Annotated in this window: 63 protein-coding genes and 5 tRNA genes (2 of these 68 only partly in view); 41 read left to right on the top strand and 27 right to left on the bottom strand. The window is 55.3% G+C overall.

The features are described from left to right. From Dform_RS10735 to Dform_RS10710, 6 genes are all read left to right on the top strand, one after another. On the top strand, window positions 1-139 hold the 3' end of the coding sequence (locus Dform_RS10735; protein ID WP_076004964.1) for a hypothetical protein. It extends 278 nt beyond the left edge of the window; only the last 139 of its 417 coding nucleotides appear in the window; its start codon lies off the left edge, out of view; its stop codon occupies window positions 137-139. A gap of 84 nt (window positions 140-223) precedes the next feature. Further along, complete coding sequence (locus tag Dform_RS10730; RefSeq protein ID WP_076004963.1) at window positions 224-526, top strand: muconolactone Delta-isomerase family protein; 303 nt, start codon at window positions 224-226, stop codon at window positions 524-526. Window positions 527-689: 163 nt separating this feature from the next. Beyond that, window positions 690-911: a hypothetical protein gene (locus Dform_RS10725; RefSeq protein ID WP_076004962.1), complete on the top strand. Its 222-nt coding sequence runs from the start codon at window positions 690-692 to the stop codon at window positions 909-911. Window positions 912-923: 12 nt separating this feature from the next. Then, window positions 924-1613, top strand: a complete 690-nt coding sequence (locus Dform_RS10720; RefSeq protein WP_076004961.1) for a ComF family protein — start codon at window positions 924-926, stop codon at window positions 1611-1613. A gap of 22 nt (window positions 1614-1635) precedes the next feature. After that, the gene (locus Dform_RS10715) at window positions 1636-2193 is read left to right on the top strand and encodes an HPF/RaiA family ribosome-associated protein (protein ID WP_076004960.1); all 558 of its coding nucleotides are present in this window, start codon (window positions 1636-1638) and stop codon (window positions 2191-2193) included. A 35-nt stretch (window positions 2194-2228) separates the two neighbouring features. Beyond that, complete coding sequence (locus Dform_RS10710) at window positions 2229-2747, top strand: methylated-DNA--[protein]-cysteine S-methyltransferase (RefSeq protein ID WP_225973691.1); 519 nt, start codon at window positions 2229-2231, stop codon at window positions 2745-2747. Between the two features lie 5 nt (window positions 2748-2752). Here Dform_RS10710 and radC read toward each other — a convergent pair whose 3' ends face one another. Beyond that, window positions 2753-3481: a RadC family protein gene (gene radC, locus Dform_RS10705; protein ID WP_076004958.1), complete on the bottom strand. Its 729-nt coding sequence runs from the start codon at window positions 3479-3481 to the stop codon at window positions 2753-2755. Between the two features lie 663 nt (window positions 3482-4144). Between radC and Dform_RS10700 the strand changes: the two genes are divergently transcribed. From Dform_RS10700 to Dform_RS10690, 3 genes are read left to right on the top strand one after another with little or no spacing between them, the layout of a single operon-like run. After that, window positions 4145-7801, top strand: a complete 3657-nt coding sequence (locus Dform_RS10700; protein ID WP_076004957.1) for a DNA polymerase III subunit alpha — start codon at window positions 4145-4147, stop codon at window positions 7799-7801. Further along, complete coding sequence (locus Dform_RS10695) at window positions 7773-8057, top strand: putative signal transducing protein (RefSeq protein WP_076004956.1); 285 nt, start codon at window positions 7773-7775, stop codon at window positions 8055-8057. Before Dform_RS10700 ends, Dform_RS10695 begins: the two co-directional genes overlap by 29 nt. A gap of 39 nt (window positions 8058-8096) precedes the next feature. Beyond that, the gene (locus tag Dform_RS10690) at window positions 8097-8756 is read left to right on the top strand and encodes a TIGR01906 family membrane protein (protein ID WP_076004955.1); all 660 of its coding nucleotides are present in this window, start codon (window positions 8097-8099) and stop codon (window positions 8754-8756) included. Window positions 8757-8787: 31 nt separating this feature from the next. Here the strand turns inward: Dform_RS10690 and thpR are convergent, their stop codons facing one another. The 14 genes from thpR to Dform_RS10620 form a co-directional block, all read right to left on the bottom strand. Next, entirely contained in the window at window positions 8788-9396 is a 609-nt protein-coding gene (thpR, locus tag Dform_RS10685; RefSeq protein WP_076004954.1) for an RNA 2',3'-cyclic phosphodiesterase, read from the bottom strand. Next, complete coding sequence (locus tag Dform_RS10680; RefSeq protein ID WP_076004953.1) at window positions 9389-10237, bottom strand: amidohydrolase family protein; 849 nt, start codon at window positions 10235-10237, stop codon at window positions 9389-9391. Before Dform_RS10680 ends, thpR begins: the two co-directional genes overlap by 8 nt. Before the next feature lie 48 nt (window positions 10238-10285). Then, window positions 10286-10717, bottom strand: a complete 432-nt coding sequence (locus tag Dform_RS10675) for an SRPBCC family protein (RefSeq protein ID WP_076004952.1) — start codon at window positions 10715-10717, stop codon at window positions 10286-10288. A 577-nt stretch (window positions 10718-11294) separates the two neighbouring features. After that, on the bottom strand, window positions 11295-12086 hold the full coding sequence (locus Dform_RS10670) for an ABC transporter permease (protein ID WP_076004951.1): 792 nt from the start codon (window positions 12084-12086) through the stop codon (window positions 11295-11297). Beyond that, a complete protein-coding gene (locus Dform_RS10665; protein WP_076004950.1) occupies window positions 12086-13090 on the bottom strand; it encodes an ATP-binding cassette domain-containing protein in 1005 nt (334 codons plus the stop codon). Before Dform_RS10665 ends, Dform_RS10670 begins: the two co-directional genes overlap by 1 nt. Before the next feature lie 79 nt (window positions 13091-13169). After that, window positions 13170-13700 carry a PadR family transcriptional regulator gene (locus Dform_RS10660; RefSeq protein WP_083635456.1) on the bottom strand — a complete coding sequence of 177 codons (531 nt, stop codon included), beginning with the start codon at window positions 13698-13700 and terminating at the stop codon, window positions 13170-13172. Window positions 13701-13778: 78 nt separating this feature from the next. After that, on the bottom strand, window positions 13779-15188 hold the full coding sequence (locus tag Dform_RS10655; RefSeq protein WP_225973690.1) for a DHA2 family efflux MFS transporter permease subunit: 1410 nt from the start codon (window positions 15186-15188) through the stop codon (window positions 13779-13781). Window positions 15189-15355: 167 nt separating this feature from the next. Beyond that, window positions 15356-16168 (bottom strand): patatin-like phospholipase family protein, encoded by an 813-nt coding sequence (locus Dform_RS10650; RefSeq protein WP_076004948.1) that lies wholly within the window; start codon window positions 16166-16168, stop codon window positions 15356-15358. After that, window positions 16165-16803 (bottom strand): GNAT family N-acetyltransferase, encoded by a 639-nt coding sequence (locus Dform_RS10645; protein ID WP_076004947.1) that lies wholly within the window; start codon window positions 16801-16803, stop codon window positions 16165-16167. Before Dform_RS10645 ends, Dform_RS10650 begins: the two co-directional genes overlap by 4 nt. Before the next feature lie 214 nt (window positions 16804-17017). Continuing rightward, entirely contained in the window at window positions 17018-18595 is a 1578-nt protein-coding gene (locus Dform_RS10640; RefSeq protein ID WP_076004946.1) for a helicase HerA domain-containing protein, read from the bottom strand. Continuing rightward, window positions 18592-19185 (bottom strand): hypothetical protein, encoded by a 594-nt coding sequence (locus tag Dform_RS10635; RefSeq protein ID WP_083635455.1) that lies wholly within the window; start codon window positions 19183-19185, stop codon window positions 18592-18594. The genes Dform_RS10640 and Dform_RS10635 overlap by 4 nt, the downstream gene beginning before the upstream one ends. A 40-nt stretch (window positions 19186-19225) precedes the next feature. Next, window positions 19226-19534 carry a hypothetical protein gene (locus tag Dform_RS10630; RefSeq protein ID WP_076004944.1) on the bottom strand — a complete coding sequence of 103 codons (309 nt, stop codon included), beginning with the start codon at window positions 19532-19534 and terminating at the stop codon, window positions 19226-19228. Between the two features lie 79 nt (window positions 19535-19613). Then, complete coding sequence (locus Dform_RS10625; protein WP_076004943.1) at window positions 19614-20819, bottom strand: DNA double-strand break repair nuclease NurA; 1206 nt, start codon at window positions 20817-20819, stop codon at window positions 19614-19616. A gap of 95 nt (window positions 20820-20914) precedes the next feature. Next, on the bottom strand, window positions 20915-21613 hold the full coding sequence (locus tag Dform_RS10620; protein ID WP_083635454.1) for an MBL fold metallo-hydrolase: 699 nt from the start codon (window positions 21611-21613) through the stop codon (window positions 20915-20917). A 91-nt stretch (window positions 21614-21704) separates the two neighbouring features. Between Dform_RS10620 and Dform_RS10615 the strand changes: the two genes are divergently transcribed. The 3 genes from Dform_RS10615 to Dform_RS10605 all read left to right on the top strand — a co-directional run bounded on the left by Dform_RS10615 (window position 21705) and on the right by Dform_RS10605 (window position 23404). Then, entirely contained in the window at window positions 21705-22196 is a 492-nt protein-coding gene (locus Dform_RS10615) for a YajQ family cyclic di-GMP-binding protein (protein WP_076004942.1), read from the top strand. A 103-nt stretch (window positions 22197-22299) separates the two neighbouring features. Beyond that, a complete protein-coding gene (locus Dform_RS10610; protein ID WP_076004941.1) occupies window positions 22300-22911 on the top strand; it encodes a LysE family transporter in 612 nt (203 codons plus the stop codon). Between the two features lies 1 nt (window position 22912). Continuing rightward, window positions 22913-23404: a putative immunity protein gene (locus Dform_RS10605; protein ID WP_076004940.1), complete on the top strand. Its 492-nt coding sequence runs from the start codon at window positions 22913-22915 to the stop codon at window positions 23402-23404. A 74-nt stretch (window positions 23405-23478) separates the two neighbouring features. On the opposite strand, the gene Dform_RS10600 is transcribed toward Dform_RS10605, so the two are convergent. Further along, entirely contained in the window at window positions 23479-23883 is a 405-nt protein-coding gene (locus Dform_RS10600) for a gamma-glutamylcyclotransferase family protein (RefSeq protein WP_076004939.1), read from the bottom strand. Between the two features lie 217 nt (window positions 23884-24100). Between Dform_RS10600 and Dform_RS10595 the strand changes: the two genes are divergently transcribed. From Dform_RS10595 to Dform_RS10565, 8 genes are all read left to right on the top strand, one after another. Beyond that, window positions 24101-25045, top strand: coding sequence for a hypothetical protein (locus tag Dform_RS10595; protein ID WP_225973689.1), 945 nt, complete (start codon window positions 24101-24103; stop codon window positions 25043-25045). Between the two features lie 120 nt (window positions 25046-25165). Further along, a complete protein-coding gene (locus Dform_RS10590; RefSeq protein ID WP_076004938.1) occupies window positions 25166-25771 on the top strand; it encodes a MarC family protein in 606 nt (201 codons plus the stop codon). Window positions 25772-25891: 120 nt separating this feature from the next. Continuing rightward, window positions 25892-26032, top strand: coding sequence for a DUF5679 domain-containing protein (locus tag Dform_RS11495; RefSeq protein ID WP_192846589.1), 141 nt, complete (start codon window positions 25892-25894; stop codon window positions 26030-26032). 118 nt (window positions 26033-26150) lie between these two features. Next, on the top strand, window positions 26151-26786 hold the full coding sequence (locus Dform_RS10585) for a TetR/AcrR family transcriptional regulator (protein WP_145925589.1): 636 nt from the start codon (window positions 26151-26153) through the stop codon (window positions 26784-26786). A gap of 194 nt (window positions 26787-26980) precedes the next feature. After that, window positions 26981-27056 (top strand) — tRNA-Trp (locus Dform_RS10580). Between the two features lie 3 nt (window positions 27057-27059). Continuing rightward, window positions 27060-27146: transfer RNA gene (locus Dform_RS10575), tRNA-Leu, on the top strand. A 33-nt stretch (window positions 27147-27179) separates the two neighbouring features. After that, window positions 27180-27254 (top strand) — tRNA-Gly (locus Dform_RS10570). 43 nt (window positions 27255-27297) lie between these two features. Beyond that, window positions 27298-27372: transfer RNA gene (locus Dform_RS10565), tRNA-Cys, on the top strand. 23 nt (window positions 27373-27395) lie between these two features. Here the strand turns inward: Dform_RS10565 and Dform_RS10560 are convergent. Next, entirely contained in the window at window positions 27396-27782 is a 387-nt protein-coding gene (locus Dform_RS10560) for a hypothetical protein (protein ID WP_076004936.1), read from the bottom strand. 134 nt (window positions 27783-27916) lie between these two features. Between Dform_RS10560 and Dform_RS10555 the strand changes: the two genes are divergently transcribed. Further along, a complete protein-coding gene (locus tag Dform_RS10555; protein ID WP_076004935.1) occupies window positions 27917-28408 on the top strand; it encodes a helix-turn-helix domain-containing protein in 492 nt (163 codons plus the stop codon). Between the two features lie 19 nt (window positions 28409-28427). Here Dform_RS10555 and Dform_RS10550 read toward each other — a convergent pair whose 3' ends face one another. The 3 genes from Dform_RS10550 to trhA all read right to left on the bottom strand — a co-directional run bounded on the left by Dform_RS10550 (window position 28428) and on the right by trhA (window position 29605). After that, window positions 28428-28724, bottom strand: a complete 297-nt coding sequence (locus tag Dform_RS10550; protein ID WP_083635453.1) for a hypothetical protein — start codon at window positions 28722-28724, stop codon at window positions 28428-28430. A 54-nt stretch (window positions 28725-28778) separates the two neighbouring features. After that, window positions 28779-28863: transfer RNA gene (locus Dform_RS10545), tRNA-Leu, on the bottom strand. 76 nt (window positions 28864-28939) lie between these two features. Then, the gene (gene trhA / locus Dform_RS10540) at window positions 28940-29605 is read right to left on the bottom strand and encodes a PAQR family membrane homeostasis protein TrhA (RefSeq protein ID WP_076004933.1); all 666 of its coding nucleotides are present in this window, start codon (window positions 29603-29605) and stop codon (window positions 28940-28942) included. Window positions 29606-29717: 112 nt separating this feature from the next. Between trhA and Dform_RS10535 the strand changes: the two genes are divergently transcribed. From Dform_RS10535 to Dform_RS10525, 3 genes are all read left to right on the top strand, one after another. Continuing rightward, entirely contained in the window at window positions 29718-30383 is a 666-nt protein-coding gene (locus Dform_RS10535; RefSeq protein WP_076004932.1) for a 50S ribosomal protein L25, read from the top strand. A 143-nt stretch (window positions 30384-30526) separates the two neighbouring features. Next, window positions 30527-31417 (top strand): ABC transporter ATP-binding protein, encoded by an 891-nt coding sequence (locus tag Dform_RS10530; RefSeq protein WP_076004931.1) that lies wholly within the window; start codon window positions 30527-30529, stop codon window positions 31415-31417. Next, window positions 31414-32643 (top strand): ABC transporter permease, encoded by a 1230-nt coding sequence (locus Dform_RS10525; protein WP_076004930.1) that lies wholly within the window; start codon window positions 31414-31416, stop codon window positions 32641-32643. Before Dform_RS10530 ends, Dform_RS10525 begins: the two co-directional genes overlap by 4 nt. 28 nt (window positions 32644-32671) lie before the next feature. Here Dform_RS10525 and Dform_RS10520 read toward each other — a convergent pair whose 3' ends face one another. After that, the gene (locus tag Dform_RS10520) at window positions 32672-33940 is read right to left on the bottom strand and encodes a M16 family metallopeptidase (protein WP_076004929.1); all 1269 of its coding nucleotides are present in this window, start codon (window positions 33938-33940) and stop codon (window positions 32672-32674) included. Between the two features lie 85 nt (window positions 33941-34025). Next, entirely contained in the window at window positions 34026-35021 is a 996-nt protein-coding gene (gene tsaD / locus Dform_RS10515; protein ID WP_076004928.1) for a tRNA (adenosine(37)-N6)-threonylcarbamoyltransferase complex transferase subunit TsaD, read from the bottom strand. Window positions 35022-35299: 278 nt separating this feature from the next. Between tsaD and Dform_RS10510 the strand changes: the two genes are divergently transcribed. The 13 genes from Dform_RS10510 to tilS all read left to right on the top strand — a co-directional run bounded on the left by Dform_RS10510 (window position 35300) and on the right by tilS (window position 48411). Further along, complete coding sequence (locus Dform_RS10510; protein WP_076005154.1) at window positions 35300-35593, top strand: co-chaperone GroES; 294 nt, start codon at window positions 35300-35302, stop codon at window positions 35591-35593. A 31-nt stretch (window positions 35594-35624) separates the two neighbouring features. Then, window positions 35625-37235: a chaperonin GroEL gene (groL, locus tag Dform_RS10505; RefSeq protein ID WP_076004927.1), complete on the top strand. Its 1611-nt coding sequence runs from the start codon at window positions 35625-35627 to the stop codon at window positions 37233-37235. A gap of 137 nt (window positions 37236-37372) precedes the next feature. Next, window positions 37373-37732, top strand: coding sequence for a hydrogenase maturation nickel metallochaperone HypA (gene hypA, locus Dform_RS10500; protein ID WP_076004926.1), 360 nt, complete (start codon window positions 37373-37375; stop codon window positions 37730-37732). Then, window positions 37713-38360 (top strand): hydrogenase nickel incorporation protein HypB, encoded by a 648-nt coding sequence (hypB, locus tag Dform_RS10495; protein ID WP_076004925.1) that lies wholly within the window; start codon window positions 37713-37715, stop codon window positions 38358-38360. The genes hypA and hypB overlap by 20 nt, the downstream gene beginning before the upstream one ends. An 8-nt stretch (window positions 38361-38368) precedes the next feature. Then, window positions 38369-40669, top strand: a complete 2301-nt coding sequence (hypF, locus tag Dform_RS10490) for a carbamoyltransferase HypF (protein WP_076004924.1) — start codon at window positions 38369-38371, stop codon at window positions 40667-40669. A 58-nt stretch (window positions 40670-40727) separates the two neighbouring features. Further along, complete coding sequence (locus Dform_RS10485) at window positions 40728-40955, top strand: HypC/HybG/HupF family hydrogenase formation chaperone (RefSeq protein ID WP_076004923.1); 228 nt, start codon at window positions 40728-40730, stop codon at window positions 40953-40955. Continuing rightward, on the top strand, window positions 40952-42043 hold the full coding sequence (gene hypD / locus Dform_RS10480; protein WP_076004922.1) for a hydrogenase formation protein HypD: 1092 nt from the start codon (window positions 40952-40954) through the stop codon (window positions 42041-42043). Before Dform_RS10485 ends, hypD begins: the two co-directional genes overlap by 4 nt. 25 nt (window positions 42044-42068) lie before the next feature. Next, window positions 42069-43082 carry a hydrogenase expression/formation protein HypE gene (gene hypE / locus Dform_RS10475; protein WP_076004921.1) on the top strand — a complete coding sequence of 338 codons (1014 nt, stop codon included), beginning with the start codon at window positions 42069-42071 and terminating at the stop codon, window positions 43080-43082. 112 nt (window positions 43083-43194) lie between these two features. After that, entirely contained in the window at window positions 43195-44517 is a 1323-nt protein-coding gene (locus Dform_RS10470) for an HlyC/CorC family transporter (protein WP_076004920.1), read from the top strand. Between the two features lie 20 nt (window positions 44518-44537). Further along, window positions 44538-45182 (top strand): TIGR03936 family radical SAM-associated protein, encoded by a 645-nt coding sequence (locus Dform_RS10465; RefSeq protein WP_158513507.1) that lies wholly within the window; start codon window positions 44538-44540, stop codon window positions 45180-45182. Between the two features lie 8 nt (window positions 45183-45190). Further along, window positions 45191-46333, top strand: a complete 1143-nt coding sequence (locus tag Dform_RS10460; protein WP_076004919.1) for a M48 family metallopeptidase — start codon at window positions 45191-45193, stop codon at window positions 46331-46333. Then, complete coding sequence (locus Dform_RS10455; protein ID WP_076004918.1) at window positions 46333-46959, top strand: histidine phosphatase family protein; 627 nt, start codon at window positions 46333-46335, stop codon at window positions 46957-46959. Before Dform_RS10460 ends, Dform_RS10455 begins: the two co-directional genes overlap by 1 nt. A 9-nt stretch (window positions 46960-46968) precedes the next feature. Next, window positions 46969-48411, top strand: coding sequence for a tRNA lysidine(34) synthetase TilS (gene tilS, locus Dform_RS10450; RefSeq protein WP_076004917.1), 1443 nt, complete (start codon window positions 46969-46971; stop codon window positions 48409-48411). Here the strand turns inward: tilS and Dform_RS10445 are convergent. Further along, window positions 48408-49235, bottom strand: coding sequence for an arsenite methyltransferase (locus Dform_RS10445; protein ID WP_076004916.1), 828 nt, complete (start codon window positions 49233-49235; stop codon window positions 48408-48410). The genes tilS and Dform_RS10445 overlap by 4 nt on opposite strands. A gap of 13 nt (window positions 49236-49248) precedes the next feature. Next, on the bottom strand, window positions 49249-49515 hold the full coding sequence (gene hgcC, locus Dform_RS10440) for an HgcAB-associated protein HgcC (protein WP_076004915.1): 267 nt from the start codon (window positions 49513-49515) through the stop codon (window positions 49249-49251). A gap of 253 nt (window positions 49516-49768) precedes the next feature. Here hgcC and Dform_RS10435 point away from each other — a divergent pair, with 253 nt between their 5' ends. Continuing rightward, the gene (locus tag Dform_RS10435) at window positions 49769-50197 is read left to right on the top strand and encodes a C-GCAxxG-C-C family protein (RefSeq protein ID WP_076004914.1); all 429 of its coding nucleotides are present in this window, start codon (window positions 49769-49771) and stop codon (window positions 50195-50197) included. A 3-nt stretch (window positions 50198-50200) separates the two neighbouring features. On the opposite strand, the gene Dform_RS10430 is transcribed toward Dform_RS10435, so the two are convergent. The 3 genes from Dform_RS10430 to purM form a co-directional block, all read right to left on the bottom strand. Continuing rightward, entirely contained in the window at window positions 50201-51226 is a 1026-nt protein-coding gene (locus Dform_RS10430) for a nicotinate phosphoribosyltransferase (RefSeq protein ID WP_076004913.1), read from the bottom strand. A gap of 12 nt (window positions 51227-51238) precedes the next feature. Further along, window positions 51239-52774, bottom strand: coding sequence for a bifunctional phosphoribosylaminoimidazolecarboxamide formyltransferase/IMP cyclohydrolase (gene purH, locus Dform_RS10425; RefSeq protein WP_076004912.1), 1536 nt, complete (start codon window positions 52772-52774; stop codon window positions 51239-51241). A gap of 83 nt (window positions 52775-52857) precedes the next feature. After that, window positions 52858-53871, bottom strand: coding sequence for a phosphoribosylformylglycinamidine cyclo-ligase (gene purM, locus Dform_RS10420; protein ID WP_076004911.1), 1014 nt, complete (start codon window positions 53869-53871; stop codon window positions 52858-52860). Window positions 53872-54116: 245 nt separating this feature from the next. Here purM and Dform_RS10415 point away from each other — a divergent pair, with 245 nt between their 5' ends. The 3 genes in view from Dform_RS10415 to Dform_RS10405 are tightly spaced (at most 18 nt apart) and all read left to right on the top strand, a layout consistent with a single transcriptional unit that may run on beyond the window. Then, a complete protein-coding gene (locus Dform_RS10415) occupies window positions 54117-55052 on the top strand; it encodes a DnaJ C-terminal domain-containing protein (RefSeq protein ID WP_076004910.1) in 936 nt (311 codons plus the stop codon). A gap of 18 nt (window positions 55053-55070) precedes the next feature. Next, entirely contained in the window at window positions 55071-55385 is a 315-nt protein-coding gene (locus Dform_RS10410) for a MerR family transcriptional regulator (protein WP_076004909.1), read from the top strand. Next, a protein-coding gene (locus Dform_RS10405) for an ATP-dependent Clp protease ATP-binding subunit (protein ID WP_076004908.1) crosses the window boundary here: on the top strand, window positions 55386-56025 show its start. Its footprint extends 1856 nt past the window's final position; 640 of the gene's 2496 nt are visible here — the first part of the coding sequence; it begins with the start codon at window positions 55386-55388; the stop codon falls past the right edge of the window. It begins immediately after the preceding gene.

Genomic DNA, 56025 nt, shown 5'->3' with positions numbered 1-56025 from the left:
GCGAGGTTCGGATGAGGGTGCGAGCCAAATTTATAATCGTTATCTCATAAAATTTGACGTCACCCCGTATCCCAGGCTGAATCAAACCATCGGGCAGTCTGATTATCGTCTGCATGTGACGGTAACCATAATTTCCTGAAGCGGTTCTTGTGCCGCCTGGCTCCCAGGTGGTAAAGTAAAAACGTTCAAAAATTCGCCGCCACGCGTAATCCGGAATTGTGATATGAAGTATTTGGTCACCGGTCATCAGGTTATCCCAGGAGCCGGTCACAAGGATCAGGCCAACTATCTCCGAGCGGCAAAGGACTGGGTCAGCCGTCACAAACAGGCGGGGCAGCTTGAAGCCGTTTACAGCTTCACCGACGGCGGCGGCGTCTTCATAATGAACGTCCCAAACCACGAGGAATTGATGAAACTACTGCTGACGTTTCCATTATCCCCTTTAACCCAGTGGTCGGTACGGCCGATGATCGATTTTAACGAAAGCGCTGACATCATCATCAATAGCCTGAAAAATTTTGCGTAGGCCCAATCAATAGGAATGATTGAGGGAGCCCTCGGAAGAACCGGGGGCTCCCCTTTTTATGATGGCAAACTTAACAAATATTTGATAAAAAACCTTGATAAGCCATATGACATGATATATACTTCTTTCCCAATCAAAGCAATTTGGCTGGGAGGTAGTTTCTGTGGAAGTATCAAGTTTTCCTAAATGCCAGAAGTGCGGCACCGGTGATCTGGTACCCCTCTCCGATTTCGGCAACCAGGGCGCGCCGATCCATTACAAGGCATGGGTTTGCACCAATCCCGATTGCGGTTACAACCTGAAGATCCGCAACGGCGATGTATATATCAACGAGCCAATCGGCAACGGCATTAATGGCCGGCAGCGCAATCCGGTAAACTTTTAGCCCTAATTCCGCATGTTCGGACGGCTCCTCGGCAGCAGTGAAAAGCTGCTGGACGTGTTTTTTCCAAAGTACTGCCTGGGTTGCGGCCGGGAGGGCGATTATCTGTGCCAGAGATGCCGTGCCGGCCTTCCGTACCAGGAACCTCCCTATTGCCCCTGTTGCGGCAAAAGCCTGGACCATCACCCTGACTGCGACCTGCTCTCGCAGGAGTTGAAGCAGTTGAATTCGGTGTTCCGATTCGAAGGCGTCATCAAAAAAGCGGTACACCAGCTTAAATACAACAACCTCCGTGATATCGCCCCCACCCTCGGTGCCCTGATGGCTGATTTCCTTAAAAACAATGAAATTATTGGGGATGCGCTCGTTCCGGTGCCCCTCCACAAGTCCCGTCTCCGCGAACGCGGTTATAATCAGGCGCAACTGCTCGCGCTTTCGATCCACAAGCTTACCGGTCTTCCCGTGTTCCTCGAGGCACTAAGAAAGATAAAACCGACCCCTCCCCAGGCCGACAGTTCCTCTGTCGAAGCCCGCCGTCTTGCAGTAGTTGGCGCTTTCGGGTGTTATAATAATTTCACAGGCCGCCGGGTTATCCTGATCGATGACGTGGCTACCTCCGGCGCTACTCTCTCCTCCTGCGCGGAGACGCTGGCGGAAGCCGGCGCCAAAGAGATAAGGGCGTTGACCCTGGCCAGGGAAATATAGGAAGGATTCAAGGAGGCGCACCATGGAACTGTACATCACCACCAAAGATCTGACCCTCGACGATACAACCAGAAAACAGGTTGAACGCAGCTTGAACAAGATTGGACGCCACGTGCCCCAGGCAAGGGAACTGCGCGTTGACCTTTTCGAGGAACAAACTAAAGCTGCCAAGGACCGTTTTGTCGCCCGCGGCTTTCTCGATATTCTTGGCCCGGTACGTACTTCCGAATGCCGCGCCGCTTCCCTGGTAACCGCTGTCGATAACCTGGCGGGAATCATGGAGCGCCAGGCGCTGGACTTCAAAAACAAGGGCAATGACTTTGACCGTGAAAGCCAGCGCTTCGAATCGGCGACCTATTCCGAGACCAAACCGACTCCGCCGCTTCTGTCGAGGGAAAGCGATGTCGCGATTGACATCGAACGCGTCACCGCGGAACCTATGACCCTGGCCCAGGCAGTCGATAGGATCAACGATTCCAAGGATGACTTTCTGCTCTTCCGCAACGCCAAGGGCAAAGTGAGCCTGCTGTATCGCCAGGAGATCGGCGGCTTCAAGCTGATGGAGATCGATGTTGCCTGAGGCTAGTCGGCGCGAATTGGTATAGGGATGGAATGATGGCTTTAAAAAGATCACCGAATAGATCGGCATCGAAATACGAAATGGTTGAAACTGCCCAAGGGTGGGTGGGCATTGAAGCATCGGAACAGGGTGTGAGGCGCCTGACCCTACCCACGAAGAACCGGAACTCCGTACTGACAGAACTTGGGATTGAAGAACAGGACCTTTCCCCCGGCAGTGGCCTGGGTGACAGGTTGAGGCATTACTTCGTGGGACAGCCCGTTGTCTTCAAAGAAGGGCTCGATCTCACCGGCACCACCGACTTTCAAAAACAGGTTTATGAAGCGGCTTGCCGGATACCCTACGGCGAGACCAGGAGCTATGGTCAACTGGCTGAGGAAATTGGCAGGCCTGGAGCCGCCAGGGCGGTGGGGCAGGCGCTTGGGGCTAATCCGGTCCCTATCCTGATTCCCTGCCACCGTGTTTTGGCGTCCGACGGTGGGTTGGGCGGTTTCTCAGGCGGGATCAAGACCAAACAGAAGCTTCTAGCGATGGAAAAGAAGAACAGGAAGTAGTCCGGCTACTTTCGGCCTCTCAAACTCTGGAACTCCGCCACGTATTTGTCCATCAGCCCTTCCGATGCCAGGCTGAAGTGCTTGTCGCCGCCGACGATTATATGATCGAGAGCCCGGATTCCCACCGCTTCGGCGGCTAACACCAGGTCTCGGGTAATGGCCCGGTCCTGCTGGCTGGGTGTTATTGAACCGGAAGGATGATTGTGAACGAAGATCATCGCTGCCGCCTGGCGTTTTAATGCTTCTTCGATGACTTCCCTTACCCACACCGCTGAGGCATTGACCGTGCCATGGAACATCTCGGCAACTTCGAGGACTCGGTTCTGGGCGTCGAGGTAGATAACCCTGAATTCCTCTTTCTTAAGTCCGCCCATCGAGGCATTAAGGTAATCCTTGACCTGCTCCGGGGTGCCGACGATTGGCTGGTCGGCGACCTTCTCTTTCAGCAGTTCTCTTGCCACATCACAGATCAGCCGGATGGCGATGGAGTTGTTCGGTCCGATGCCAGGAACTTGCTGAAGTTCTTCCCGCGAGGCTTCCAAAACGCCGCGGAGGGTTTTGAAGCGTTTCAAAGCCTCCTTGGCGGCGGGTTTGCAGTCCCGGCGGGGTTCGCCAAGTGTCAACAGTAATTCGACGACCTCGTAGTCGGCCAGGGCGGTCAGGCCGCCCTTATTGAAGCGCTCCCTCAGCCGCCCGCGATGGCCCTCGACCTGGCTTTTCGTATCGTCGCTCATAGCTGGAACTTATACCACTTTTTTGCAACCGATGTCACACCACTGTCTTTGCGGGGGTGAAACGACGAAGCAATCTCCGGTTGGTTATACCGTAGATGTCAAAATATATTATTAGAAACAGGCGAAAAACGACACGAAACGCTTGACAATCCCAAGGAACACTCGTGCTATAATATCCGCCGTGAATGTTAGCACGCTTGTACAACCAGGAAGCATGGTTTTATTGGGAACCTGCCGGTCATCGATGCCTGATGCTGATCAAAAAAACCGGCGCGCCCCAAATGTTATTCCCAGGCTCCCCCGGGAATCTCGGCTGCCAGCGATTGGTTTAGGGTTCGTTATGGTGCGTTAATTGAAAACAAATCTTACGATTGCGCCAAAGCTGAATTTTGGGGATTCGTTTCGAATAAAAACTTTTCGAAAAATAACGAAAAACGAATCGGCTCCGTCATTTATCATTTCGGCGCTCGCCCGTACGAGTCGGGGAAGGCGGGAATCCAGTGGTTGGGGGATTGGTAGTATCGTCGCAAGAGTCGTTTCAGTCGTTTTTATGCCGCGGAAAGATATAACTTTAGGATTGCTCAGAACAGAAACCTGATAGCTGACGGCTTTTGGCGGGACGGATTACCTCCCCCGATGGTATAATGAACCCCGGATTTTTCGATGTTTACACACCTCCACGTTCATACAGAATTCAGCCTACTTGACGGCATGTGCCGCATCAAGGACATCGTGTCCCGGGCTAAAGACCTGGGCATGACCGCGCTTGCCATCACCGACCATGGCAACATGTACGGCTCCCTCAAGTTCTACAAAGAATGCAAGGCGCAGGGCATTAAACCCATCATCGGCTGCGAGGTCTATGTTGCGCCGGGCTCGCGCCTCGATAAGGCCGCTGCTGATAAGAACCATCGCCACCTGGTGCTCTTGGCCAAGAACAAGACCGGCTACCAGAACCTTTTACAGCTGGTATCCATCGCCAACACCGAGGGCTACTATTACAAGCCACGCGTCGATAAAGAGATATTGGCGAAGTACCACGACGGACTCATCGCATTATCCGCCTGCCCCTCCGGCGAAGTGCCGCGCCTTATCCTTGAAAACCGTCTCGACGACGCGAGGAAATCGGCGATATGGTACCGCGACAATTTCAACGGTGAGTTTTACTTTGAGATCCAGCGCCATCCGATGCCGGAATTCGACCGGATCAATGCCGCTCTTGTCCGGCTATCGAAGGAGTTGAATATCCCGCTGGTTGCTACTGGTGATGTGCACTATCCCCGCAAGGAAGATGCTACCATCCATGATCTGCTCCTCTGCATAGGCACACAGACGACAGTCCAGGACACTTCGCGGATGAAGATGCAAGCGGATTCTTTCTACCTGAAAACTGAAGCCGAGATGGCTGAGCTTTACCGAGACCTGCCTGAAGCCCTTGCTAACACCAACAAGATTGCCGATGCTTGCGACCTGACTTTGGAGTTCGGGCGTCTACACCTGCCTCAGATTGAACGGCCCGAAGGCATGACATCCTTCCAGTACTTGACCGACCTGTGTCAAAAAGCCTTGCCGAACTATTACAAAAATCCATCTGAAGCGGTTAAAGACCGGCTGGCTTACGAACTTGATGTCATCGATAAGACGCAATTCGCCGACTACTTCCTGGTCGTTTGGGACATCATCCGTTTCGTCAAGGAGCGCGGTATTTATTATGGTGTCCGCGGCTCTGCCGCTGCCTCAATCGTTTTGCGCTGCCTGGGTATTACCGAGGTAGATCCGCTGGAGTATTCATTGGTATTCGAGCGCTTCCTGAATATCGAACGCAAGGAAATGCCCGATATCGACATGGACTTCCAGGATGACCGCAGGGAAGAAGTCATCGAATACGTCTCTGGAAAATACGGCATCGACCATGTCGCCCAGATAATAACCTTCGGCACTCTCGGTGCTCGAGCCGCTATCCGCGATGTCGGACGAGCACTTGGAATGAACCTTCCGGATGTCGATCGAGTTGCGCGGCTCGTGCCTTTTGGTCCCCATATGACCCTCGAGACAGCCCTTGAAACTAATGCCGAACTTCGAGAAGCGGTGGCCAATGACGGGACCGTGCAGCGATTGGTCTCTACCGCCCAACAGGTTTCGGGATTATCACGCCACGCCAGTACCCATGCCGCCGGAGTTGTCATATCGAAAGAAACCCTGATGCTGCATTCACCCTTGCAGCGATTGAACCGAGACAGCGCCGCGGGCGGTAAGGTGGAGCTGGTGATGACCCAGTACACCATGGAAGATATCGCGCTCATCGGTTTGCTCAAGATGGATTTCCTGGGTTTGGCTAACCTGACCATTTTATCGAGGGCGCAGGACATCATCCGGGAGCGCACAGGTGTACCGCTGGACGTCCACAAGATCCCGCTCGACGACAAGAAGACCTTCGCCTTGCTTTCGGCCGGCGAAACAATGGGGGTGTTCCAGCTTGAAGGCGTAGGCATGCGGCGCTACATCAGAGATTTGAAGCCGACCCATTTTACCGATATCGCCGCCATGGTCGCCCTCTACCGCCCGGGCCCAATGGAGCAGATTCCCAGGTTCATCCGGAGCAAGCATGGAGAGGAACCGATCACTTACCCTCATCCTGCCCTTGAGCCGATCCTCCGCGAGACTTATGGCGTCATCGTCTACCAGGAGCAGGTGCTTTTCATTGCTCGCGCCTTCTCCGGTTTCTCCTTAGGCCAGGCCGACATCCTCCGGAAAGCGATGGGCAAGAAAAACGCCGAAGTGATGCAGAAACAAAAGAAAAACTTCATCGCTGGCGCTGTAAACAATGGCTACACAGAAGAGATTGCGGAAGAGATTTTCGGCCTCATCGAGCCCTTCGCGGGTTATGCTTTCAATAAAGCTCATGCCGTGTCTTACGCACTTATCGCTTATCAAACCGCCTACCTCAAGGCCAATTACCCAGTGGAGTACATGGCCGCATTTATGGCAACCCAGCGCAACGATGCCGAGAAAGTGGCGATTGCTGCTGCGGAAGTCCGCCGCCTCGGCATCGAATTGCTGCCTCCCGACATCAATGCCTCCGAGGTTAATTTCACCATTGAGGAGAATGACAAAGGTTCGGCCATTCGATTCGGGTTGGCGACGGTTAAAAACGTTGGTGAGCAGGCTGTGGCGCCGCTGGTCGAAGAGCGGCATATGAATGGACCGTACCGTTCGATCGAGGATTTCTGCCGACGCGCTGATGCCTCGGCTCTGAACCGCCGAGTGCTAGAAAGCCTGGTAAAAGCAGGAGCTTTCGATTCGTTGGGTGATCGGGGCACACTATTGCATAATGTTGGCCGGCTGCTTGATTATGCCGCCAGGGAACTCCGCATACGTCAATCTGGACAGGGAACATTGTTCGACCTCTTCGGCGGGGTCGCCGAAGTCCCCTCAGCCCCGCTCGAGCTAGAAACGATGTCCGTGCCACAGAAAGAACAACTGGGCTGGGAAAAAGAACTACTCGGGGTTTATGTCTCGGCGCACCCCTTCTGCCAGTTTGTTCCCAGCATTGGTAAGGATACCACGGCTCTTTGCGGAGAGATTTCAGAGGAACTCGACGGCCAACTGGTTACCGTAGCCGGCATGGTAGCATCATCGCGGACATCACAGACCCGCGATGGCAATACCTTCGCGACCGTTGAACTCGAAGATTTGAACGGTCGCACCGAGGTGGTTGCCTGGCCAAGACTTTACAATCAAACCAAGGAATTCTGGCAGGAGGGCAAAATCCTGCTGGTCGAAGGGAAAGTTTCTTTTCGGGGCGACCGTGGGTCAATCCACGCCGATGCTGTGCAAATTTACCAACCGAACATTGAAACCGAGATTGTGGAAGCCGGGCAGGTGGTCAGGGTTAAACCGCCAAATCCCAAATTTCAAAAACAAAGCCGAGCGGATTTTCCGGCAAGGCCGACAGCAGTTCCAAAGCCGCTGGCAAAAACTTCACCAGCTCCCGAATCCCTAGTAGAGACTTCTACGTCGCCTGCCATGCAAACCAAAGTTAAAGAAAGGGAAACGCCACACGAAATGTCCCGCCGCATGTTCATCAACCTGACTCAAACCGATAACGTGGAAACCGACCTTGTGCTTTTCAATCGCCTCATGGAAGTTATTGCAGCCTACCCGGGGCCGGACGGCTTAAGTCTTCAGATTGCCTGTCCTGACAAGATGTACCACTTGCGCCTGCCGCAGGTTAAAATATCCTGTAACGACGCTCTGATGGAAGAGGTTGAATCGATACTAGGAAAAGGGTGTGCCAGATTCGAAAACAACGGGCATTGAATGGGTGAGCGCGGGACTGGCGCCCAACGAGTTTACCGCTACCTTATGGCGGGATATCCTCTCCGACGCCGGTATCGACGCTTATCTCAAGCCGATCGATGCTGCCACTTTTCTGATCGCCGCGGCGATACTGCCGGTGAACGTCATGGTTCCGAAGGAACGTTTGGAAGAGGCGAAATCTATCCTGGCCGACGTCAAAATTGTCGACCAGGCATCAGAACCCTCAAGCAGTGACGAGGCCGGATCCGGAGAGTAAGCAATTTTAATCCATCAGCGAGTTCAAGGCGCTAATCCAATGAAAATTATTAGATGGGCTGTTACCGTTATCATCCCGCTTTTGATAGTAAGCGGTGTTGTTGCCTTTGCCTTTAATTTCTTGCCTCTATACGAATACGGTTTTCATCGATATGACGTGACGCAAACGACCGGCCTGTCAGACAGCGAGCTGACGAAAGCCGCTCGCGGGCTCGTCAGCTATTTCAATTCAGATGAAGAATTCATCAATATTACGGTTCAAAAGAACGGCAGTCCGTTCCGACTGTTCAACGAACGTGAGATTTTGCACCTCAAGGATGTTAAAAGCCTGGTCACACTCGATTACAACATTTTTATTGTTACTATGCTCTGTGGAGCGGCTGTCACCGGCTTCATTGTGTTTCGAAAGAGGCCGAGACTGTTAACCGCGCCGGCATTTTGGGGAGGAGCGATTACATTGGCAGGGCTGATCCTGGTGACCGCTGTCGCCGCTTCCAATTTCGACGCATTTTTTACCCGATTTCATCAGCTTAGTTTTGCCAACGATTTCTGGCTGCTCGACCCTTCCAAAGACTATCTGATCATGCTCTTTCCGGCCGGATTCTGGCAGGACGCTTCGATCTTCATCGCCGGGCTGATCGGTCTGATTGCCGCCGGATTGACCTTATTCACCTGGCGGAATCTCAAAATAAACGGTTAACGTTCGATTACCGAACCAATAAACTCATGTCTTATAACTGATCGCAATTGTTATTAAGAACAAAGCTCCCGAGGCTGTTATAGATTGCGCCTGTGGGCAACAGCGTGCTCTGCATCAGGTTAACCGAATCGACAGGGATTGGAATATCTGGTTCAAACTTGGTCCCAACGAGTTTGGCAGCAAGTTTCTGTTTGGATTCCAAGGCAACTTCATCGCGTAAACGGGCAAGAGTCAAATGTGGAGAGAACAGGCGGTTCTCCGTCGGATATCCTAATGGAGAGACGCGCCTTTCGACCGATTGTTGAAGGGCGTTAAGATGGGACAAATCACCAGCAAGTCCACACCAGACGACGTTCAGGCGCCGAAGATTGGGGAATGCGCCTAAACCCGAAAGACGGAGTTCAAAGGTCTTGAATCCAGTCACGGATTCAGAGAGGGCTCTTTTGATTTGCTCGATACGGTCGGCGGGTACCCAGCCCAGGAATTTGAGCGTCAGATGGATGCTTTCAGGGGCTACCCACTTGATGCCGTCTGAGGGTTGCACGTTCAGCTTTCGCTGTAGTTCGGCCAATGCGTCCTTCGCCTCCTGGGGGAGCTCTATCGCGATAAACGATCGAATCAGCCGAACTTGTTCAGTCATTTCCAAGTCCCAACACTGAAACCGCGTTGCCGCCGATGATCTTGTCTAACGAATTTTCAGGCAGACCGAGTGATCTAACTTCTGCTAAACCCCGCTGCGGGCTCAAGAGGGGCCAGTCGGAACCATAAAGAATCTTGTCTACCCCTGACAACTCAGCAACATGCCGGTAGACCGAAGGTTGATACAGGAGAGGTGAGGCGGCGCTATCGAACCACACATTTTTCAGAGCGCGGTGAACCTCGGGCATCAGGGAATAAAAAGGCATTCCGCCGCCCCAGTGGGCCAGAACGAGTTTCAGATCCGGATAATCCTTGATGAAAGAATAAAAAGAAGCGGGAGTAGCCTTTCCTTTGCCAGGGTAAGTGTGTCCCACAGGCTCATCGACATGAGAGAGTAAAATCAGATTGTTCGAGACGAGCGATTCCACGAACGGCGACATGATTGCCGTTTCATCCAGATCAACTCCCTGGACATCAGGCCGTAGTTCGCCGATGCCTCTGGCTCCGGATCGAGCGCCTCTTTCGATTTCGGAGATGGCGTTTTGGCCGGCTAAAGGTTGGATGGCGATGAAAGGAATCAGTCTGCCAGGGTATTTGGCGGCGGATTCGAGGATATAGTCATTGGACTCGACACACAGGTCGTGGGAAGACCAGCCGATGTTCAGGACGACTGATTTATCGACACCGCACGCATCCATCTCTGAAATCAACTCTTCCGCCGTGCCAAGTTTGGCTTTCGGATTGGAATATAGACAGGCGAAGACAGGGTCCGCGGCAACGTAGTGACCTCGGCCAGAGATGATCTTGGGCGAAAAGATGTGGGTGTGGAAGTCTATGATCACGTTTCGATTGTAACAATCAGGCTGAGTCACCGCAACATATATTGCCCGTCAACTGTGCTCAGAGACTCGTTTCAGTTCCTCGAGCATCACTTTCCAGCCTGATTCGAGATATTTCTGTTCGGCTTCGGTAGTTATATTCTCGTTCAGAAGTACCAAGTCGGTGTCCTTACCGCGATCGGACAGTGAATAGGTGAGTATGTGGTAGTTTTCCGGCTGGTCTGGAAGTCCGGTTGCCGGGGAGTAATGGGTGTACTTAATCCGGCAGTTAGGCTCGAAAATGATAACCTGCCCTTTGTCTCTATAGGGTTGGCCTTGCCACAGGCCCTCCCAAAAAATCGTCACGCCCGGTTTCCAGTCGGTGAGGACTACCGCGCCACCCATATACTCCTTGATGAGTTCCGGGTCGACCAGGGCCTGCCAGACTCTTGTGACGGGCGCATGGATGGTTATGGTTACTGTGATCGAGCGGTCATTAGACATCTGATTGTGTTTTCATCTTTCTACCCGCAAAAACGACTGAAACGACTCGGTGATTCGTACAGAGTTCCGAGTCGCATGTCTCGCGTATTTTGCTTTTCGGGCGGCCGCCGCGAAAACAAAGGAAACAATTCCCCGGGGCATTTGCTGATCCCTCAACCCCCTGGATTCCCGCCTTCCCCGACTCGTACGGGGCGAGCGCGGGAATGACAAAAAGTCGGAGCCGATTCGTTTTTCGTTTTTTTCGAAAAGTTTTTATTGCCAAACGAATCCCCGAAAATCAGCTTTGGGACAATCGTAAGATTCGTTTTTAAAAAGGAACCATAACGAATCCTAATCCAATCGCCGGCAGCCGAGATCGAAATCCTGCCCCTTAGATGTACAGGTGTGCTAACATTCACGGCGCATATTATAGCACGAGTGTTCCTTGAGATTGTCAAGCGTCTCGTGACGTTTTTGGTAAATTATTTTGTTATGTCATGCGATGGTTTAGAAAACAACGTTCTGAAGGTTTCGTGATATTGAAAAAAGAAGGGGCGGTTTCATACCGCCCCCTGAGGGATCGTGATCTAGTTTCGAGTTAGTCTCGTTTGCCGAAGGTGAGCGCGGCGGTGGTCATGAAAACGAGGCCGATGGCTGCGATGACAATAAGATCATCAGTGAAATTGAGGCTGCGCCCGAAAAGTTGAACACCCAGCGCGCCGGCCGCCTCGCTTCCAAGGAACAAATGCCGCACGGCGTCTACCCCATAGGTGAGCGGGTTGATCTTGGCCAGGGCACCGAGCCAGGCAGGGACGTTGTTCAAAGGGAAAAAGGCGCCCGAAGCGAACATCGAAGGGAAAACGACGAGTTGCGTGGCCATCTGGAAGCCCGACATGCTCCTCATCCGTGAGGCAATCAACAGGCCCAGGCCGGAAATCGAAAGGGAGATCAGGAGTAACACCGGCATGAGTTCCAGTACGGCACCGAAATGCAGGTTCACCCCGACCACGGGCGCCAGGACCAGCATCACCAGACCCTGGAAAAGGGAAATGATGGCGGTACCCAACGCTTTGCCGAAAACGATGCCGGGGCGCGGCAAGGGAGCCACCAGCACTTCCTTCAGAAACCCGAACTCCCGGTCCCAGACGATAGATAAGCCGCTTTGAAGCGAAGTCTGGAAGGCGATCAGGGCGACGATGCCCGGGAACATGAACTGCAGGAAATCGACTCCCGGCAACAAAGCACCGATGGTCCTGGAAAAGCCGGAACCGAAAACGAAAAGGAAGAGTATGGGCATGGCGAAAGACGAGAAGACCCGCGTACCATCCTGGTAAAAACGCACCAGTTCGCGGTAGGAGGTAACGACGATGGCCCGGAGCATGTGCTTCATCAGCGGCGCCTCCCCATCCAGGCGGTATGCCTGGCTTTCATGGCGTCCATCGGGCTCATCTCCTCCGACCGGATCTCACGGCCGGTGTACTTCAGGAAAACGTCATCAAGCGTCGGCCGGCGCAGCGATATGCCCTGGATCTGGCCTGAAAAATTCTTCACAAACTCCGGCAGGAAGGTTTCGCCGCCTTGAACCGAAAAGGTGACCTGATCGTTCTTGGCGAGGGCCTCGATATTGTAACGCCGGCGAATCTCTTCCAGGGCAGCCGCGTTGTCTGTCGTCCTGAGGGTGATGACATCGCCGCCTACGGCATCCTTGAGGCATGTAGGAGTATCAAGAGCGATAATCTTGCCGTGGTCGATGATGCCGATACGATCGCAGTTGAGGTCAGCCTCGTCCATGTAATGGGTAGTCATGAAGATGGTCAGCCCGATCTGCTTGCGAAGTTCGTGAATATAGCCCCAGATCTTATTGCGGGTCTGGGGATCCAAACCGATAGTCGGCTCGTCGAGGAAAAGGACTTTGGGTTGATGCAACAAGCCGCGAGCGATCTCCAGCCGCCGTCTCATGCCGCCGGAATAGGTGCGGGTGCGGTCTTTGCGGCGCGGCCAAAGCTCGACCATTTCCATCAACGATTTAAGCCGAGTGTCACGAACCTCAGGCGGGACGCCGTAGGCCAGGGCATGGAAACGCAGGTTTTGCTCCGCGGTCATGTAATCGTCGAGAGTAGTATCCTGGAAAACCAGACCGATCGAAGCCCGCACCAGGTCCATTTGAGAATCCACGTCGTAACCGGCGACGGTAGCCTTGCCGGAGGTAGGCCGGAGGAGGGTGCAGAGCATGTTAATGGTCGTGGTTTTTCCAGCGCCGTTTGGTCCCAGAAAACCAAATACTTCACCCTTTTTTACATCGAAAGAGATGTTATCGACAGCCGTCAGGGTCTTGAATTTGCGAGTGAGGTCCTTGACCTCGATGACATTTTCGCTGTTCGTGTTTTCAGACATAGCGGAAGATATTATGCCTCTTTATGTTCGTTTTCGCCAACATAAACCCTTTTCGCGCACGGGCATCCTTTGCTCAACATTAACCCTCGACAATTTTCCGTATATCAGCTGAAGCTTTGGAAACCACGTCGTGGATCCTGGCCAATTGGTCGTCGGTCAAGTTGCGAACCCGGCCGCGAAAGTAGTGCCCGAGGCTGTGAAGTTCGACCAGCGTTTCCTTCAAATGGGCTTTGCTTTCAAAAGGCCAATGGTGGCGGGCGAATTCCCGGAGATGATCAATCTGCTCCTTGTTCTGGCGCAGGTGTTCGCGACCGGCATCGGTGATGGTGTAGGTCTTTTTGCCTTCGGATTCGCTGGCGACCAGGAAACCCATATCGGTCAGGAGTTGCAGGATGGGATAGATGCTTCCGGCGGAGGGGGTGTAAAAGCCGTGAGAGCGATCCTCGAGGGCCTTGATCAGTTCATAACCGTGAGCGGGTTTGTCTTTCAACAAATCCAGGATAACGAGTTTGAGGGCGCCTCTTTCGAAAGTGCCTTCAGGCGCGCGGCCGGGTCCAAAACCCCAATCACCGCGCCTCATTCCCATAAAACCCAGATGATGATGCAACATGTTCTTCTCCTTATTCCAGATATAACGCGATATATCGTAATATATCGACGATAATGTGTCAAGGGACATTCACCGAGTTTAATGAGCGGGCGGGCCCGGGGTCGAAGCCTTCATCGATTCTGCGGCGTCTTCATCATGGATGGTCGAAGCAAAGATGATGGCGATGACGCCCATGGCGGCGGCGACGATAAACGAGACATGATAAGCCAAAAGTTGACCGGCGGTACTCGTTGTTCCCTTGAGCATCTCAAAAAGTACCGTGCCGAGAAGCGCGGTGCCAAACGATGAGGCAACCTGACGGTTGGTATTGAAAATCGACGAAGCCCTGCCTGTTTCCGCGCCCGAGATGTTGGCAAAAGCGGCGGCCTGGATGGGAATCACGGCAAAAGCCATCGACGCGCCTCTCAAGAATAAGGCACCCCTGACCGTCCACAAATCAACGCCGGTGTTCATGAAAATGAATCCAAAGGTCATGATGGTGGTGCCCAGAAGCCCGAACATCACCATCCGCCTGGGTCCGATCTTCTTGTAGAGCCTGCTGGCAACGGCGGCCATGGCGATCCATCCCAGCGCCTGGGGCCCCGAAGTCAGTCCGGACTCAAACGCGGTGTGGCCTAATTGCAATTGTAAAAAGAGCGGTAATACGAACAAGAACCCGATCCACAGGGCGAAGGCGAAAAACATCACCAGGTTAGTCGTCCGAAATAATCTCTCTTTGTAAAGTGAAAAATGCAGTATGGGGTCTTTTATCCTGGATTCAACCAGCAGCGCCGCGGTCAACAGTCCGGCGCCGAGAATTCCGGTGACGATGATCCTTACCGATCCGGGCCCGTAAACCGGCACCGAGGACAGGGCATAAAGTAAAAACGCCAGGCCGACACCGGCCAACAAAAAGCCCGTGATATCGAATTTCCCAGCGTTTTCTTCCTTGTGTTCCTTGAGGACTTTCCAGGCGAACAGGAAGGCAAAGATACCGATAGGCACATTGACCAGGAATATCCATCGCCAGGTGGTGAAATCAACCAGGAATCCGCCGAGAACCGGACCGATGGCCGGGGCGGCGGCAGCCGGTATCGACAGGATCGAAGAAGCCGCTGCCCTTTCTTCCGGTGGAAAAGCCCTAAAAAGCATCGCCACACCCACAGGGGTCATCATTCCGCCACCCACCCCTTGAATGACGCGCGAGGCCACCAGCATCTGAATATTTCCAGCCATACTGCTGAGAGCGGAGCCCAGAGTGAACACTGCCAGGGCGAACAGGAAGGTTTTTTTGGTACCGAATTTATCGCCGATCCAGCCTGAAGCGGGTATCCAGATGGCAAGACTCAGGAGATATCCGGTCACGACCCATTCGAGGGTTGTTTGGGACGCATTAAGCTCTTTGGCCAGTGTCGGCAACGCGACATTGACGATGGTGATGTCCATGAGGTCCATGAAAAAACCGGCGACAAAGGCGATGGCGACCAGCCACTTATACTGGATCTTCAACAATGGTTCCTGTCTGCCGACGATTTTGGCGTCTCATCCACTATCGAACCATTTTTACCCCGCCGGTGCGCGTGCGCAATTAGTAACCATACGTAATTTTGACGCGGGGCAATACCGATGGGTCACATTGAAAAATAAGGGGACCGTCGCCACGGTTGGCGAGGCATTCAGATCGAAGAAAGCAATGTTCGTATCGAGGGGACGGCGGCTTCGGCGGCTGCCTGGCCCCGCTGGATAGCCTCAGAAGCCATTCCGAAATCCGCCAGGTGAATTCCGGCCATATCCGGTTCGATGGCTACGTCAGCCTGCGCCAGGCCGGCTTCCGCCAGATGAGCCGAGGCGATATAGATCACCTGGTTGGCTACCTGAAAAAAATTCGGCGGATGTTTAGGCAGCGCGGACCGGCGGCCCCGGTCAGGCAAAGAGATGCCGAGATTTTTTAAGACGTTCACGGCAATCACACGATCGGCGCCGATCGCCTTCAAGGGATTCACCGGCAAAGGATCCGATACACCTCCGTCCACGAGGTAGCGCCGGCCAACCCGCAGCACCTTGAAGACCAGAGGCAGCGCCATGCTGGCGAGCACCGCATCCACAACGGAACCTTTGGTGAATACGACTTCATCGCCGGAAATGATGTCGGTGGCAACGCAGGCGAAAGGCCGACTCAGCTCCGAGAAATCCAGATCTCCGATTATTTCCGTGAGTTTTTCGCGCACACGTCGTGTCCCGGTGAACCCGCTGGTTCTCAGGGGATTGAATTCAAACAGCCGGACAAGTTTAGGCCAGCTTAAATCAAGGGCGTGGTCCCGGATCTGGGACGCGGTGAGCCCCCGGGCGTAGGCCGCGCCGATGATGGCTCCCATGCTGGTCCCGGCCACGCAATCGATCCGGACATTCTCACGTTCGAGCACGTCGATCACGCCGACGTGTGCCAATCCCCTGGCCGCCCCTCCGGAAAGGGCTAATCCAAGTTTCATGCGGCAGTCCCGGGGGGTTCGACGTGGGGCACCAGCCGGACCGAGCACGGCTCGACATGAGATTCAAGCCACTCCTCGGCGAGCAGGGTCATGAAGAAGGTGTCCTGCCACTGGCCGAATTTGAAAACGTCCCGTCGCAGCCGGCCGTCGGTGACAAAGCCGTTCTTTTCAAGAGCCCGCCGGCTGGCAAAATTATCGGCAAAAACCGTCGAGGATACCCTGACGGCATCGAGGCAGGTGAAGGCGAAACAGCAGGCCAGACCGATGGCTTCGGTCATGTAGCCGCGGTTCCAGTAGGGCAATCCCAGCCAATAGCCAAGTTCCACCGAGTCAGGATAATAAGGCAATTTGATGGTGATCACACCCGCGAAGCCGGGTTCTTCCAGCGGCTCGATGGCAAAATGATAACTCCGCCCCAGGCGCATTTCCTCCGGCCAGCGCTCCCGCCAAGTTTCGGCCAGTTCAGCCTGGTCTGACGGGCCATCCCACAAAAGCCATTTCAGGATCTCGCGGTTGTCGTGGATGAGTTCCCAGGCGGGGGCTGCGTCGGCTTCGGACAAAGGACGCAACTTGACGCTCTGGCCGCATATTTCGGCATCGTCAAAACCAAGATTGTGGACTTCTTGAGGCTGCATTTATCCCCCTTTATCCCCCTCTTTAAAGACGGAGAAGATTGGATGGAACGAACAATCTAGTTCAAGATGTTGCTGCCCTCACCCTACCCTCTCCCGCGAGGCCGCGGGAGAGGGGATTAACGAAAATCCCCCTTAGTCCCCCTTTTAGAAAGGGGAAGATCTCATTAGAACCAACCGCGGATTGCTTCGTCGTTTCACTCCTCGCAACGACGGATCATTTCCACAGGTCTTCAATTTCGTCGGTTGTTACTTTGGCGGCAGTTTCTCCCCAATCACCGTAGGTTGTCCCGTATTCCCGCGGCACGAAGGCTACCGGCATGGGCACGGCGTGACCGAAAATAAGCGCCTGCTGGCGGGCCGACAGCTTGGCCAGGACGTTTTTTAGCTCGCCTTTTCCGGAGACACCCGAAAGCACGGCGTCGATGTCCTTCTCGGAATCGAGCAGGCAGGTAATCTTGGTGCCGAGCTGGGACATGATGTCTTCATCGATACCCGAAGGACGCTGGTCGATTATGAGCAAGGTCACGGAATATTTCCGCATCTCGCGGGCGATGGTGCCGAAAATAGTCTGGCTGGCGACCATCGGGTTCAGGAACTTGTGCGCTTCTTCGATAGTGATCACCAGTGGTGTGGGATAACCGGAATCAGAGGCGATGGCCTTCTCCGTCCGGTCGCGATAGCGGGCATAAATTCGGCGGGTCAGCATGTTCGCCACCAGGATATACGCGGTAATATCCGTGTACCGGCCGAATTCAAGGACAACGTGCTTGCCGGCTTCGAGGTAAGCGAGGATGCGGTCGACGACGTCGCCGGGGGCGTTCGACGAAATGAACGGAAGCCGCTGGATGGTGTTCAGTCCTCGCTTCAGGTTCTGGAAAGTGCTCTCGTGGATGGACAGCTCGGCCAGGGTCTCTTCATCCTCCAGGTTGGCGGCGGCGACAAACCAGCTTTTGCCGAAATGCTTCCGCAGCTGGTACACGGCTTCCACGGCGGCGTCGGTAAGGTTCAAGGTCTGGCGCAAAAGAGAGATATCCTCCGGTTCGATCTCTTCATAGCCGATTTTGACGACATAGTCGGTAGAGACGCCGCGGCGCCGGGAGTTTTCCTCATCCAGGGTGAACACGGCTACCTTCGATGGGAAAAGCTGCTTCAGAGCCTTGACCTGGCGTTTTTTCTCGCTGGTGCCGGCCCAGCCGTACTCCGAGTGCATGTCGAAAACCAGATTGACCGCCGCTGATTTTTGAAGCATCCCTATGAGCAACATCCGGGTGAGGAAGGTTTTGCCGGTGCCGCTCTTGCCAAAGATGCCGTTGCTGCGCTTGACCAGGGTCGGCAGGTCAAGACACAGTTTCACCTCCATGTCCAGGGGGTTGCCGATCCAGAAATTATCTTTGCTTTCCTTGCCGAATACCGACTCGATATCGTCGGCGGAAGCTTCCTTTACCACCGAGAAGTGGCTCGGGATCGTTTTAACCGGCTGCGCGCCCTCGACGATAGCCTTTTCGTCGCCGCCGATGGTCAGGTACGGAGCGACGTGGAGGGAGCCGTAAGCCGAGGTACCGGACAGGACTTCCGACAGGAAATCATCCCCAGAGGGCGGCGAAACGGTCAGGTTCAAGTCTGTGACGCCCAGCGAAACGTCGGTGATCATGCCGAAAAATTTGCGTTTCCTGCCTTCGATGGTGACATAGCGGCCGACGGCCATGTCCTCGATAGAGGCGAGGCCATCGAGTTTGACCTCGATGCCTTTGTTGAGAGAACCGGCGGTGACAATGCCCAGTTTTTCGGTCATGCGGACAACCTTTCAAGGATGGTCTTGAGGCGATTGTAATCAGCTGACAAAAGCTGCGCCAGAGCCTTGCCGGAGGTCAACAGGAAATTCCGGCGCTCATCGCCCTCATAGCTCCCGGCTATCCTGCGGAGTACCGCTGAAGTCATCTCCTCCGGCGAAACATCCCCCTGTGCGGATAGCAGGAGAGTGATAAAGCCGGTTTTTTGCGAAAAGTTTCTGACCTCGGCGTCGTCGCAGTTCAAGACGAACCCGTGGAGGCGGGCAGGACGGGGCGGGAGGTAGTGGCGGATTTCGCCGTCCAACCGATGCCCCACGATGATGGCGTTCACCTCGCAACGCAGGAGTTTTTCAAGCTGAGGGTTGGCCTTGAAAACGGCCTCCTCGGTCGCCTCATCTTTTCCACGGGCAACAGGCCGGCGCCCTGGTTCCAGCGAGGTAGTGGAAACGTGGCCGACAGCTGCATAAATAGTCACGCCGTCGAAGTTGGTCTTGATGAGAGACCCCAGGGGCGGCGAGGCGTTCAGGTCGTAACATTGCGCGGTGAAAGAAGTCGATGAAGTCTCAATGACTTCAGCGATTTTTATGTCCATGTTAGGCAATTTTGACTCCTTAATACGATGAAAATCGAATTTATTCCAATTTGCCTTGCCTGGTGACCGGTTTCAGGAACGGATTATTGTCCATGATGGCCGCAGGGTAGAAAAGGACTTTGGAACCAGCGCGGGAATAAACGTACCGGTCTTCGGCGGGATTCGAGGTATCGACGAGCATCTTTTTCAAAGTCCACTGGGCACGGCCGCCGTGAATCGGCTGGAGTCTTTTCTTGATGATGAGTTCACGCAGGTAATCGTTGAAGTCGGAATAGGTGAGGAAGCCGCGTTTGGCTGAAACTTCGCGGGCGACGGCCAGCACCCTGGCTTTATCGAGTTCACGCATCATCTGGACTCCTTTCGGGAGCAACGGTGCCCCTTGCAACATTGTTGGGCGACGCACGCGTCGCCCCTACATGCCGCACCAACTATATCCACCTCGCTTGTTTGGAGAAACTCTTAGCCGAAAGGGCGGTCGGTAGACCATGATCCGCAAGGTAGGTGTCAACGACTTCGTAGAATAATTCACGGTCGGCTCCCGTTACAACCGCCTGTTCGTGGGCCTCGGACAAGGCTACTGGGTAGCCGTTGCCCTTTTTCACCTGTTCAAGGACAAGGGTGTGGATGAGACGAACCCGCTCTTTATCGGTCGCCAACCAGATAGGCAGCTCCACTCTAGCCATCTCGTCCTCGAGTTTAAGGTAGAAGAAACAGATGCGGTGCTCGCCGTAATACTGGCCGATGACCTTGGAGGTGCTTTCAAAAATGGCCGAACGTTCGCAGATTCCCAGATAACGATCGAAAAGGGCGGCATCCGATACCCCGGATACGGGATCGCAGGGCCGCTCGCCAGGCCTCAATTCTCCGCAATAACGATCGCAATTCGCCGGTTCATGAGGGCAAAGGGTCAGGCGCAGGGTATTGACCACCTCGTTGCCGCCAGGCTGTGAGATGTAGCTGGCAACCGCCAGCGGGCGCTCGGCGCATAACCGTTTGAAAGCCGAGAGGCATTTCAGGTAACCCTCATCGAGCAACTCGCGGAGGACATAGGCATCATAGTTCTGGGTAGTCAGGTTCCAGCGGATGAGGGTACCGTCGGCGAGCGCAAGAGCCGGACGGTCAGATGGCAACGAGGCCGAGAGGGCAAGGAGGGCGGAGCATTCCTCGACATCGCGCTTGATGCCCAATAACGCACCCTGGAGCGGCGTTTCACGATTTCCCGCCGGATCACGGATGAACATTTCGGCATCGTCGAACAAAAGGCGGGGTTGGCTATCGAGGGCCGCACCCGAGCCTTCCCCATAGTCCAAACGCACTTCCCCGATGTTGATCAGGCTGCAGGCAGCGGCATGATGGCGGTCTATGTCTATGTGGGAGCCATCGGCGGCGACAACGGAATAAGTGGCGGGGGGAGGTGTTGGCAATACCCTTTCGTCAAGGGGTGTCAAAGGGGCGGCCAACAGGAAACCGGTTTTGGAACGGCGGACCTTGTCAAGGAGTGAAGCGGTATCCACGGCACTTTCAAGACGCCCGGCAGCCGCCTCGAGGCGGACCCGGCGCTGTGAGCCGCTTTCGGCCAACTTTTCGGCCATGGCGCCTATCTGACCGGCGACCCTGGTGATGTCCAGCGACAAGCGTGACCTCTCTTCCGCAGTTCAAGCTTAGTATAGTTTATGAAGGCGACGGTCTCAAGGTTTTTGCTAACGGCTGTCAGCCCTCAGCTTTCAGCTTAAACCTGACAGCAGGGAAGATTAGCCACAATATCGCGCAGCTTGGCTGAAGCCTTGCTGATAACCGGCGGGCCATGACCGCCAAAAAGGGAAGTGAAATCCAAAGCGGCAATTTTCTTCATCGAATCCATCGCCCGAGGCATGTCCATGGCGGTCGGGCGGGAGGGAGTCAGCAATTTGTCTCGGGCATGGGTGCGCAGGGCGTCGCCTGTGAAGATGCTTTCTCCCTTTTTCAAGAGACAGATGCTACCCGGCGTGTGTCCAGGGGTATGGACGACCCGGAGACCACCGACACTGTCGGATTCATCCAGCAAGATGTCGGGCGTGAAGCGGGCAAAACGGCTCAAACGCGGGATCAGCCGGGAGACCCAGCAGAAGGGAAAGGGAAGCTCCGTTCGAGTGGTCATATAGTGCGCCTCGATGGTGTGGACAGCGATCTTAGCCCCGGTGAGGGATTTAAGTTCAGAGGCACTGCCCGCATGGTCGATATCGGCGTGGGTAAGAATAATATGGCTAATTGCGGAGACGCCGAGTTGTTTGGCGTAGTTGACGATGCGGCGGGCGTTACCGGGCAAACCGGTGTCAATGACAATAGAATTCCCCGGCTCGACGACCAGCCAACAGTTGCAACCAACTACGCTGCGAACCCAGTGAACGCCAGGTATAACTTCGATGTGGTACCTTCCTGTATACAACATGATAATCCCCGGTGCTACGGTAAACAATGGCAGGAACAAAGTTTTGGGTTCGTGATAAAATGGTGGGCAATTTCGGAAGGAGGCAGACGAAATGCCATCAATGGACGTGGTCAGCGCGGTGGACGTTCAGGCGCTCGACAATGCGATCAACAACGTGAAACGGGATATCACAACCAGGTACGATTTCCGTAACATCAAATCCGAGATCTCCATGAACCGGAAAGAAAAAACCATCCATCTGCAAAGCGGAGACGATGTGAAGGTCAAGGCGATGACCGAAATACTTATCGGTCACGTGGTGAGGTTCGGCCTAGATCCCAAGTGCCTCGATTTCGGCAAAATGGAAGCCACCGCCCAGGGCGGCGCCGAGATGGACGTGAAGATCAAAGAGGGCATTCAAAAAGAGACCGCTCAAAAAATGGTGAAGTTCATTAAATCCCTGAAACTGAAGGTTGAGCCGGCGATTCAGGAAGACCAGTTGAGAATCACCAGCAAGCAGATAGACGACCTGCAAGAAGTTATGCGGCAGCTCAAAGCCCAGGATTACGACATCCCGCTGCAGTTCGTGAACTTGAAGAGATAGCTGTCAGGTCTCAGCAATCAGCCGCAGCTACGATATGACCGGGCGGGCGAGCAGCCGCTCGCCCCTACAATCGTGGGCTCGCATGGTGTTATAATGCCGGTCTATGCTGGCTCTGCTCGCCTCGGTCTTTGTCATTTCGCTTTCCGGCGCCCTGATGCCCGGTCCGGTTTTTGCCACGGTGCTGGTCAAAAGTTGCAAGTCACAATGGGCGGGCGTGCAGGCCTCGCTCGGCCACGCCGTCATCGAAGTGCCCCTGATCATTCTCATCTACTTCGGCGCGGCGGCATTCTTTGCCCACACCGCGGTACAGTTCGTATTGGGTGTCGCGGGAGGCGCCATGGTGGTGTGGATGGGGGTGGGAATGTTCCGCGCCCGCAAAGCCATTGCCACCAGTCAGAAGGATACGGCCTACAGCGCCTTTACCGCCGGGATCATCCTTTCGGTGGGCAATCCGTTCTTTCTTTTGTGGTGGGCGACTGTTGGTGCTCTCCTGGTATCAAAAGCCTCTGAATTCGGCGCAGGCGGGCTGTGGGGGCTGATCCTGACCCACTGGCTGACCGACCTGATATGGATGTCTTTTGTGTCGGCGGTGGTGTTCCGGACACACCGGCTGTGGGCTCCGGCGTTGCAGGAGTCGGTGTTCATACTGTGTTCGCTGCTGCTGGTGGGGTTCGGGGGGTGGTTCATGGTGTCCGGCATCCAGGCGGTGATCTAACTTGTACAAAAAGTACTCTCGTGAGGAACAGAAAGAACTGGCCACCTGGGCGGCGGACTGCGCCGAACGGGTATTACCCTTGTTTGAACAGGCAGTGCCGACCGACGACAGACCTCGCAAAGCAATCGAGCAATGCCGGGAATGGGCGAGAACCGGCGTTTTCAGTATGGCGGTGATTCGGCACGCATCTCTTTCAGCTCACGCCGCTGCCAGAGAAGCGCCGAATGACATAGCACGCTATGCGGCTCGGGCGGCAGGTCAGGCGGTGGCGACCGCACACGTCCCGCAACACGCCTTCGGCGCGGCTTATTATGCACTCAAGGCCATCGCCGCAACCGATCCGGCTAACGCCGAGGTCGATGTTAAGAGGGAATTGGAGTGGGAGACTCTACACTTATCGGAAAACCTGCGGGAGGAGCTGGTCAGAAGAGTGATGGTGTCGAACACCAAGATGGGCGTGACCATAAAAATCGACAAGAGCGGGATTTTCTGAAAATACTGTTCCGCCCTTCAGCCTTTCTTCTGGCCGGCTTTCTTGCGGAGGATTTCTAAAACCTTCTCCATGGTCTAGATCAAACCCCAATCGCGGTATCCCTGCTGGAGGAGAGCCAGGTATTCCGGGGCGGGTTTGGATTCTTCGGCGGGGTGGGCCGGAACGTAGGTAAAGCAAGACAAAGATTCGCCGGTTTCGGTGTTGACCAAAACGTTGAGTTTGGCGTTCTGGGTGGGGAATCCCTCGGCGATGTCCAGTTTCTTCAGGGCTGAATCGGGAACGTCGTAAACGCCGCCTTTAACCCGGGCGCCGCGGAGGGGTTTGAGGGAGGCGGTCCCGCCGCGGAAGACCCGCGACCAGCCGGAGAAAATCAATTGATAGCCAGATAAGGTGGCGGAAACCCTGGGCTTGCACTCGGGGCAGCGTTCTAAAGTGTATTTCCGGGACAGGGCGGCACCATAGGCGAAGAATAGCGGCATGGGCGCATTATAGCACAGCGCCAACGGCAAATCCCGGTTGGACAGGGGTTAGGCATCATAACATTGCCTTCATTTTGGGTTTGACTTTTAGCTATGAGCGTCTTATATTGGCGTCGATTTCTGGGAGGGTGGTTAGCCGTATGCGGGCTGCCGATGAACCGATTGTAATCGAGAGCCTGGGCCGGCTGAACGAATACGGCGCGGACGATCTCCTTATTTGCTGCGCATCGTTCGAAGAGCGGTGCATATCGGCCATTCAGAGGATGAGCGCGAACTACCGGTTCGTTACTCCATCATTTTTGTTATCGAGGAGCCGCGTTACCAGGAAGCCATCGACTTCAATCTCGCCAAAATTCAGACGATGATGGCCCGCAAAACGTCGGAGGGCGTGTTCGTCATCCGCTGCCAGCGAGACGACCCGGTTGAGGGCGTGGCGCAGTTGAAAACCATCTGGAAGAGGTGCCGGCCTAAGGACGCCGAGGATCCTTACATCACCGTGGATATTTCCGGTTTTTCCAAGGTTTATCTGCTGGGATTGCTGCACTACCTGGTGGCGGAATTGAACATGGGCTTGCCGAGGATAGTCCACACCACCCAGACCTACGCGCCGTCACGATTGACGCAGGGCGTGCACCAGATTACTACCGTAGCAAATTTCTTCGGGTCTTTCTCTGTCGAAAAGGAGACGGTGCTGGTATTGTTCCTGGGTTTCGAAGCTGAAAGATCGCTTTCGGTGTGGAAACAGTTCAATCCGAACCGGACGATCTGCCTGGTGACAGCGCCCCGCGACGGGAACGAAGAATACTTACGCTATGCCGAAAAAAACAATGACGTCCTTCTCGCCCAGCCGAATGTTGAAGTCAGGCGGGTGGCGGCGGATTCGCCCTATCACATCCGTAATACCCTCGAGTCCATCTGGGAAGAATTCAAGGCTTCTGCCAATATGATCATCGGGCCGTTCGGGACCAAACCCCAAACCGTGGGGATTTTTGTCTTCTGGCTGGAACATCCCCGGGTCCAGATCGTCTATTCCTTCCCCAGCGAGTACACCAAGAGCTATCTGAACCGGAAAGCCGGGAAAACGATCGTCCTTCCCCTGACCAATGTAAATCGCGGTACCATAGATCCAAAATTTCAATTTTCCAGAACCGGGGATATCTGATCCGGGCACTGCCGGAATATCGGCGGCATTCCCGGATCGAAGTATTATGTAGCTTTTCAGCCGTTTTGTGCCTATAATGGCTACAATATCCCGCTTTGAAAGGGCTGGCCGCGAGATCTGATGTCCGACTTCTGGCACGAGTTCCTGCTGACCTTCGTCCCCCTGTTCATCGTCATCGACGCCATCGGCAACCTGCCCTTCGTCATCGCCCTGACCGAGGATTCCACTAAAGAAGAGCGTTGGCGCATCATCAACCTGGCGACCATCACCGCCGCCGCAGTCGGTTTGTTCTTCCTGTTCCTGGGCAGCTTTATCCTGAAAGCCATGAACATCAGCGGCGGCGCCTTCGCTATCGCCGGCGGCATCATCCTCATGGTATTCGCCATCCGCTACATGACTACCGGTCATATGGTCGAGGTCATCAAAGAGGAAATGGTAGCCGTAGTCCCCATCGGCACACCTCTCACCGTCGGGCCGGCGACGATCACCACCCTGCTTCTGCTCTCGAATCAATACCCGATTTACGTGGTGTTCGTGGCCTTTGCGATTAATATTTTCATCGCCTGGTTGACCTTCGTCGCCGCCGGAATGTTTATGCGGCTGATGGGCCGTGGTGGTCTCCGGGCAATCTCAAGGGTATTCAGCCTGCTTTTGGCAGCCCTTGCCGTCAGCATGGTCATACGCGGACTGGAACTTATCAACGTCCTTCCGACACCCTCCGGGTAAGCCGGGTGACCGCCCAAAAGTCCCGGCTTTATTTAGCTACAAAAATATTTGGTTCCAAACGCTTGACAATCGTATTAGCTTGGGCTATCGTATAATTCAAATTTACGAAGGAGGGTATTTATGGAAGGTTATTGCATGAAATGCCGCACCAAGAGAGTTATGAAGAATCCTAAGGCCATCACCATGAAGAACGGCCGGCCGGCCACCCAGGGCGTCTGCCCCGTCTGCGGCACCAAGATGTTCAAGATCGGCAAAGCCTAGTTCAATAACCCCTTGGCTTTCTAAGACCGGGCGTCCGAGCCCGGTCTTTGTATTTAATAGAACAATTTGAACGAGATGAGTCTTGACAGCACATCTGACCGCTAATATAATCCAACCGATGAACGAACATTCAGTGAAAACTGAAAAAGCACGCCGGTCTACCTGGCGCGACGAAAAAGCCGAAGAACGCCGTCTGCAACTTATTGACACGGCGCTAGAGGTTTTCGCCCGAAAAGGCTTCGACAAGACCAGTGTCCGTGAACTGGCTACCGCGGCCGGGGTGGCACAGGGGCTGATGTACCACTATTTCAAGAGCAAGGACAAGCTGCTTGAAGCCGTGGTAGAACGGCACAGCTTTCTGCCCCAGCTCAAGAGCCTGCTCGCCACGCTCCACAATGAAGCGGCCGCCAAAGTCCTCAAGGCCGTCGGGCGCCAGTTCTATGATCTCCTGGGGCAAAAAGAAAGCCTGATGAACATCTTTTTTCACGAAACCCAGAGCCACCCTATCGTCCCCCGCATCTGGCGCGGCATTATGAACGAAGGCATCTCACTTTTCCAAAACTACCTGGACGAACGGGTGAAAGCGGGAGAACTTAAAGCCCACAACACCGACGTGACGGCGCGAATGCTTGCCTATGCTATCGTACTGCTTCGGGCCGGCGGTGTTGCCTTCCACCAGCGAACCCGACCTGAAGCCTTCATTGACCAGATGGTGGATAATATCCTGGGCGGCATCGCCGCGCCGGTCAATTAACCCCAAGAAACATTTTATATATCTTGCGCGGCTCCCAAAAGCCAGGGGTGAATGGCACTCGATCGATCAACGCCAGTATCATTCCGCACCTTCAGGTTTTCATTCTCCTACCCCTGGGCAGTTCAACAAGATTCGATACCCGTTGACAACTTTGGATGGCATACGGTATCATTTTAACCCGCGCCTACTTTTGTAGGAGTGTAGCTCAGTTGGTAGAGCGGTGGTCTCCAAAACCACTGGCCGAGGGTTCGAATCCTTCCACTCCTGCCAGCGGCCGAGATGGTGGAATGGTAGACACGCTAGCTTGAGGGGCTAGTGAGTGATGAGCTCGTGGGAGTTCAAATCTCCCTCTCGGCACCATTAAAAACTTGTGGTAAAATCCGGGTTCACCGGGCGGAAGTAATTCAGTGGTAGAATGCCTCCTTGCCAAGGAGGATGTCGCGAGTTCGAGTCTCGTCTTCCGCTCCATTTTTATAATCAGGCGGACATACCCCGAGTCCGAGGCGAAAAGGGCGACGTAGCCAAGTGGCAAGGCGGGGGTCTGCAAAACCCCTATTCACCGGTTCGAATCCGGTCGTCGCCTCCAACTCCTGCCGCTGATTTTCCCGCTCACACTTTTTTCAGGTGAAAACCCCACGCCGCAAACAATGCCGTCAGCACGACCAGACTCCACAGCATGACGTTAGAATTGGAATTCAGGTTGAGCGGTTCAGCCAAACCCAGGATGAGAACCATCCCCAGGATGGCGCCTAAACCGGCCAGCCAGATCGAACCTCGGTAGCGGAATGCCTTGCTGAAAACCAGGATGCCGAATATCACACCAATGGCATAGCCGAGGATCATGCCGGCGATTGCCCCCACCAAGCCGCCGAACCCGCCGTAACTGTTCCAATCAATTATCTTCGATCCAATGAGCGCACCCAAAATGGCAAACGCGTACCCTCCCAAAGCCGAAGCCAGGGCCATGCCGAAAAACGATTTCACCGTTCTTTTCACGATTTTGAGCCCTCTCCCAACCTCTTTTGGATAATTGTATCGTAAAAGTGGCTGCGGCTATTAATAAATTCGGTTAACTCCGTTCGGAGACCCCTTGACACCCCTAGCCAGCGACGTTAAACTATGGCCGTTCCATGAACACTTCAAACTTCACCATCGCTCAGGCCGCCGACAAACTAGGCGTTTCCACCCGTACCATACGCCGGTACATCAAATCGGGAAAGCTCCGCGCTGACCTGGTCAACGGGCCGTTCGGTGAAGAATACCGCATCCGCGAATTACCGGAAGATCTTAAAAAACTCGAGACACCCGACCCCTGGACGGCGCTTGAAAAGCGGGACCCCCTGGCCGGAGCTTCCCAGGACGCCATAGCCGTTTTGAGGGATCTTCAGGAGAAGAACCTGGCACTGGCCGCCCAACTAGGAGCGGCAACCGAACGCATCCGGCAGCTTGAAAGCCAGCTTAAAACCAAGTCCATCACCGATGGTCAATCACCGAAGACGGCCTGGTGGCAAAAAATATTCTCCGGGATACGTTCGCTGTTTTCTCATAAGACTGAACAGCCGATGGTTGTCGAGTCAACGGAACCAGAGACTGTTTCCAAAACCCCCGAACCTGCGGTTTAGCAGGCCGCGTCCCCGCCGATTATCTGCGGCAGGCCGCCCGGGCACTGCCACCGAAGGCGATGCTGATTCCGAACAGGAAGCCGAAATCGTACCAGCCGCCGTTGTTATGGACCTCGTAGATGTTCACGTTGTTCGAAAAGAGCGATATTATGAAGGTTATCGGTGAGATGATTCCCTGCCAGAGCCCGGACCAAAAGCCGGCGACATGATCGGCTCCGCCGGGGGTGTTTACCGCCGGATTCACCCCGGCCGCGCAGCCGGCTAGAATCAGTACCGCCACTACGGCTAAAGCGACTAATAAAAGTTTCGTCTTCATCATTCCCCCGCTGGTTGTCGATTGGAAATGTGTGATGACATCGGAAGGAATTGATGGTGCCGGGAGAGGGGATCGAACCCACACGACCGAAGTCGGCGGATTTTAAGTCCGCTGCGTCTGCCAGTTCCGCCATCCCGGCGCCGGAAGAGATTATAGCACAAGGCATCGGGATTTTGGCGAATTTAGAGAATAAAACCTCGCGCTACCGGTCCGGGCTATATTACGGAAGCAACCACCACAGCGAAATGGAGCGAGGCTCCAATGATTATCCAGATGTGAAAAATATCATGGAAGCCGAACACCCCGGGCACGGGATTGGGGCGTTTCAAAGCGTAAATTACCGCCCCAATACTGTAAGCGACCCCGCCGGCCACCACTCCCCAGAAGGCCAGGCGCGGCATCGACAGCCACAATTGGCGCATCGGCGCCAGCGCCAACCAGCCCATGCCCAGATACAGAATCGGCGAAAGAATCCTGGGGGCGTGCATCCAGAAAAGCTTGTAAACGACACCTACCGCTACTATTGCCCAGGGTATGGCGATCATGAAGACTCGCCACAAACCGTCGAGATAGATATAGACCAAAGGGGTATAACTCCCGGCGATCATGATGAAAATGGCGATATGATCCAGTTTTCGCCATATCGAGGTTTCGCCGTCCCGCCGTTTCAGGGCATGGTATGTGGCGCTAAACGAAAATAATGCGGTTATCGCCAGGCCATAAATCAGGACCACCGCGAGCAGGTCCCACCGCCCCCAGGTCAAAACCAGCAGGGCGACCAGACCGGCGGCCCCGGCGATGGCGCCGCCCAGGTGGGAATAGCAGGAAAAAGCTTCGGACCGATTGGCTACGATGGTTCGACTCCTTTTTGTTTGCGGCATTATAGCTTGCCGGAGGCAAAACTGCCACCTGGAAACCAGGGTTTATTGACTTTACGGAGGCAATTCTGTTTTAATTAGCATTTGTTTGCTGAATAAACAAGGAGAAATCTACATGGATAAAATAGCCGTCAAATTATCGCCGCGTACCGTGACCGGCAAGAAAACCCGGTTTTTGCGGCGCGCCGGCGTCACCCCCTGCCACGTTTTCGGTCACAACCTGGCTTCCCAGACCCTCCAGGCTGCGACAGCTGACCTGGAAAGGGTTGTCGCCCAGGCCGGCAGCACCCGGCTGGTGGCTCTGCAAGAAGAGGGGGAAAAGAAGCCGCGCATGGCCTTCATCCGCGAAGTTCAGCGCACTCCGGTAGGTGGCGGACTTTTCCACGTCGATTTCTACCAGGTCAATATGAACGAGCCGATCACCGCCGAGATCCCGCTGCGGTTGGTTGGCGAAGCCCCGGCGCTGAAAACCAAAGGCCGTATCCTGGTCCACCCGATGGCTCATGTCGAGGTCGAAAGCCTGCCGGGCGACCTGCCCGCCAGTATCACCGTTGACATTTCGGTGCTGAACGAACTCCATGATGCCATCCACGTCCGGGACCTGAAGGTCGAAGCGGAGGTCACTATCCTGTCCGACCCCGATCAGCTTATCGCGAAGGTCAGCGAGATCACCGTCAAGGCGGAAGAGGTGACCACTGCCCCGGTGGCTGCTACCGCTCCGGGTGCCGAGGGCGCCGCTCCCGCCGAGGCTGCCGCTCCTGCCGCCGCCGAAGCCAAATAAGCGAACCATTCAGACAGACTGGAAAAATCGAGGCTCATACTGGTCGAAAGATCAGTATGAGCCTCTTAATTTGGGTATTGCCATTTAGACGATCAAAAGGTTAAGATGGCGGGAATATTCAGAAACCAACCGGGGTAAGGGCTTTGTTAGCTGTAAAAATATCCGACGTTTCGAAAGTCTACGGCGAAAAAAAGGTCGTCGACGGCGTCTCCTTCGAGGTCGACAGCGGAGAGATCTTCGCCCTGATCGGGCCCAACGGCGCCGGCAAAACGACCACCATCCGGATGATGATGGATATCATCAAACCCGACAGCGGCGATATCCTGATCATGGGCCAGCACCTCGGCGAGGGATCCAAAAATTGCATCGGCTACCTGCCCGAAGAGCGCGGGCTTTACCGAAAGCTCCGCATAATGGATACCATCGTTTACATGGCCTCCCTCAAGGGGGCGCCGGTCGAGACGGCGGTGGCCCGTGCCGAGAATCTGCTCAAAAAGTTCGGCCTTTACGAACACCGCTACAAAAAAATCGAGGAGTTGTCCAAGGGTATGGGGCAACTCATCCAGTTTGTGGTAACCGTGGCCCACGACCCCGGGCTGATCATCCTCGACGAGCCGTTCGCCGGCCTGGACCCGGTCAACTCCCGCCTGCTCAAAGACACCATCAAAGACCTTCGCGCCGAGGGCAAAGCCATTATCCTGTCGACACACCGGATGAACGAAGTCCAGGAGATGTGCGACCGCCTGTTCATGATCAATAAGGGTCAGCGCGTCCTGTACGGGGCGCTGAACGACATACGGAGGCAGTTCCGATCGAATTCGGTGGTGGTGGAATCGGAACAGGCCCTGCCGTCTCTTTCGGGCGTCTCCGGCGTCGAGTCCAAGAACCACACCTCGATATTGAAGCTCGACGGCTCGACGACACCCCAGTCCGTTCTCGCCCAGCTGGTGGCAGCTCAGGTGCCGGTCGAACGGTTTGAGGTGTCGCTGCCTTCACTGGATGACATTTTTGTACAGGTGGTGAAGAAGCCGTGAGCAAGACCGCACTCATTTTCAAGCACGAATTCACCACTTTAATCCGCCGGACCGGCTTTATCGTCATGACCGTGGCGGTCCCCTTAGTCGGGCTTATCGTCATCCTCGGCGGCCAGATCTTCTCCGGCGGCCAGGGCGGCGGCGGCGGCGGTCCGGTCGAACAAATCAAGATCGGATACGTCGACCAGGCCTCACTTATCACCGGCCACCAGCAGGAGGGCAGTTTCGACTTCGTCGGCTACGAGACGATCGAAGCCGCCAACCAGGCACTGATAAACAAGACCGTTTCAGAATATATCGTCATTCCCCAGGACTACATCGCTACCGGAGCGTTGGTCCGCTTCACCACCGAACGTCAGTTGGAAGTCCCGGGCGACCGCCTGGGCGCCATCCAGAGTTTCATGCTCGACAATCTTCTGTCGCCGAACGTAGGCGCCGCGGTCATCGACCGGGTCAAGGCGCCGGCGAACCTTTCGAACGTCATCCTCGACCCCGTGACCGGCCTGCCCGCTGAAAACCAGGGCGGCGTGGCCGCCTTCCTGTTGCCCTACCTGTTCAGCATCCTCCTGGTGATGTCCATCTTCACTTCCTCGGGCTACCTGCTCCAGGGCCTGGCCGAGGAAAAAGAAAACCGAATCATGGAAGTTCTGCTGTCCAGTGTGTCGGCGAGGCAGCTGATAACGGGGAAGGTCCTCGGCCTGGGCGCCGCCGGACTTGCCCAGATGGCCATCTGGCTGTTCTCCGCCCGGTTCCTTGCCAGCCTGGCCTCGGCTAACTTTTCGGCCATCCTGGGCTCGATCGAACTGTCGGCCACCTTCGTCATCTTAGGCCTGGCGTACTTCATCCTGGGCTATCTGCTGTTCGCCATTCTGCTGGCGGCAATCGGCAGCATTGCTTCGAGCATGCGCGAAAGCCAACAGTTGGCCGCTATTTTCAGCGTTCTGGCGGTCTCGCCGCTGTGGGGGCTGGTCTTCATCATCGAAAATCCCCAGCACCCGGTGAGCGTTTTCCTGACCATTTTCCCGTTCACCGCCCCCATCACCACCATGATCCGGGTGGGCACCGCGGAAGTACCGTTCTGGCAGATAGGATTGAGCATGACGGTGATGGCGGCATCCATCTTCGGGTTGCTGCTGCTTTCGGCCAAGGTCTTCAGGACATTCCTGCTGATGACCGGCAAAACACCCAGGATCGGCGAGATCCTGCACATGCTCAAGGAAGCCTAGTCAGCCGGCGGTTCCGCCGAAGCCTGGTTTAACCGGCGCCGATGAGGTGGTTGAACGGCTTTTCGTCAGCGACCGGGCCTACCAGCGACAATCTCATTTTGTCTTCCCGGATGAGTTCGTCCGCAAGATCCCGCAAATCATCAAGGGTCACCGCCTCGATCCGCCGGATGACGTCCTGGGGGGTGAGCACCTCGCCGGTCAGGATTTCCTGGCCGCCCAGCCATGAAGCCACATGCCGGGAATCCTCCAGCCGGAGGGCCAGCCGGCCTTTGGACAATTCCTTGGCTTTGGCCAGTTCCTGGGCGGTCAAGGTGGTTTTGAGCAGGTTGAGTTCTTTGATCACCGCTTCGAGGGCTTTGAGCAGATTATCCGGGTCAACGCTGGCCGCCACGGTGACGGCTCCGGTGTCCTTCAAGAATTCGGCATAGCTGTGAATGGCATAGGCCAGCCCCAATTTATCGCGGATTTCCGAAAACAACCGGGAGCTCATGCCTTCACCCAGGATGACGTTGAGCAGGCTCTCGGTATAACGCCGGGGATCCGCGATGGACAGGGCGGGCAACGCCAGCAGGAAGTGGTCCTGCTCTATGTCCCGGGTTTCCAGCACCAGCCGCCTGCCGTCAGCTCCGGTGAACGGGGAAAAGGGAGGCGTTTTCCTGGAGCCGGGTTGCCAGTTTCCCAATTTTTGTTCAATGGAGGCAACGATATCCTTCTCGGAAACTCCCCCGGCAATGGCAACAACGGTATTCTCCGGCAGGTAATGCTCCGCCATATAGGTCCCCATGTCATCACGGGTGATGGCGCCGACTGATTTCTCGGTCCCGGCGATATCCCGTCCCAACGGGTGACCCGGCCACAGCACAGTGTCGATCAGCTGGCAGGCTTTCTGATCCGGCTGGTCTTCCGACATGTGGATCTCCTCCACTATGACCTGGCGTTCTTTTTCGATATCCGAAGGATCGAATTTGGAGTGGAGCAGCATGTCGGAGAGGGTGTCCAGAGTGGACACAAAATGATCACGGGGGGCCTTTGCCCAGTAAACCGTGGTCTCGCGGTCGGTGCCTTCATTCAGGATGCCTCCGATCCCCTCGATCGATTCGGAGATGGCGCGGGAAGTGGGCCGTTTTTCGGTGCCCCTGAACAGGCAATGCTCTATAAAATGGGAAATCCCCGACACCGGCTCCAGTTCATATCGCGACCCTGTCCCCACAAAAATACAAACCGACACGGACAGCGTATGCGGCATTTCCTGGCTCAACAGCCTTAACCCGTTGGGCAGTACAGTTTTTCGGTACATCTTAAACCTCTGGAAATGATTGTACCCCGTTTGGGGCGGAAGCCAAAACGCGCCGGGCTAAACGGGCATCCCGGGTCTTATAAACCTAGGCCCGTCCGCCGGTTGAGGCAAAGGGCAGGCTGGGAAAGACATCCAGGTCTAGTCCCGATCTTTCACCCTTCACCAGGTGAAAATAACCGCAGCTGGCGATTATCGCCGCATTATCCGTGCATAGGGAAAGCGGCGGGATCGACACCGGGACCGGGGAATCCTGGAGTATTTTCTCCCTGAGGCGGCCGTTGGCGGCGACACCGCCGGCCAGCAGTATCTGATTGACGCCCCACTCTTCGGCGGTGGCCAGGGTTCTTTTAACCAATACCTTGACGACCGCTTCCTGGAAGCTGGCGGCGGCATCATTGGGAGATCCGGCCTGGCCGGTTTCCGCCAACCGGTAAAGAGCCGTCTTGAGGCCGGAAAAACTGAAATCGGAGCTGCCGGGGATGACGCCTTTCGGCAGTTTGAGCGTCGGTTTTCCCGATTTGGCCGCTTTCTCGATCACCGGACCGCCGGGATAGCCCAGGTTGAGCAACCTGGCGGCTTTATCGAAAGCCTCTCCGGCGGCGTCGTCTCTGGTTCTGCCGATGAGTCGATAATCGCCGTGATCTTTCATCAAAACAAGGTCGGTGTGCCCCCCCGAAACGATGAGCGCCAGGGCAGGCAGCGTGGGTATGTGGCCGGTCAGCCAGTTGGCGTAGATGTGGCCTTCCAGGTGGTTGATCCCTATCAGCGGTTTTCCGGCAGCCATCGCGGTGGCTTTGGCAAAATTGGCGCCGACCAGAAGCGATCCCGCCAGTCCGGGGCCGCACGTCACCGCCACGGCGTCGATATCATGCATGGTCAGGGACGCGGACTCCAGGCATTGCCGCATTACCGGCACTATTGAAAGAAGATGCTGCCGCGAGGCAACCTCGGGAACCACTCCTCCGTAACGGGAGTGAATGTCCACCTGGGAAGCCACCTTGTTGCCCAGGATTTTAATCCCTTCTTCGACCACTGCCGCAGCCGTTTCGTCGCAGGAGGTTTCGATACCCAAAACTCTCATCGCATGATTATAACAGACCGTAGTGAAGGTTTCAGTCAGGCGTGCGCCATGCGCATAATGATAAAATAGAAAGAAAAATGGAGAAATGAAGAGCAATTGCAGTGAAATAAGGTTCAGAAACAACTGCATGGAATTAGGATATGACGGCAAAGTCGGCAACAATTGATGAGGATCAATTTGCCGATATTCAGGCTGGTGGGTTATTATAGCTGTGTTAGCAGTCTCGCAGTGAGACTGCTAAAATAATGAGGAAGAAAGACAACAAGAAGGAGGTATTCATGGCAATCAACGTGCAACCGCTGCAAAACTTCATCCTGGTGAAACCCGGTAAGAAGGAAGAGATGCGCAGCGGCATCGTCATCCCGGACACCGCTCAGGAAAAAGCCCAGGAAGGTGAAGTCGTCGCCGTAGGTCCCGGCCGGTTAGGCAAAGACAACACCCGCGAAGTCATGGACGTCAAGGTCGGCGATTTCGTGATCTATCCTAAATTCGGCGGCACCGAGGTCAAGGTTGAAGGTATCGATATGGTCATCATGCCGGAGAACCAGGTCCTGGCCAAAAAAGTCTATTAAGAAAAACTGAAAGAAACGATTAGGAGGAAAAGTGGCAAAACAGATTATTTTCGGAGAACAGGTACGCAAGTCCTTGCAGAGAGGCATTAACACCCTGGCCGATACCGTAAAAGTCACCCTCGGCCCCAAGGGTCACCCGGTCGCCCTTTCCAAACCGTGGGGCGCTCCCACCGTCATCGACGACGGCGTCACCATCGCCCGCGATATCGACCTGCCGGATCCTTTTGAGAACATGGGCGCTCAGATCGTCAAGGAAGCTGCTTCCAAGACCAACGACGCCGCCGGCGATGGCACCACCACTTCCATCATGCTGGCTCACGCCATCATTACCGAGGCCTTCAAGAACATTACCGCCGGTTCGGAGCCCATCGCCCTGAAGCGCGGCATTGAGAAAGCCACCGCGGCTGTTGCCAAGGAACTCAAGCGGATGTCCACCCCGATCCGCGGCCGCGAGCAGATCGTCCAGGTTGCCACCATTACCGCTAAAGATCCTGAAATCGGCGAGCTTATTGCCGACGTCATGGAGAAAGTCGGCAAGGACGGCGTCATCACCATCGAAGAGTCCAAGGGCCTCAAATACCAGACCGATTATGTCGAAGGCCTGCAGTTCGACCGCGGCTACATCTCGGCCTACTTTGTGACCGATACCGGCCGCATGGAAGCCGTCCTCGAGGATCCGATGATCCTCATCACCGACCGCAAGATCGAAACCATGGGTGAGCTCCTGCCTGCCCTGGAAAAGATTCTGCAGTGGACCCGCACCCTGGTCATCATCGCCGAGAACGTCGAGGGCGAGGCCCTGGCCACGCTCGTCGTCAACAAGATGAAGGGTACCCTGAACATCCTGGCCGTCAAAGCGCCGGGCTTCGGCGATCGCCAGAAGCAGATGCTGGAAGACATCGCCATTCTCACCGGCGGCCGCGTCATTTCCAAGGAAGCCGGCCGCAAGCTGGATTCCGTTACCGAGGAAGACATGGGCCGCGCCCACCGCGTCACCACCAACAAAGACAAGACGGTCATCGTTGACGGCGCCGGCACCCCGGAAGCCATCAAAGACCGCATCAAGCACATCAAGGCTCAGATCGACGAGGTCGAGAGCGCTTTTGACCGCGAGAAGCTGCAGGAGCGCCAGGCTGCCCTCGCCGGCGGCGTTGCCATCATCGCCGTAGGCGCGGCCACCGAGACCGAAATGAAAGAGCGCAAGGCCCGCGTCGAAGACGCCCTGGCCGCCACCCGCGCCGCTCTTGAAGAAGGCATCCTCCCCGGCGGCGGCGTCGGCTTGATCAACGCCCTGCCCGCCCTGGATAAATTGAACCTGGAAGGCGATGAAGCTACCGGCGCTCAGATCGTCAAGCGCGCCCTGCCCACTCCGGTCCGCTGGATCGCCACCAATGCCGGCCGCGACGGCGCCGTGGTCTTCGACAAAGTCCGCACTTCTCCCCCCGGTGTCGGTTACAACGCCGAGGCCGATGAATGGGGCAACATGGTCGACATGGGCATCATCGATCCCACCATGGTCGTCCGCTCCGCCCTGGAGAATGCCGCCTCCGTGGCCAACATGGTCATCATCACCAACTCCCTGGTGGCCGATATCCCGGAGAAGAAGGTCGAAGCTCCGCCGCCCGCCGGCGACTTCGGCTAGTTCAAAACCGAGTCTCCTTTCGGAAGAGAGCCGCCTCAAAGGGCGGCTCTCTTCTTTTTGCACGTTTGCCGCATTGCTCAATCGTAGAAAGCCGGGTATAATAATATATTGTACTTTAGTATTAGGACTCCGATTTCATGCATGAAATGGCGGTAACCCAGAGCCTCCTGGACATAGTGTTGAAAGAGGCTGCCCAGGCGGGGGCCAAAAAGGTCAACGGTGTCAACCTGGTTATCGGTGAACTTTCCGGTTTGGTTGATGATTCGATCCAGTTTTATTTTGATTTTATGACCAAGGGCACTATCGCCGAGGGAGCGACATTAAATTTCAAGCGCGTTCCGGCTAAAATGAGATGCCGGGCGTGCGGTGAAGAGTTCGCGACGGCCCCGGATGAGTGGATTTGCCCCAAATGCGGCGAGTGGCAGGCTGAAGTCACCGCGGGTAAGGAATTCTATATCGATTCTATCGAGGTGGACGATGCAGATAAAGGTCCTTAAAGACATAATGGCCGCCAATACGCAGAACGCTGACGTCAACCGGGCTCGGCTTGACGCCAACGGCATCCTGGGGGTCAATATCATGGCTTCTCCCGGAGCCGGCAAGACGACATTTATTTTGGCTACCATCGCCAGCCTCGGAGAGGACGGACGGGTTGGCGTCATCGAGGGTGACATCGCCTCGCAGATCGATGCCGAAAAAGTGGCTCAGAAAGGCGCCCCGGTGGTCCAGATCAATACCGGCGGCGGCTGTCACCTCGACGCCGGGCAGGTGGCGGCCGGACTCGATAACCTGCCGCTGGATGATATCGACGTTCTTTTCATAGAGAATGTCGGCAACCTGGTTTGCCCTTCTGAGTTTAAGCTGGGGGAACACCTCAGAGTGGTTCTGCTGTCGGTGCCGGAAGGCGACGACAAGCCGTTTAAATATCCCGGCATGTTCGCCTCGGCGGATGTGGTCGTCATCACCAAAATAGACATTATGCCCTATTTCGATTTCGATCTGGGCAAATTTTCCCGGGCTGTAGAGGGTCTTAAGCCGGGAATCAAAGTGTTTCCCCTATCCGCTCGAACCGGGGAGGGTTTCAACGACTGGACAGACTTCTTGAAATCGCTGTTGAGGCGGTAATTTAAGCCGTGGCCGAGGATTTGACCGTAGAACGCCTGGCAATATCTGTCAAGGGGGTTGTTCAGGGGGTGGGCTTCAGGCCCTTTGTCTATCAGCTTGCGCACTCCAACGGTTTGGCCGGCTGGGTGACCAACACCTCGGGCGAGGTGCGGATTGAAGTTGAAGGCCCGCCAAAGAACATAACTGCTTTTGTGGGCGACCTCGAGCCCAAGGCGCCGCCTCAATCCCATATCACCAGCGTTATGTCAACAAGGCTTGAGCCCCGCGGATACACCGGCTTTGAGATCAGGGAGAGCCTGGCGGAAGCCGGTAAATACCAGATGATATCCCCCGACCTGGCGACCTGCCCCGAATGCCGCAGCGAAATATTCGACCCTACCAACCGGCGGTTCAGATACCCGTTCACCAACTGCACCAACTGCGGGCCCCGGTTTACCATCATCGAAGACATCCCCTATGACCGGCCTCTGACCACCATGAAAGTATTCCCCATGTGTCCCGAATGCGGCCTGGAGTACGAAAATCCCCTGGACCGCCGCTTTCACGCGCAACCCAATGCCTGCCCTGTCTGCGGCCCGCAGCTCCGGCTGGTCGATTCGGCGGGAAGGCAGCTTGAAAGTCAGGATATCATTGCCGATATTGGCGAGTTCCTCAAAGAGGGCAAAATAGTCGCCATACGCGGCCTGGGCGGGTTTTTACTCGCCTGCGACGCGACCAATCAACTGGCCGTAGATGAGTTGAGACGAAGAAAACACCGACCGGCCAAGCCGTTTGCGGTGATGGTTGAAAACATGGCTGAGGTCGAAAGCCGTTGTGCGGCGTCTACCGACGAACAAGGTCTTTTAAATTCGCCCGCGGTTCCTATCGTGTTGCTCAAGATAAACAGCTGCACCGATATCGCGCCGTCAGTGGCGCCGGGTTTGAAGTACCTGGGCGTGATGCTGCCCTATACCCCGCTCCACCACCTGCTGATGGCTGAAGTGAACCGGCCGCTGGTGATGACCTCAGGCAACCTGTCCGAGGAACCCATCGCGCGGGGCAACAAGGAAGCATTGTCTCGGCTGGGGACGATCGCCGACTATTTTGTCCTGCATAACCGCGAGATCTTTTCCCGTTATGACGACAGCGTCACCATGTTCGAAGCCGGATCACGGCGGATGCTGCGGCGAGCCCGCGGCTTCGCGCCTTACCCGGTCCGTCTAACTCATTCGGTTCCGCAAATCCTTGGGGTTGGGGCACAGGAAAAAAATATCTTTTGCCTCACCCGGGACGACAACGCCTTCGTGTCGCAGCACATCGGCGACATGGAAAACGAGGAGACTTTCGAGCATTTCGAGAACACGCTCGATCTCTACAAAAAGATGTTCCGCATCCAGCCGCAGGTTATGGCCTGTGACATGCACCCGGAGTATTTCGCGACCAAATGGGCCGAGGCTGAGGCCGCCCGCTCTGGCGTCCCCCTGGTTAAAGTTCAGCACCACCATGCCCATATTGCGTCGTGTCTCGCTGAAAATGGCGTTAAGGAAAAAGTCATCGGCGTCGCTTTCGATGGCACCGGTTACGGGGTGGACGGCAAGATCTGGGGCGGCGAGTTCCTTATTGCTGACAACTTGGATTTCGAGCGCGCCGCGCAGCTTGAGTACCTGCCGCTGGCGGGTGGAGAATCGGCCATTAAAAAGCCGTACCGGATCGCCATTGGGTACCTGTACCGGCTTTTTGGTAACGAAGGGTTGACAATGGCCGCCCGCTGTCTAAGGGATGTCGAGGGGTCGGAGTTCGGACTTATCAAACAACTGGTGGATCGGGGGCTGAATTCTCCTGAAACCTCAAGCGCCGGCCGTCTCTTCGATGCCGTCTCGGCAATTCTCGGCGTGTGCCGGGAGATTCGATATGAAGCCCAGGCCGCCGTTGAACTCGAGATGGCCGCGGAGGGCGTTGAAACCGGGTCCAGTTATCCCTTCGACATCGAAGTGGTTGGCGAACGTAAAGCCGTTCGTCTGCGCCGGATGTTTGAAAAATTGGTCGCGGATCTCGATACCGGCGTGCCTGTTGCCGAGATTGCCGCCAGGTTCCATAACGCTCTAATAGACATAATACTGAAGACGTGTGACATAATAAGGGATGAAACAGGACTGAATTCTGTTGCCTTATCCGGCGGGTGCTTCATGAACCGGAGATTGTTAAGAGGGGCGATTGCCCGGCTTTCCGCTGAAGGGTTCAAAGTCTATTCTAATTCGGAGGTTCCGACCAACGACGGCGGCATCTCCCTGGGACAGGTCGCGGTAGCCGCGGCCACGCTGGTAAAATAGGGCGAGTTTGTTTGAATTTTGTATCTAGTATTTTGGAAATTCAAAACGGAGGTTTGTGATGTGTCTTGCGGTTCCGGCGAAAATTGTTAAGATCGATGATACCATCGCGGAAGTCGACATGGCCGGGACGACTGTCCGCGCCAGTCTGGTGATGGTGCCCGACGCCAAGATCGGCGACTACGTCCTTCTTCATACCGGCTTTGCCATCCAGGTGCTCGACGAGCACGAGGCGCTTGAGACATTGAAGCTTTTCAAAGAAATGGAAATGATCCCGGAGACGCCATGAAATTCTCCACGGAATTCCGAGATTCAGCCCTGGCTCAAAAATTGCTACAGGATATCCGCCGGAAATCCACTAAACCGGCTAATATCATGGAGTTCTGCGGCGGCCATACCGTGGCCATTTTCCGCTACGGGCTGCGAGAACTTCTACCGAAGCACCTGAAACTACTCTCCGGGCCTGGTTGTCCGGTTTGCGTCACCTCGACCGCCGACCTGGACAAAGTGATGGCTCTGGCAGCCATTCCCGGAGTTGTCATTACCACTTTTGGCGACCTGATCAAGGTTCCGGCGAGTTACGGCAGCCTGGATCGGGCTCGCGCCTCCGGCGCCGATATCCGCACGGTATATTCAACCCTTGACGCCCTGGACATCGCCCGGAAAAATCCAAATAAAAAAGTCGTGTTTGTCGGCATCGGTTTCGAGACCACGGCTCCGACTGTCGCCGCGGCTATCCTGCAGGCCCACGCTGAGAAATTGGATAATTTCTTTGTATTATCCCTCCACAAGGTCACCCCTCCGGTAACCAAGGTGCTGCTGGACGCCGGTGAGATCAAAATCCAGGGGATCATCGCGCCCGGCCACGTATCCGCCATTATCGGCGCCGACGCATGGAAATTTATTCCGGAGCGTTACGGCATTGCCTGTGCCGTATCCGGATTCGAGCCCCTGGACATCCTGTACTGCGTGGACCTTATCGTCGATCAGATCGAAAACGGAAACCCTAAAGTGGAAACTGCCTACAGCCGTGTCGTAAAGGGCGAGGGCAACAGGGTCGCCCTGTCGATGCTCGACCGGGTTTTCGAACCAGCCGCGGCCAATTGGCGGGGCGTCGGGGTGATTCCCGCGAGCGGGTTGGTCATCAGACCGGAATTCGCCGCCCATGATGCAGAGAAAGAATTCGACATAAAACTCGATAAACCGCCGCGGGAACCGGCAGGCTGCCTTTGCGGCGAAGTAATCCGTGCTGTGAAAACGCCCGAAGAGTGTAAGCTCTTCCGCAAAGTGTGCACGCCGGAAAATCCGGTTGGTCCTTGCATGGTTTCAAGCGAAGGCTCGTGCGCGGCCTATTACCACTTCGCAGAGGCGATTTAACAGGGCAAGACTTCGGGAGGCATATTTGGAAAAATCCAAACAGGTACTCCTTGCTCACGGTTCCGGTGGCAAACTGAGCCAGGAACTGGTGCGCAATATGTTTGTCGGCGAACTGGCTAATGAGGCTCTTTGCCGCATGGACGACTCTGCCTGCCTTGACGCCGGCGATGGCCGCCTGGCTTTTACTACCGATAGCTATGTGGTCAGCCCCATTTTTTTCCCCGGGGGCAACATCGGCAAGCTGGCGGTCTGCGGCACGGTAAACGATCTCTCCACCTCCGGCGCCACTCCAAAATATCTGAGTCTGGCAATGATCATCGAAGAAGGTTTGCCTTTCGAGGATCTGTCCAGGGTTGTCCAAAGCATCAAGGCAACCGCCGAGGAGGCTGGTGTTTGCATTGTCACCGGAGATACCAAGGTGGTTAACCGGGGAAAAGCCGACAAACTGTTTATCAACACCGCGGGAATTGGCGTCGTACCGAGGGGAGTAAACATCTCAGGAGTCAACGCCAAACCGGGCGATATAGTTATGTTAAGCGGCAGCATCGGAGATCACGGCATGGCCATCATGGCGCAGCGCGAGGGATTCACCTTCAGCGTGCCGGTCGAGAGCGATTGCGCTCCTCTGAACGGCCTTGTCGCCGAAATGATGAAGGTTTCAAGCAACATTCACGTCCTTCGCGACCCCACCCGCGGCGGCCTTGCCAGCACTTTGAACGAAATAGCCGCTCAGTCAGGCGTGGGCATCGAAATTGAAGAATCGAAAGTTCCGGTGAAGGATGCCGTCCGGAGCGCCTGCGAACTCCTTGGATTCGACCCGCTTTATGTCGCTAACGAGGGCAAAATGATAGCTATTGTAGCTCGTGAGGACGCTGATAAGGTACTGGCAGCCTTGAGAAATCACCGGTACGGGATTGATGCCGCGGTGATCGGAGAAATTACAGCCGAACACAAAAACCGCGTCGTGTTAAGGACTGCCCTCGGAGCCAGGCGCATCGTGGATATGCTTTCAGGTGAGCTTTTACCGCGCATCTGCTAGCCCCTGACATGCTTGGCCAATCGGCCTGGACATGTTAAAGGTAGTGCAACCCCTCCCGGACTGTGTTATCATCAGGTTACGATGAATCCGAAGACTCTCCTCAAGTACAACCATGTCAACTGAGTCCATTTATCTGATACTTCTTATTGCCTGCCTTTTTCTGTCGGCTTTTTTCTCAAGTTCGGAGACGGCCTTTATCTCATTATCAAAATACCGTCTTCAAAATATGCTCGATGAAAATGTAAAAGGCGCCGACCGCGTAGCCAAACTGGTTGAGAAACCTGAGAGACTGTTGTCGACCGTGCTGTTGGGCAACAATTTCGTTAACATCGCGGCCTCAGCTCTCGCGACCGTCCTGGCGATTTCAGCTTTCGGTGAGCAATACGGCGTCATTATAGCCACTGTCGGTTCGACCGCGATCATTCTGATTTTTAGTGAAGTGACTCCTAAGACCGCGGCAACACGGCATCCGGATCGCATCGCGCTTACTTTTGCCGGGCCGATCGGCTTTTTGGCCTGGTTGTTCACCCCGCTGGTCACCGTTCTTTCGTGGATCGCCTCAGGATTTATGAAAGTTTTCGGCGGAGGCGTGACCTATCACCGCTCTTTGTTTAATGAAGACGAAATTCGCACCATGATCGACGTCGGGCACAAAGAAGGAGCCGTAGGACCGGTTCAAGCCGAGATGCTCCAGGCCGTATTCGATTTTCGCGACCGCCCGGTTTCCGAAGTCCTGGTGCCGAGACCTGAAGTCGTCGCCGTGGAAAAAGGGACGGCGCTCCAGAACTTTTTCGAGATCTACCAGAAATCCCCAATGTCCCGTTTTCCCGTTTTTGAAGAAAATATGGACAATGTCATTGGAATTCTTTCGATCAAAGACGTTCTCATGGCGCAGGCCAGAGGGGAAATTTCTACCGGAGAACCCATCGACAGCCTGGTTCGCCCGGCTTATTTTGCCCCTGAATCCAAACCCATCGGCACCCTTTTCAATGAGATGCGAGACAAAAATTACCGGATGTGCATCGTGATAGACGAGCACGGCGGCACCGCGGGTATCGTCTCTTTGTCCCGTCTCATGGAGGAGATCGTCGGACCGGTCGGGGACGAACTTTCGCAAGCCGAAAAAGACTACGAATCAATCAACGAATCTACCTACCAGGTGGACGGGGGCATGCGCATCCAGGATGCCAATGAGGAACTCGATCTGGGGCTGCCCGAGGGTGCGGGTTATGAAACAATCGCCGGCTTTATCATGAAAAGGCTTGGCCAAATCCCGCGCCAGGGCCAGGTACTTAAATTCCAAAATCTCAAACTGGTAGTAAGTGGGATGCGAGGCCGGAAGATCGAAGAAGTCCTCATCACTAAAGAAAAACCCCCGGAACCCAGCCCAGGGGCGCCCGGGGTCGATTCTACCGCCGGCAAACAGCTCGGTTGATGCCCTATCAGGTTATTCGAATGATGAAACGCCTGCGTTTTCAGTTTGGCCGCGGCGACGGCCTCAAGTTTCTATCCCACCTGGATATGATGCGCCTGTGGCCACGGATATTTCGGCGGGCTGGAATAGACCTCGCCTATTCGGAGGGTTTCAACGGTCATCCCCGCCTGGCTGTCGCTGCCCCGTTAGCCGTTGGCTGGACCGGGGAAGCCGAACTCATGGATGTCTGGTTGGATACATCGTTGCCGGCGGAATCGATTTTGACCTGCATCTCCAGGAAATTACCGGAAGACCTGTCCATTGGACAGGGGATGTTCGTACCTGAAGAGGCGCCCTCGCTTCAGTCACAGATACGCTTCGCAGAATATCGCATCCTGTCAGTCATAGACAGGTCAGCCGGGGAAGTAGGACAAGCCGTTGACTGCCTGCTTGGCTTGTCTACCCTGGACTGGAGCTACCAAAGGGATGAAGAAACCAAGCGCTATGATCTTCGCGCCCAGATAGAAACTATCAGCGTTGAAAATGTCGACGGTGATAATGTTTCCCTGCTGATGCGCTTGAAAAACGACCCCTCGGGCTCCGGACGTCCGGAGCAGGTTTGTCTTGCGCTGGGATTCCGAGGCCACCCGCTAAAAATCCACCGCACCCGGTTGGTGTTGGCTTAGGCGACTCTATGGCTGAATTGAACGCCGGGCGACAGAGGCAAGCCAAAGAGTACGCCAGGAAACGGCGGCGCCTGGGTTTTATCAATTTTGTTTTGTCGACCCTGCTGATTTTGGCATTAATTCTAACCCCTCTTTCGGAAACAATTGCCCGAGGGATTTCCGGAGCGATACCGGTGGCGGCAGCACTTTATCTGATCATTTTGATGGTGGCTTATGACGTCCTGACCCTTCCCATTTCATATACCACCGGATACCGGCTGCCAAAAGAGTACGGTTTACTGCACCAGACCGCGTCCGGGTGGGTATCAGATCATTTTAAGTCGCTGGCCATGGGCATTGGTTTCGGCGCCGTAGCGGTGGCGGTGATGTTCTTGCTTCTAGAACATATGCCCGGCTGGTGGTGGCTGGTTGCCTGGGGGCTGCTTCTAGCGATCACTCTGGTGATGACGGTGCTGGCTCCAATCATTTTTATTCCTTTGTTCTATAAGATGCGTCCCATTGACGAAGGCGAACTCAAAGACCGTTTGAACGCCCTGGCCGCAAAAGCCGGCGTCAAAGTATCAGGCATCTATATCATCGAATTCTCTCAAAAGACCTCCCTGGCCAACGCCGCGGTGATGGGCCTTGGGCGGACCAAGCGGATAGTGATCTCAGACACCCTGATAAACGCCTATACGCCCGATGAAATTGACGTTGTGATGGCGCATGAATTGGGACACCAAAGAAACGGTGACGTTTGGCGGCTCTTCGGTTTTCAATCGGTTATTTATCTTGGAGTCTTTTGGTTGGCGTCGGCGCTCTACGCTTTTTGGGTACAGCAAACGGATTATGTCAACCAATCCGATCCCGCGGCACTCCCCCTGTTCTTGTTTTGCCTCACCGTTACAGCGGCGCCGAGCCTTGGCTTGCAGAGCTGGTTCAGCAGGAGAGTCGAAGGCGGAGCCGATGCTTTTGCGCTGCGATTGACCGGCGAGTCCGATGTATTCATCTCGGCGATGACAAAATTGACCGACCAGAACCTGGGCGAATCGCGGCCTTCCAGTTTCCTGGAAAGGTTGGGACAGGACCACCCGAGCTATATCGACCGTGTTAAAATGGCGGAAGCATTTGGCGCTAAGCCCAAGCCCGATCAGGACAAACCGGACATATAATGACCCGAATATTCATCGCCAGGCACGCCGAAACCGAATGGAACCGCATTCGCCGAATCCAGGGCGGCGGTTCCGACACCCCGTTGAATGAGACCGGCCTGAAGCAGGTCAAGTGCTTGGCCGGGCGACTGGCTAATGAAAAGCTGGCCATGATCATATCCAGCCCGCTGGGACGGGCCAGAGTTACCGCGGAAGCCATTGCCGGAGAGCACGGGAGCATGCCTGTAGAATTGGAACCGGATCTGCGGGAAATTGATGCCGGGGAACTCGAGGGCAAAGCCGTGGCCGAGGTTGGCGGCGGGCTGGGTTTACTATTGACCGCCGTCTCCGAGAATGGGTTGCCCAGTTTGCCCGGGGGAGAATCGCTTGCCGACGTAAGAGAACGGGCCTGGCGGGTCGTGTTGAACCTGGCGTCACGTTTTCCCGAAGGCGAGGTCCTGATCGTCACCCATTATTTCGTGGTTTTGTCTATCATTTGCCGTGTCTTGGGTCTCAGGGAAACCGACATAAGGAAATTCAGGCTAAATACGGGAAGCCTTTCGATCATCGAGGTTGACCCGGCCGGCACAGCGAAACTTGTTGTTTTCAATGAATCGTGTTTTCAGGTCGACAGCCATCCCTGGTAGTTCAGCGTCATGACCACAACGCAAAAAACCGAAAAGAAAATCCTGGATTTTATCCGAGCGCGCCGGTTGGTGTCCAGGGGTGACAGGGTAATTGTCGCCGTGTCCGGCGGTGCGGATTCGGTTACCCTGCTTCATATATTACATAAAGTCAGGGATGAACTTGGTTGTGAACTTCACGTAGCCCACCTGGATCATCGACTGCGAGGGGATGCCTCCCATCAGGACGCGCAATTTGTGGCCGGCCTGGCCCAAAAGCTCGGGCTTCCTTCCACTATCGAGGCAAGGGCTGTCAGAACTTACCGCGAAGAAAACCGTTTGTCAACCGAAGAAGCCGCCCGTGAGGTTCGGTACAAATTTCTCTCAGAGGTGGCTGAGAAAATTGGAGCTTCATCGGTGGCGGTAGCTCACACCCTTAGCGATCATGTGGAAACGGTGACGCTTCATCTATTGCGGGGAACCGGCCTGACGGGGCTCGTGGGCCTTAAAGACAAAAGTATCCTGCGTTACAAGCGAGTCGGTCCCTTGACCTTGATTCGGCCGTTGTTGTGCCTCAAGCGAGCCGAGGTGGAAGAATATTGCCGAGAGTTGACTCTTGAATTCCGTACCGACGCCACCAATGAATCTCTGTCATTCACCCGCAACCGTATTCGCCATACTCTGCTCCCCGGCTTACGTAAAGACTTTAACCCTAGAATTGACGACGCGCTTGATAAGTTGGCTAAAATTGCCGCTGATGATGTCGATTTTATACAGACCGAAACTTCTAAAGTTGCCTCCGGGGTTGTCCGCCTCGACGGTAATACCGTCGCAATCGACCGAAAAGGGTTTGCCTCTCTTCACCCGGCTCTTAAGCGTGCACTGCTCCGGCAGGTACTCAGTTCGGTTCTTGGGAGTCCGAAGGACATCGAGGCAGTTCATATTGAAGCCATGCTCGATGTGGCGGAGGGCGAAACGGGGCGAAGCATCGACCTGCTCGATGGCGTAGCCTTTGTATCGGGTTACCAGGACCTGACTCTAGGGAGGAATGCCTTCGAAGATATCCCGTTGCCCGAGATCAAAGGAGAGCGCAGCCTGAATATTCCCGGGGTGACGGAGATCTCCGGTTGGCGGGTTAAGGCAACAATACTCGAGAACGGGACCGGGCTTTTGACGGCCGGGGCATCTGATGAATACACCGGGCTATTCGATCTGGATGCAGTTGGCGATGAACTTAAGGTCAGGGCCCGGCGGGCGGGCGATTGTCTGGTTCCGCTTGGCATGGAATCTCAGAAATCGGTCAAGGACTTCTTCATCGACACCAAAGTGCCCCGTGCCTGGCGTTCCAGGATTCCTCTTGTTGTCAACCCCTGTCAGGTCGTGTGGGTGGTTGGGCACCGGCTTGATGACCGGGTTAAGGTGACCCCGTCTTCACGGCGGATCCTTCGTTTGGAGTTCACCAAAACCGGTTGCTAGACTGGCTTTGTCGCCCGTACCTTCACGCTGACGATAGTTTCAGCAATATGCTGAATCATCTCTTCGGTTATCCCCAGGGATTCAGCCTCTTTCACCAGCTCGGGAGCCATGTCGATGAAGTCTAGGTCAAAAACATTTTCCCCGACAACTTTGATATTTTCAAAACCGGCTCGTTGGATCGCGCCCAGGTATTCAGACTTTAAATTGGCGCCAGCCACACACGCGGTATACGCGGCAATAGAATCCCTCACAAATTCCGGGAGAGGTTCCAGCAGGACAATATCTGAGACGGCGATACGTCCGCCCGGTTTCAGCACCCGGAAAGCCTCGCTGAAAACCTTTGGTTTATCCGGCGACAGGTTAATGACGCAATTGGAAATGATGGTATCGACAGTACCGGATTCAACCGGTAGATTTTCAATTTCACCATGCCGGAATTCGACGTTACCGTATCCGCCTTTTCGTGCGTTTTCACGAGCCCTTGACAACATGTCAGGGGTCATGTCCACACCGATTATTCTCCCCGCGGTACCGACCTGTTTTGAAGCCAGAAAGGCATCGAAACCTGCGCCGGAACCCAGATCGAGGACGGTTTCCCCTGGTTTGAGCGCGGCGATGGCGGTGGGATTGCCGCAACCAAGACCGAGATTGGCGCCTTCCGGCACCGCTGATAGTTCTGCGTCTGAGTAGCCGATAACCCGGCTGATAAGATCGGCAGACGGGGAACCGCAACAATTACTGCTGCAGCCACAGCCGCTGCCTCCGGTCCGGGCGATTTTCCCGTAACGGTCCTTTATATAACTCTTGATTTCAGCGTCTTTCACTTTGGTGCTCTCCTTAAAGTTCTTTAACCAGGGGCCCGAGCAAATCTCTGGCGTTTTTCGCTAGATTGTCTGCCTTGGTCAGGACCAGGCAGCAAGGCTTTCCATTGCGCGTCAGCGTAACCAAGGCCATCTTGTCGCCGGCAATCAATCCCAGCCCTTCGCGCACTTCTTTGGGCAGCACCACCTGGCCGCGGCCATCGACGGAAACTATCGCTTCGACCCGGCAGCATTCGGTCGACTCGCCGCATCCACTTTCGGTAGATTTTGTTTTCTCGGTCATCCCAACCTCCGCAAAGGCAGATAAATCAGTATAATCAGAAAAAGCAGATAGTGTCAAATTGTTCGTCTTAAGCGCGTGCTTGGCTGGAGCAATTGGTTTACTGTGAACCAAAACCCACGCTTAAAATTATGGGACTTTCACAAAAAGCACCGGAGAGGAAAGCCTTGTACGATTAATGCTGCAAAATCCTCGGGATAGTGGTAAATTAGCCGACACGCCCAACGAGGGTTGGAATTTGGAACAGGAGAAATTGATGACCCGTTCTGAAAACGCGCGGCTGAACATGATCGAATCCAAAATGAACTGCGCTCAATCGGTATTGACCGCTTTTTGCGAGGATCTCGGGCTCGATAAGGCAACCGCATTGAAGTTATCGAGGGGATTCGGCGGGGGGATGGGAAGAACCGGAAATACATGCGGCGCCGTTACTGGGGCATATATGGTGATCGGGCTTTCCGAACAGAAATCAGCTCGGGAAGGCGTCGAGGCTGTCTACACCCGGATCCAGGAATTCAACCGGCGGTTTGTAGCGGTTCATCGAACGACCGGTTGCACGGAACTGCTGGGCTGCGATCTCGGCACTCCCGAAGGCTTGGCCAAAGCCAGGAGCGAGGGTTTGTTTACCAGCCTGTGTCCGAACTTTGTCGCCAGCGCGGTGAAGATCCTGGAAGAACTTAAATAGAAATCACATAACGCGCCTGAGGCGCGGGCTGGCCGTTATTCCGGGGATCCTGCCTCGTTTGGCTATCGGTTTACCGTCGATCTCGTGAAGATCTCCGGTGTAATCTATCGGCTTGGCGCCTGATATATAACTGCCGACGCCGAATCCGGTCACCGGGGCGCCGCGCTCGATGAAATACCTGATACGGTCAGGGGTAATACCGCCGGTTACAAAAACGCCAACTCCATGATGTCCAGCCTGGTCAAGCCGGGCGCGGATCTCTTTGACCAGTTCTGAGGTGACCCTTCCGCGCTCAACAGGGGTGTCCAAACGGACGGCTTTGAGCTTATCGCCGAGGGCATTGGCAACCCGAAGACTTTCTTCAGCCTCGTCTTTGAAGGTGTCAACCAGGGATACCCGGGATACGGATTGATCGATATATTTGTCAAAGGCAAGAGTGGCTTTAACGGTGTCGCCCATGACGATGATAAGGGCATGAGGCATCGTCCCTGACGGTTCGATGCCTGCCAGTCTGGCACCTTCAACGCTCGAACAGCCCGCGCACCCGCCAATGACGGCGGCGTAGTCCATTCTTCCCGAAACCAGCGGGTGGACGTGGCGGGCGCCGAAACTGATGCAGGGAATGGCGCCGGCAGCCTGGACGCACTCACCGGAGGCGGTAGCCCACCCGGTTCCGGAAGCCAGGAAACCCAGAATGGCGGTCTCATAGAGCCCGAAGCTCTGGTATGGCGCCCTGATGCGTAAAGCGACCTCTTTGGAAGCCACGGCGTCACCGTCTGCCAGTGCCCAAACTTCCCGGCGGGCTTCGGGCAGGACCCGGTCGAGCAAGGCCAAAACTTCATCCATACCACAGATGATGCCCGGGGCGTTGGGAAAGACCTCCATGACCGCCGTCGGGTTCAGGTCTTCTTTTCTCAGGATTTCGATGGTACGGTGAAAATAAACGTCCGCCGAATCGCCCTCGACCACGGCTTCGGGCGGCGGGAACTTCTCCCACTTGTTTAAATGAGCGGAATCATGGTCATTCATATTTCGTTATTTCTAATGCAGAAAATGCCGGATCCCTGTAAAAACCATGGCGATGTTGTTTTCATCTGCCGCCTGGATCGACGCATCATCCCTGATAGAGCCGCCGGGTTGGATGATGGCTACAACCCCGGCTGCCGCTGCTTGCAGCACGCTGTCGTTAAAGGGAAACATGGCATCGGAGGCCAGCACACTGCCTTTCGATTTTTCGCCCGCTCTCTTGACCGCGATATCGACACTGGTGACCCGGTTAGGTTGGCCGGCGCCCATGCCCAGGAGCATCCTGTCTTTGACGAGGGCGATTGCGTTGGACTTGATATGTTTGACCGCACGGAAGGCGAACAGCATATCGGCGATTTCGGCTTCGGTGGGCGCCCGTTTCGTCACTGTTTTGAGGCTTAACGCCGAATCCGGCATGATGTCGGCCTGTTGAACCAGCAGACCGCCTTTCACCCGGCGATAGTCGAGGGGCGGCTGGGTCTCCGGAGCAGGAAGTTTGGCCTTGAGAATGCGCAGGTCCTTCCGCTTTTTGAGAATGTCGAGCGCGGCTTCCTCGTAGTCCGGAGCGATCGAGATCTCGTAGAAAGTCCCTCTCATCGCCTCGGCCATAGCGGCGGTGAGCGTCCGGTTGACCGCCACAATGCCGCCGTACGCGGAAACCGGGTCGCCCTCGAACGCTTTTTTGTAGGCTTCTGATAGATCTTCGCCGCTGGCAAGCCCGCACGGGTTGGTGTGTTTAATGATGGCTACGGTCGGATCCGAAAAATCGGTGGCCGTCGACCAAGCGGCATCGGCGTCCAGGATGTTGTTGAACGAGAGTTCTTTGCCCCAGAGCTGTTCCGCCCAGGTGATGCCGCTGTTCTGGCTGGCGCCGACCCGCTGTTCGGCGTAGAAGGCCGCAGGCTGGTGGGGGTTCTCGCCGTAGCGCAAGCCGTAGCGTTTTTTAAGTGCGATGGTCATGTTCTCCGGGAAGCCTTCATTCCCTTGCCACAGGTACTGTGAAATCGCCGTGTCGTACATCGCCGTGTGCTGGAAGGCTTTCTGAGCCAGGCGCTTGCGGTCGTCGAGGGTGAGCCCGGGACCCTTCAGTTTGTCGATGATCATAGCGTAATCGCCGGGATCGGTGACGATGATGACGCCGGGGAAATTCTTGGCCGAAGCCCGGATCATCGCCGGCCCGCCGATATCGATGTTTTCCAGGGCGGTTTCCAGAGTGACATCACCCTTTGACACCGTCTGGACAAATGGGTAGAGGTTGACCACCACCATGTCAATGGGTGTGATGCCGCTTTGGGCCAGCTGAGCCATGTGGTCTTCCTTGTCGCGCCGGGCCAGGATGCCGCCGTGAACCATAGGATGAAGCGTCTTGACCCGGCCGTCCAGGATCTCCGGGAATCCGGTGATATCTGAAATCGAATGGACAGGGACTCCGGCCGCCGAGAGGGATTTCTTGGTGCCGCCGGTGGAGAAGACCTCCCAGCCCAGTTTGGCGAGTTCGGTGGCGAAGGATTCTAATCCGGTTTTATCGGAGACACTGAGAATGGCTCGCATAATGCATTCCTCCTACGATACGCCGGGCTTTTCTTGCGCCGGCGATAGTGCTCTGAGATCGAGGTAAGATACTCGACATAAAGTTAATCGATGGTGACTCTCCCGAGCCCTTTATCCGCGGTCACTTCACCGATGACCTTTGCCTCGGGCATTGATTTCAACAGCGACGGAACTTTAGCCGGTTCAGCAACAATCACCATGCCAATACCCATGTTGAACACCCGGTACATCTCGGCATCGGCTACATTCCCCAATTCCTGGATAAGTTCGAAGATCGGAAGTACTTCCCAGGCGCCTTTGGTGATATGGACAGCGGTACCGGGCGGTAAGGTTCTGGGGATGTTGTCGGTAAAGCCGCCCCCGGTTATGTGCGCCAGTCCTTTGATTTCGGTGAGAACGGGTTTCAAGTCGGCGAGATAGGACCGGTGGGGCGTGATCAGGGCTTCACCGACACTGCCGGTCAGGATGGGGTAACGCATGATCATTGCCGACGCCGTCTCTCCCAGGACTCTCCGGGCGAGGGAATAACCGTTGGTGTGAAGCCCGGTCGAAGGCAGCCCGAGGACGGCATCACCCGGTTTTATGGATTGCCCGTTCAGGATGTCGTCTTTTTCGACGATACCGACGATAAAGCCAGCCAGGTCATAGTCATTGCCGTGATATAACCCTGGCATTTCGGCGGTTTCTCCGCCGATCAAAGCGCAACCGACCTGTTGACATGCTGTGGACAAGCCTTTGACAACCTCAGCTATCAGGACCGGGTCAAGCTTGCCCATGGCGATATAGTCCAGGAAGAACAGGGGGGTCGCGCCGCAGGTCAGGATATCATTAACGCTGTGATTGACTATGTCGATGCCCACAGTGTCGTGTTTGCCCATGGCCGAAGCTATCCGGAGCTTGGTGCCGACGCCGTCGCAACTGGAGACCAGCACTGGTTTGTTGTAACCGCATGGCACTTCGAACATGCCGCCGAAGAACCCGGGGCCAGCCAGGACATTTGGCGTCAAGGTGGCTCTGGCAAGGTTTTTGATCCGTTCCTTTGCTATGGCGGCGGAATCGATGGAAACGCCGGCGGCGGCATACGCATCTTGTTTGATGGGAGTCTCCTTGGGGTTGATGCCGAAATGATAGCATCTGCCGAAGGCTGACGCAATCTGAAACCTTATTTATAACCCTTAAAACGGCTCTTTTGAGCTCGGGGATTTAGAGCTTACAATGGGAGTTGGGACGATGGGGATGACCCATAGAGTTAATACAGATGTATCAAGAATAATGATAATAATTAGACAAAAAACCTTAGTAGCGGGTATAATGGATTATCTTGTTGTAACAAGAGGTCACTATGGCCGCTAAAGACTATTACGCTACCTTGGGTCTCAGCCGCACCGCCACCGAAGATGAGATAAAAAAAGCCTTTCGCAAACTGGCGCGGAAATATCATCCTGACGTTAACCCCGGAGACAAGGCCGCCGAAGCTAAGTTCAAAGAAATCAACGAAGCTCACGAGGTATTGTCCGATAAGGACAAGCGCTCCAAGTACGATAAATACGGCGAAAACTGGCAGCATGCCGAAGCCTTCGAAAAAGCCGGGGCGGGGAGCCGACAGTACGGCGGCGGCGGTACTCCATTTGAAGGTTTTGATTTTCAACAATCCGGCGGATCTTTCGGCGGCGCATATGCCGGCGAAGACGTAGGTGATCTTTTTGATCAGATCCTTCGGGGCGGCCGGCGGCGGCCTCACCGCGGCCAGGATGCTGATTATGAAATCGAGATTTCTCTGGAAGAGGCTTACCACGGGACCAACCGGATGCTGACTATGCAGGGCGCCAAGCCGGAAAAGCTTGAAGTTAAGATTCCTGCCGGGGTAACTAACGGTTCAAGGATTAGACTCGCCGGCAAAGGCGGGGAAGGAAGCGGCGGCGGTCCCCGCGGCGATCTGTACCTGGTCGTCAAAGTGTCGCCCAATGGCAGATTTGAGCGCAAGGACGATGACCTTTTCACGACAGTCGATGTTCCCTTGACCGTGGCGGTTTTGGGCGGAGAGGTCACAGTTCCTACCATCAAAGGTACCCGCCTGGCATTGAAGATCCCCGCAGAAACCCAGAATGGAAAGACGTTCAAACTAGGCGGTCAGGGCATGCCTCACCTGGGCAAGACAGGTAATGGGGATCTCATCGTCCGGATGAACGTCACCCTGCCCACCAAACTGAACGATAAAGAAAAAGAACTGTTTAATGAACTGGCCAAAATCCGGCCTGCCGGTCAGGCTGCAAGTTAGCAGTTACAGGAGTGTGTGATGGAAGAAGAACGATATCGGCCACGTTATGTGATCCATGTCGCCGCTGAGTTGATCGGCGTAAAAACGCATACGCTTCGTTATTATGAGCGTTCGGGACTGGTGAAGCCTCAACGGTCGCCGGGCAATATCAGACTTTATTCGGAAAGTGACATAGATATACTGCGCCGGGTCAGGAATCTCATCGATGAGTTGGGAGTCAACATGGCCGGTGTGGAAGTTATCACCAATATGCTGCAGAAAATGAACGAAATGATGAAGGAGAATGAAAGGCTTCGCGCAGAAGTTCTCCGCTTGCAGAAAGGAAGAAGTTAAATGAGACAGGAAAAATTTACCGAGCAGGCCCAGGAGGCCGTCGCCGCGTCACAGCAACTGGTGAGGGAATACCGGCACAACCAGTGGGATGTCGAGCACCTGCTGATGGCGTTGTTGACCCAGGACAAGGGTCTGGTCGGAGAGCTTGTTAAAGAACTGGGTGTCGACGCCGATGCCATTAAAACTGAAGTTGACGCCGCCTTGTCCAGGGTGCCCAAACTGGATTATGACGCCCAGCAGATATTCCCCACCCCCCGCATCGTCCAGGTCGGCCAGGAGGCGTCTCAGGAAGCCCAGCGGTTGAAGGACGAGTTCATCGGCACCGAGCATATCTTCATCGCCATCGTGGGCGAGCCCAAGGGGCTTTCGGCGTCTATCCTGAAGAGCTTCGGCATCGACAAAGAAAAGGTGTATTCGGCTTTACAGAAAATCCGCGGCAGCCACCGCGTCACCGACGCCCGCGCCGAGAGCAAGTACCGTTCCCTGGCCAAGTACTCCCGCGACCTGAACGAAATGGCGGAACAGGGAAAACTGGACCCGGTCATCGGGCGCGAACTTGAAATACGCCGGGTGATGCAGATCCTGACCCGCCGCACCAAGAACAATCCGGTCATCGTCGGCGAGGCCGGTGTGGGCAAGA

It is taken from the genome of Dehalogenimonas formicexedens, assembly GCF_001953175.1.
GTDB classification, from domain to species: domain Bacteria; phylum Chloroflexota; class Dehalococcoidia; order Dehalococcoidales; family Dehalococcoidaceae; genus Dehalogenimonas; species Dehalogenimonas formicexedens.
Note: the sequence above shows the minus strand (reverse complement) of the source record. Positions and strands in the feature narration are given on the sequence as shown.

Excerpts from the sequence above, each read along its gene's own strand:
- thpR (WP_076004954.1), bottom strand. The coding sequence starts at position 9,396 with ATGACTGAACAAGTTCGGCTGATTCGATCGTTTATCGCGATAGAGCTC.
- Dform_RS10615 (WP_076004942.1), top strand. The coding sequence starts at position 21,705 with ATGCCATCAATGGACGTGGTCAGCGCGGTGGACGTTCAGGCGCTCGAC.
- Dform_RS10460 (WP_076004919.1), top strand. The coding sequence starts at position 45,191 with ATGGCTGAATTGAACGCCGGGCGACAGAGGCAAGCCAAAGAGTACGCC.
- Dform_RS10670 (WP_076004951.1), bottom strand. The coding sequence starts at position 12,086 with ATGAAGCACATGCTCCGGGCCATCGTCGTTACCTCCTACCGCGAACTG.
- Dform_RS10660 (WP_083635456.1), bottom strand. The coding sequence starts at position 13,700 with ATGTTGCATCATCATCTGGGTTTTATGGGAATGAGGCGCGGTGATTGG.
- Dform_RS10720 (WP_076004961.1), top strand. The coding sequence starts at position 924 with ATGTTCGGACGGCTCCTCGGCAGCAGTGAAAAGCTGCTGGACGTGTTT.
- purH (WP_076004912.1), bottom strand. The coding sequence starts at position 52,774 with ATGCGAGCCATTCTCAGTGTCTCCGATAAAACCGGATTAGAATCCTTC.
- Dform_RS10620 (WP_083635454.1), bottom strand. The coding sequence starts at position 21,613 with ATGTTGTATACAGGAAGGTACCACATCGAAGTTATACCTGGCGTTCAC.
- hgcC (WP_076004915.1), bottom strand. The coding sequence starts at position 49,515 with ATGACCGAGAAAACAAAATCTACCGAAAGTGGATGCGGCGAGTCGACC.
- Dform_RS10465 (WP_158513507.1), top strand. The coding sequence starts at position 44,538 with ATGATGAAACGCCTGCGTTTTCAGTTTGGCCGCGGCGACGGCCTCAAG.
- Dform_RS10630 (WP_076004944.1), bottom strand. The coding sequence starts at position 19,534 with ATGATGCGTGAACTCGATAAAGCCAGGGTGCTGGCCGTCGCCCGCGAA.
- Dform_RS10585 (WP_145925589.1), top strand. The coding sequence starts at position 26,151 with ATGAACGAACATTCAGTGAAAACTGAAAAAGCACGCCGGTCTACCTGG.
- Dform_RS10520 (WP_076004929.1), bottom strand. The coding sequence starts at position 33,940 with ATGTACCGAAAAACTGTACTGCCCAACGGGTTAAGGCTGTTGAGCCAG.
- Dform_RS10485 (WP_076004923.1), top strand. The coding sequence starts at position 40,728 with ATGTGTCTTGCGGTTCCGGCGAAAATTGTTAAGATCGATGATACCATC.
- trhA (WP_076004933.1), bottom strand. The coding sequence starts at position 29,605 with ATGCCGCAAACAAAAAGGAGTCGAACCATCGTAGCCAATCGGTCCGAA.
- Dform_RS10730 (WP_076004963.1), top strand. The coding sequence starts at position 224 with ATGAAGTATTTGGTCACCGGTCATCAGGTTATCCCAGGAGCCGGTCAC.
- Dform_RS10690 (WP_076004955.1), top strand. The coding sequence starts at position 8,097 with ATGAAAATTATTAGATGGGCTGTTACCGTTATCATCCCGCTTTTGATA.
- Dform_RS10715 (WP_076004960.1), top strand. The coding sequence starts at position 1,636 with ATGGAACTGTACATCACCACCAAAGATCTGACCCTCGACGATACAACC.
- radC (WP_076004958.1), bottom strand. The coding sequence starts at position 3,481 with ATGAGCGACGATACGAAAAGCCAGGTCGAGGGCCATCGCGGGCGGCTG.
- Dform_RS10535 (WP_076004932.1), top strand. The coding sequence starts at position 29,718 with ATGGATAAAATAGCCGTCAAATTATCGCCGCGTACCGTGACCGGCAAG.
- Dform_RS10665 (WP_076004950.1), bottom strand. The coding sequence starts at position 13,090 with ATGTCTGAAAACACGAACAGCGAAAATGTCATCGAGGTCAAGGACCTC.
- Dform_RS10435 (WP_076004914.1), top strand. The coding sequence starts at position 49,769 with ATGACCCGTTCTGAAAACGCGCGGCTGAACATGATCGAATCCAAAATG.
- hypA (WP_076004926.1), top strand. The coding sequence starts at position 37,373 with ATGCATGAAATGGCGGTAACCCAGAGCCTCCTGGACATAGTGTTGAAA.
- Dform_RS10510 (WP_076005154.1), top strand. The coding sequence starts at position 35,300 with ATGGCAATCAACGTGCAACCGCTGCAAAACTTCATCCTGGTGAAACCC.
- Dform_RS10455 (WP_076004918.1), top strand. The coding sequence starts at position 46,333 with ATGACCCGAATATTCATCGCCAGGCACGCCGAAACCGAATGGAACCGC.
- Dform_RS10555 (WP_076004935.1), top strand. The coding sequence starts at position 27,917 with ATGAACACTTCAAACTTCACCATCGCTCAGGCCGCCGACAAACTAGGC.
- Dform_RS10415 (WP_076004910.1), top strand. The coding sequence starts at position 54,117 with ATGGCCGCTAAAGACTATTACGCTACCTTGGGTCTCAGCCGCACCGCC.
- Dform_RS10600 (WP_076004939.1), bottom strand. The coding sequence starts at position 23,883 with ATGCCGCTATTCTTCGCCTATGGTGCCGCCCTGTCCCGGAAATACACT.
- Dform_RS10640 (WP_076004946.1), bottom strand. The coding sequence starts at position 18,595 with ATGACCGAAAAACTGGGCATTGTCACCGCCGGTTCTCTCAACAAAGGC.
- Dform_RS10470 (WP_076004920.1), top strand. The coding sequence starts at position 43,195 with ATGTCAACTGAGTCCATTTATCTGATACTTCTTATTGCCTGCCTTTTT.
- Dform_RS10430 (WP_076004913.1), bottom strand. The coding sequence starts at position 51,226 with ATGAATGACCATGATTCCGCTCATTTAAACAAGTGGGAGAAGTTCCCG.
- tilS (WP_076004917.1), top strand. The coding sequence starts at position 46,969 with ATGACCACAACGCAAAAAACCGAAAAGAAAATCCTGGATTTTATCCGA.
- hypB (WP_076004925.1), top strand. The coding sequence starts at position 37,713 with ATGCAGATAAAGGTCCTTAAAGACATAATGGCCGCCAATACGCAGAAC.
- Dform_RS10590 (WP_076004938.1), top strand. The coding sequence starts at position 25,166 with ATGTCCGACTTCTGGCACGAGTTCCTGCTGACCTTCGTCCCCCTGTTC.
- Dform_RS10550 (WP_083635453.1), bottom strand. The coding sequence starts at position 28,724 with ATGAAGACGAAACTTTTATTAGTCGCTTTAGCCGTAGTGGCGGTACTG.
- Dform_RS10610 (WP_076004941.1), top strand. The coding sequence starts at position 22,300 with ATGCTGGCTCTGCTCGCCTCGGTCTTTGTCATTTCGCTTTCCGGCGCC.
- Dform_RS10675 (WP_076004952.1), bottom strand. The coding sequence starts at position 10,717 with ATGTCTAATGACCGCTCGATCACAGTAACCATAACCATCCATGCGCCC.
- Dform_RS10700 (WP_076004957.1), top strand. The coding sequence starts at position 4,145 with ATGTTTACACACCTCCACGTTCATACAGAATTCAGCCTACTTGACGGC.
- Dform_RS10645 (WP_076004947.1), bottom strand. The coding sequence starts at position 16,803 with ATGCAGCCTCAAGAAGTCCACAATCTTGGTTTTGACGATGCCGAAATA.
- Dform_RS10635 (WP_083635455.1), bottom strand. The coding sequence starts at position 19,185 with ATGGACATAAAAATCGCTGAAGTCATTGAGACTTCATCGACTTCTTTC.
- tsaD (WP_076004928.1), bottom strand. The coding sequence starts at position 35,021 with ATGAGAGTTTTGGGTATCGAAACCTCCTGCGACGAAACGGCTGCGGCA.
- Dform_RS10710 (WP_225973691.1), top strand. The coding sequence starts at position 2,229 with ATGGCTTTAAAAAGATCACCGAATAGATCGGCATCGAAATACGAAATG.
- Dform_RS11495 (WP_192846589.1), top strand. The coding sequence starts at position 25,892 with ATGGAAGGTTATTGCATGAAATGCCGCACCAAGAGAGTTATGAAGAAT.
- Dform_RS10650 (WP_076004948.1), bottom strand. The coding sequence starts at position 16,168 with ATGAAACTTGGATTAGCCCTTTCCGGAGGGGCGGCCAGGGGATTGGCA.
- hypD (WP_076004922.1), top strand. The coding sequence starts at position 40,952 with ATGAAATTCTCCACGGAATTCCGAGATTCAGCCCTGGCTCAAAAATTG.
- Dform_RS10410 (WP_076004909.1), top strand. The coding sequence starts at position 55,071 with ATGGAAGAAGAACGATATCGGCCACGTTATGTGATCCATGTCGCCGCT.